The following is a 56666-nucleotide window of genomic DNA, read 5'->3' as shown; positions in this document are numbered from 1 at the left end:
CTGCCGAGTTGCCCTACGAATGCGTGATGATTTCGACGGCCTTCGCCGATTTCGACCCGCTGAGGCTCTGCTCGCAATTGCGCTCGCTCGATCGCACCCGTTTCCTGCCAATCATCCTTCTGGCGGACGAGGGCGAGGAGGGGCGCATCATCCGCGGCCTCGAACTCGGCATCAACGACTATCTGATGCGGCCGATCGACCAGCAGGAGCTGACCGCGCGGCTGCGCACGCAGGTGCGCCGCAAGCGCTACAACGACCAGCTTCGCGCCAGCGTCACCCAGACCATCGAGATGGCGGTGACCGATGCCCTGACCGGCCTGCACAACCGCCGCTATCTCGACAGCCATCTGCAGACGCTGTTCGACCGCGCCGTGGCACGGCGCCGGCCGCTGTCGGTGATGATCACCGATCTGGACCGCTTCAAGACCATCAACGATGCGCATGGCCATGACGGCGGCGATGACGTGCTGCGCGAATTCGCCCGGCGGTTGCGCAAGAATGTGCGCGGCATCGACCTTGCCTGCCGCTTCGGTGGCGAGGAGTTCGTCGTGGTGATGCCGGACACGGACGGTGCGGTAGCCGAAAAGGTCGCCGAGCGCATTCGCGCCGAAATCGCCCAACTGCCGTTTGCCGTCGGCGCAGAAGGAAAGGCCATCGAAGTCACCGTCAGTGTCGGCGTGTCGTCGGTGCTGAAAGGGGTGGACACGGTCGCGGCGCTAATGAAACGCGCCGACCTCGCGCTCTACGAGGCCAAGAGCGGCGGCCGCAATCGCGTCGTCGCCAAGGCGGCATAGCCCGGACACCAATTAGCCAGTCAACGCGACAAGGTTACGAATTTACCTTAATCCAAGCGATTTGCGAGGCTTGGTTAATAAACTGTTGATTTTCATAAGTTGGTGCGCAAATGTGCAGCCCTTAGACGTAACCGGCACGAGGCTAGATCGCCGGTTCGACCCGAAGAATACCCCATGATGCTCAGGTCCGCCGCATCTCCTGGGTCCGTGGGGTCGGCCGGCCGGCGCTGGCACATAGTGGCCTCCTCGTACCGCTGCCAAACGCCGGCCGGCCCCCAATTTCAAAACACATCAGGACTCTGCGTCAGCATCCAGAAAATGCTGGCTTTTTGTCGTGGCAGGTAGGCCGCCTTTTGATCAGCACGCTGGGGGCGGTACGCATGTGCCTGCAGCCGATTGACAGAGCCTGTCTTCTATGCAGAAATTGGTTGGACCATTGAGCCATTTTTGGTGACCCGTTGGCATGACCGAATTCGGCCTTTCGCCCATACAGGCAACTGCTCGCGACGACGCGGTGCTCAAGGCCCTGGCCGGCTTTGTGATGCGGGAAGCCCTCGGGCCCGGCCAGAGACTGCCGACCGAACGCATCCTTGCCGAGCGCCTCAAGGTGAGCCGCAACACCGTGCGCGAGGCGCTGACGCGCTGGGAAGGGCTCGGCCTGGTCGAGCGGCGGCAAGGCAGCGGCACTTATCTCAAGGGAGTGGTGTCGCTGGACATGCTGCACATGCCGCTGACGCTGGCCGGCGGCAATGATTTCACCAGCCTGATGCAGACGCTGGAAATCCGCCGCGCGCTGGAGGCGGAAGCAGCCGCCCTTTGCGCCGTTCGCGCCGGCCAGGCAGATCTCGTCGAGATCGGGCGCAAGCTCGACATTATGGAGCAGGCCTTCCACACGCGCGCCGGCATGTCGGCGGAGGAGGACTGGGAATTCCACCAGTCGATCTACCGCGCTTCCGGCAATCCGCTGTTCGAGCAGATCATCGCCGCCATGCACGAGCTGTTCCACCGTTTCTGGGAACATCCGCTCGGAGTGCGCGACTTCGGCCACGCCAGCTTTCCTTACCACCGCACCATCTACGAACGCATCGCCGCGCACGATCCGGAGGGAGCCCGGGCCGAGGCGCTGAAGCTGATCGCCACCGTCGAGGACGATCTGAAACGCGGTGCGGCCAAACTCAAACTCTCAGGCCAGAAATGAACGACCATCCCGCCGGTTTCGAAAACGACTATCTCGCCGAGGCTGCGACGCTTCTCGCCCATGATGAGCCTTTTCCCGGCGGTGCGGTGGTCCCGCCGATCTACCAGACTTCGCTCTTCACCTTCGCCAATTATGCCGAGATGGCCGACACATTCGCCGGCAGGCGACGCCAGCCGATCTATTCGCGCGGTGACAACCCGACGGTGATGGAGTTCGAGGCGCGTGTCGCCGCCCTCGAAGGCGCGCAAGCCGCGCGCGGCTTTTCCAGCGGCATGGCAGCGATCAGCGCCACGGTGCTTGCTTTCGTCAGTGCCGGCGAGCGAATGGTCGTCGTGCGCAACTGCTACGGCGATGCCTACCGGCTGTTCGAACGGCTGTTGCCTCGGCTCAACATCAAGGTCGACTACGTCGACGGTTCCGATCCGGACGCGGTCGCCGCAGCACTTCCCGGCGCCAAGCTGCTCTACCTGGAAAGCCCGACGTCGATGATGTTCGAGCTCCAGGACGTAACGCATTTGGCGCGGCTGGCCAAAGAGCAGGGCATCATCACCTCGATCGACAATTCCTGGGCGACGCCGGTGTTCCAGAAGCCGATTTCACACGGTGTCGACCTGGTGCTGCATTCTGCCTCGAAATATCTCGGCGGCCACAGCGACACAGTCGCCGGCGTGGTGGCCGGTTCGGCTGCCCATATCCGACACATCAACGAGCAGACCTATTCCTACCTCGGCGGCAAGCTTTCGCCTTTCGAGGCCTGGCTGTTGCTGCGCGGGCTGCGCACATTGCCGCTGCGGTTGCCGCACCACATGAAGAGCGGGCTGACCATCGCCGAGCGGCTGAAGGCGCATGGCCATGTCGAGCGGGTCAACCACCCGGCCTATTCCAACCATCCAGGCAAGGCGACGCTTGCCGGCTATGCCGGGCTGTTCTCATTCGAAGTGACGGAAGACGTCGACATCCCGGCTTTCGTCGATGCGCTGAAACTCTTTCGCATCGGCGTCAGCTGGGGCGGCCATGAGAGCCTGGTCGTTCCGGCAAAGGCCTCGCTCGAGCAGACGCCGGGCCTGAATTCGATGGCGCGCTTCGGCGTCAGCCCGCGAACCATCCGCTTCAGTGTCGGATTGGAAAGTGTCGAAGACCTGTGGGCGGATGTCGCCCAGGCCTTCGACAGAGCAAAAAGATAAAAGGAGCCGTTCAAAATGGGAGTGCTGAACATGAAAAAACTGAGCATCCTTCTTGGTGCCGTCGCGGGTCTGGCGATTTCCGCCGGCAGCGTGCTGGCCGATTCCACGATCAAGATGGTCGAGGTCATTACCAGCCCGCCGCGTACCGAATTCCTCAAGAAGCAGATCGCCGAGTTCGAGACGGCCAATCCGGGCGTCAAGGTCGAGCTGGTATCGCTGCCTTGGGGCCAGGCGTTCGAGAAGTTCCTCACCATGGTACAGGCCGGCGACACGCCCGACATCGTCGAGATGCCGGAACGCTGGATGGGCCTCTACGCAACCAACGGCCAGCTCGAGGATCTCGGGCCATTCATGGCCAAATGGGACGATGCCAAGACGCTGGGCGAGCGTGCCAAGCAGTTTGGCTCGACGGTCGACAACAAGCAGTACATGATCCCTTACGGCTATTACCTGAACGCGCTGTTCTGGAACAAGAAGCTGTTCAAGGAGGCCGGCCTGGACGGTCCGCCGTCGACGCTCGACGAATTCGTCGAGGACTCCAAGAAGATCTCGGCGATACCGGGCAAATACGGCTACTGTCTGCGCGGTGGCCCGGGCGCCTTCAACGGCATGCACATGTTCATGAACATCGCCGCCGGCAAGAGCGGCTATTTCAACGAGGACGGCACCTCGACCATCAACGAGGAAGGGTCGGTCAAGGGCCTGCAGATGCTTGCCGACATGTACAAGAACGGCCTGGCGCCGAAAGATGCGGTGAGCTGGGGTTTTAACGAGACCGTCACCGGCTTCTACAGCGGCACCTGCGCCATGTTGAACCAGGATCCTGACGCGCTCCTCGGCATCGCCGACAAGATGAGCGCCGACGACTTCGCCGTGGCGCCGATGCCGGTCGGGCCGAGCGGCAAATCCTATCCGACGCTCGGTTATGCCGGCTGGGCCATGTTCGCCAATTCCCAGCACAAGGACGATGCCTGGAAGCTGATGGCGACGCTGTTGTCGCCCAAGGACAATCTGGAATGGGCAAAGGAAGTCGGCGTCATTCCGATCCACAACGGCGCCGACCAGGACGCTCACTTCAGGACCGAGCAGTTCAAGGGCTGGTTCGAAGAACTGAACAACGGCGACAAATACGAGATGGTGACGCCGCCGACGCATCTGGAAAACCTCGGCAATTTCGTCGACCAGGTGGCGATCAAGAATTTTCAGGAAGTGCTGCTTGGCCAGAAGGCGGCCAAGGACGTGGCCGACGAATGGGCCAAGTTCCTGACCAAGGAACAGCAGGACTGGCTGGCCAAGAACAAGAAATAGCTTTTCTTCCTTCTCCCCGTTCACGGGGAGAAGGTGTCACAAAGTGACGGATGAGGGGCGGCGCCAACCCGTCGTGGCTCGTGCTGGCTCTCATCTGCCTGCCCGTCCTCCGCAGCAGCTGCGGAGGGTGGACCGGCATCTTTTCCCGTAAACTGGGAGAAGGGCGCTGTCCTCGACGCTGCTTCAGGAGACAATCCAGCACCAATGACCTATGCCGTGTCCGAAATACGATCCGCCGGCCGACCGCGAAAGAAGCGGCTATCCCATGCCGCGATCGAGCCCTGGCTCTATCTCAGCCCGGCTATCGTGCTGCTGGTCGTCGTGCTCCTGGTGCCGCTGGTCATCGGTATCGGCTACTCGTTCCGCAAGTTCTCGGCATTCAAATCCGAATATGTCGGGCTTGGGCAGTATCAGGCGATGCTGTCGGATCCCGTGCTCGCGCAGGCGCTCGTCAACACGCTGTGGTGGACGGCAGCCAGCCTGTTCTTCCAGTTCTTCCTCGGCCTTGGCCTGGCGCTGCTGCTCGACACGCCGTTCCGGGGCAGAAAGATCGTGCAGGCGGTGGTGTTCCTGCCCTGGGCGGTGCCGTCCTTCCTGTCAGGCCTGACCTGGGCCTGGCTGTTCAATCCGATCATCGGGCCGCTGCCCCACTGGCTCTATGCATTGGGGCTGAAAGCCGAGCCGACCAACGTGCTCTCCGATCCCTCGACAGCCATGTGGGGGCCGATCGTCGCCAATGTCTGGTTCGGCATTCCCTTTTTTGCCATCACACTTTTGGCGGCGTTGAAGTCGATACCCTCGGAATTGCATGAGGCGGCGGCGATCGACGGCGCCTCGCCGTGGCAGCGCTTCACCAAGGTGACGCTGCCGTTCCTGGCGCCGACCATCGTCATCACCGTCATGCTGCGCACGATATGGATCGCCACCTTCGCCGACCTGATCTTCGTCATGACCGAAGGCGGGCCTGCCGGTTCGACCGCCACAGTGCCGGTCTATATCTACGTCAGCGCGTTCAAGTCGCTGGACAAGGGCTATGCCTCCGCAGTGGCGGTGCTGCTGCTTGTGCTGCTCATCGTCTATGCGATTGCACTGATCGGCATACGCCGCTCGCTGGTGAGGCACGTCTGATGATTGCAGGACGCTCCGTCTCCTCGCGCGTTCTCGGCGGCATCGGCCTTTACGGCGCCATCGGCGCCTATATGGCCTTCGCGCTGTTCCCGATCTTCTGGACGTTGAAGATCTCGGTCACGCCGGAGCGGCTGCTCTACTCCGAAGGCATCACTTTCTGGCCGTCGCAGACGACGCTGCAGAACTTCGTCACCGTGCTCGAAGCCACCGATTTCCCGCGCTACTTCCTGAACAGCGTTATCGTTTCGGTGTCGACGGCGGCCTTCGTAACGGTCATTGCCACGCTGGCCGGCTACGCCATGTCGCGATTTTCCTTCCGCGGCAAGGCGACCCTGGCCATTCTGCTTCTGCTCACCCAGACTTTTCCGCTGGTGATGGTCATTCCGCCGATCTACCGCATCATGGGGCAGATCGGCCTCATCAACAGCTTGACCGGCCTCGTCATCATCTACACCGCCTTCAATACGGCCTTTGCAACCTTCCTGATGCAGTCGTTCTTCGATGGCATTCCGCGAGACCTGGAAGAGGCGGCGATGATCGACGGCTGCACGCGCCTGCAGGCGATGCGCAAGGTGATCGTGCCGCTGACGCTGCCCGGCATGGGCGCGACGCTCGGCTTCGTCTTTACCGCCGCCTGGAGTGAGTTGCTGTTTGCGCTGATGCTGATTTCCAGCGACGACCAGAAGACCTTCGCGGTCGGCCTGCTCACCTATATCGGCAAATTCGCGGTCGACTGGGGGCAGATGATGGCCGCTTCCATCCTGGCGCTGATCCCGGTCTGCATGTTCTTTGCCTTCCTGCAACGCTACCTCGTCACCGGCCTTACCGCTGGTGCCGTCAAGGGATAGATCGATGGCCTCCGTCACTCTCGACAAAGTCCGCAAAGACTATGGAGCCGTGCGCGTCCTGCACGCGGTCGATCTCGAAATCGCCGACGGCGAGTTCGTCGTCCTGGTTGGGCCATCCGGCTGCGGGAAATCGACCCTGCTGCGCATGATCGCCGGGCTGGAGGAGGTCTCCGACGGCGAAATCCATATTGGCGAGCGCCTGGTCAACGACATCGCGCCAAAGGACCGCGACATTGCCATGGTATTCCAGTCCTACGCGCTCTATCCGCATATGGACGTGTCGAAGAACATGGGTTTCAGCCTGATGCTGAGGAAGGCCGGCAAGCCGGCGATCGATGCAAGGGTGGACGGTGCCGCCAAGCGGCTCGGGCTCGATGCGCTTCTGCAACGCTTGCCGCGGCAATTGTCCGGCGGCCAGCGTCAGCGCGTCGCCATGGGCCGGGCCATCGTCCGCGACCCGAAAGTCTTTCTCTTCGACGAGCCGCTTTCGAACCTCGATGCCAAGCTGCGCGTCCATATGCGTGCCGAGATCAAGGCGCTGCACCAGCAATTGAAGACCACTTCGGTCTATGTCACCCATGACCAGATCGAAGCAATGACAATGGCCGACCGTATCGTCGTCATGCATGACGGCCTCGTCCAGCAAGTCGGTGCGCCGCTCGATCTGTATGACCGGCCGGTCAACATGTTCGTCGCCGGGTTCATCGGCTCGCCCGGCATGAATTTCCTGCCTGCCGTGGTTGAAAAGACCGCCAAGTCGGATTCCGTACTGGCCGACGGCCAGAAGCTGCGGCTGCCGGACGGGTTGCCGCTCAGGGATGGCGATGCGATCACCGTCGGCTTACGGCCGGAGCATATCCGGCTTGCCGACAATGGCGCGCTGAAAGGCGAGGTGGGCGTAGTGGAGCCGCTCGGCCTGTCGACTCAATTCTACACCAAGCTTGCCGGCCAGCAGGTGTGCGTCTTCGCCATGGGTCGGGCCAGTGTGAAACCGGGTGATGCCGTGCGCCTGTCGGCCGAGCCGGCGTCGCTGCATCTGTTCGATCCGGCAAGCGGTGATCGCATCGGCTAGTCCTGCATCCCCGAAACGAAAAACGCCGCCCGGAAGGCGGCGTTTCGGTACTGCGAGAGAAAACCGGATTACTTGATCTTGGTTTCCTTGAACTCGACGTGCTTCTTGGCGACCGGGTCGTATTTGCGGAACGACAGCTTGTCCGTCTTGGTGCGGCTGTTCTTGCTGGTCACGTAGAAGAAACCGGTGTCGGCGGTCGACAGAAGCTTGATCTTGATGTTTGCGGCTTTGGCCATGATGTTCGTCCGTTAATGTTCGTGGAGTTTTGGCCGCTGGAGCACGGGGAAACACCCGGACGCGGGAAACTTGCCGCGACACATAAAGAACGCGCCCGGAAAGTCAACCCTTGTCCAGGTTCTGTGTCGTAAGCAGGCGAGTTGTCCGGATTAGGTAGCACGTGAGTTGTCCGGGTTTATTGCCGGCCGAGTGAGGCTGGGGATGAGGCTCCTGTGTGGCTTCGGCCGTCGTAAGCAGGCTCCGGGTGGCGTCTCAGTTTGAATGCTGGCTATGAGTATCGAGCGATGGACGGCTGATCGATCACCCAAAGCCAGTTCCCGTCACTTTGCCGGCGAGCGATTTCCGCAGTCACGGTGCCATCGGCAAGGCGCGTGGACGTAAGCCCCAAATCCCCGTTGATGATAGCCGGACGCTGATCTCCGAGATCAAACTTTCGTCCCGCTGCCACCAACTTGGCGTAAAATCGGCTGATGGCGTCTCTGCCGCAGGCCAACTGTCCGTTGCCGGTATCGAGGATGGCACCGGGTTCGTAAAGAGCAGCCATTCCTTCGGCGTCTCCCGCTTGCTCGCGAGAGACCAATAGCCGCACCAGATCCTGGGGATCGCTTGCTGGTTTGCGATTTGCTTCATCATTCATAGGCAGGCTTCCTGACAGCCAAATTCAAACCGAGATACGACCGGGTTCCGCTCACTCCGCCGCGACGGTTTCCGGCTGCAACGCCTTCTTCCAGTCTCCCGTCGTGTTCCACCAGCGGTTCGGGTTGGCGCGGTCGTCGAGACCCTTGGAGCGGCTGGCAAGCAGTGGCTGAATACGGATCACCGGCTCCTGATAGCTGTGAACCTGGTAAATCGCTTCGACGACGCGAGCGGCGAGCTTCTGGTCGTCGGGCAGTTCGAACGACACCTCGACAGTCCCCGGCCGCCTGCGCAATTCCGTCTCGGCGCTGGCGGCGGCACCTTCCAGCGGCCGATAGCGCTCGATGCCGTCTGCCGACTGAAAGGCATTGCTGTCATACTTGCCCATTCTGAGCGCCGCGATTGCGACCACCGCCTCCATGATGCGGTCGACATCGGCGGCCGGCGCCTGAAAGGTCACCAGCAGCAGCAATTCCATCCGCAGCGATTTCGTTTCAAAGCCACTGTCGATCATCCGAGGTCTCCCTGCTCATGCACTTTGAGGGAGCATATACTCGAGCGCTCCTGACATGGTGGTGTCAGTAGTTAGTCAGCAGTGGGAGCGATGTCGGCAGCGGCGCCGACCTCAGAGGATTTTGCGGAGCAGCCTGGTGCCGACCAGCGCGATATAGCAGGCGAAGAACAGGCCGAGCGCCCAACCGAAGCCCGAGGGCCCGAAAGCATCCATGCCAATGCCGATTGCCTGCGGGCCAAGCACCATGCCGACACCGTAGCAGAGCACGAAGGCAGCGTTGGCGGAGGCCAATTCGTGGCCGGAAAGCTGCGAGCCGAGATGCGCCAGACCGATTGTGTACATGGCGGCGACCACACCGCCCCAGACAAACAGAAGCGCTGCCATCAAATGCCAGTTCTGCGCGAAGAACGGCATGAAGATTGTGCCGGCAAGCCCGACGGTGGCACAGGCTATCAGCAGATAGCGGCGGTCGCTGACGCGGTCGCTGATCATGCCGATCGGGATTTGCAACAGCACGTTGCCGAGGCCGATCATGGTGAGCAACAGGGCGGCGTCCGCCTCTGAATAGCCGATGCGGTTGCCGTAGACCGGGAACAGCGCAAATCCGCCCGTCTCAACCGCGCCGAACACCAGCACAGCGGCGGTCGCCGTCGGCACCAGCCAGATATAACGCAGGAAATTGCTGGTTTCGCCGTCGGAGACGATCGTTGGGCTTTCGTTGCGCGCCGCCAGGACCGGTATGGCAGCGAGCGTAACCAAGGCGATGGTGACGCCGAAGGGGAGGAAACCGCTGCTGCCGAGATGGGCGAACAGCCATGGCCCGGCGGCAAAGCCGAGTGACAGCACGGTGGCATAGATGCCGAGCACCAGTCCGCGCCGGTGCGGCGGCGCCGAGGTGCTGATCCAGAATTCCGACAGGATGAACAGCACCGTCAGCGCGATATGCAGCAGGACGCGCAGCGGAAACCACATCCAGAAAGCTGGCGCGAAATGGAAACCGACAAAAGCCAGCGCCCCGGCGGCAATCATGGCAAGCATCGTCCAGGCGACGCCGAATCGCATGGCAAGCGGGGTGGCGAGCGGCGCGCCGGCAATCGAGGCGAGGCCTGCGACCGCGGTATTGAGACCGATCATCGACGCGGAATGGCCGCGCGTTTCCAGGATCACACTGAGCAGCGGCATGCCAAGGCCGATGGCAATGCCGACGACGCTGATCGACGAGATCGCCGCGACCATCGGCAGCCAGTGTACGCGTTCCTTGCCCTGCGGCTGGGTATCGACTGTCATGGAATGCCTGGCTGCTCTAGAGAATTTCGCGGACGAAGCGATTGCGGACAAGCCGGTAGAACGGCACGGGACCGCCGGGGCTCAGCAGCGGATCCTGGGCGAGCCGCGTTTCCAGCTCCTCCAGGACCGTGCGCGTGATGTCTGGAATATCGACTTGCCTGGCCTTGGCCAGCGGCAGCCAAACGACGTCTTCCAACTCGTTGGTCGGCCCGCCGCCGGGCAGTTCCACGGCGACGTCGTCGCGCCATGCGGCGAGAAAGCGCGTATCGAAGCGGCGCACCCGGTTGGGCGGGGTGATGGCGCGTGCAATGAAGCGCAGCGGTTGCAGTGATGGGATGACGCCGTGCTCGACAAAGCCCTGCCAGTCGCGCTTGGCGGTCGCGAAGGTGCCATTTTGGCCGATCAGCAGGCCGGCCTCCTCATAGGTTTCGCGGATTGCCGACAAGGCGATGGCGCGGGCGCGGGCCGGGCTGGTGCGGCCGATGCTGGCTGTCAATCTCGCTTCTTCGTCAGGATGAAGTGCGCTGGCTACGGGAATTCGGCTGTCGGCCGGATCGGTGCGGCCGCCGGGAAACACGAATTTACCCGGCATGAAGGCATGACGGGCGTGGCGCCGGCCCATCAGCACCAGGAACTCGTCGCCCTTGCGGTCGAGCAGGATCAGCGTCGCGGCGTCGCGCGGGCGTATAGGCTTGGCGTCGAGCGCGATCCGCTCAACCTTGCCGACTTCCGCCTTGGTCATAACGTCCATGCGCTCGACCTAGCGGAATCTTCTCCGATGCGAAAGTGGCGTCCAGCCATGCCGATTTGCGCCAGCCTCGGTCTCAAGCCTCGGGATGCGACTCGATCAGATCTTCTTCACCGCCAAAGCCGTGCATATAAAACGCCCATTGCAGGCCGATGACAGCGCCCTTGACCGGTTGCAGCAGGACGACGGCGAGAATGATGGTCAATGGCACCCAGATGGCAATGTGCTGCCAGGTCGACAGCGTCGAGGTCGCCTCGACACCCATGAAGGCGCCGAGCACGATATGGCCGACAATGACCACCACAAGATAGGCCGGCAGGTCGTCGGCGCGATGGTGGTGAAGTTCCTCGCCGCAGTGACCGCATTTGTCGACGGTCTTGACGAAGGCGCGAAACAGCTTTCCCTCGCCGCAATGCGGGCAGCGGCCGAGCATGCCGCGCTTCATTGCCGTCAATAGTGGCCGGGCGGTCCGGCCCGAGTGATGTTCGCCGCCGAAGACCCGTTCTTCCACCTGCAGTTCTGTTGGCATTACCGTCTCCTGCCGCGTGTGCCTGGACGCGATTGCGACGCCCGGGCGCGGCTTTTGGCCTTATGGAACGACCGTTTGGAGCCGGGCAGCGGCTTTGGCTCGGTCAGCATCTCGAAACGCATCGCACCGGCCATCGGCGCCACCTCGATCAGGCGAACCTCGACGCGATCGGCAAGCTGATAGCCCTTGCCGGTGCGTTCTCCGAAAAGCGATCGAGCAGTTTCGTCGTATATATAGTAGTCGCCGCCCAGGGTTGAAACCGGAATGAAGCCATCCGCCCCATACTGCGGCAATTGGACAAACAGGCCCGATTTGGTGACGCCCGAGATGCGGGCGTCGAAACGGTCGTCGATGCGCTCGGCGAGATAGGCGGCGATCAGCCGGTCGACCGTGTCGCGCTCGGCGGCCATGGCGCGCCGCTCGGTCGCCGAGATCAGCGCCGAGACCTCCTCCAGCCGCTCCGCCTCGTCCTGCGTCAGGCCGCCCGGACCAAGGCCGAGTGCGGCAATCAGCCCACGATGCACAATCAGGTCGGCATATCTGCGGATCGGCGAGGTGAAATGCGCGTAGCGCTTCAGGTTGAGGCCGAAATGGCCGATATTGGCAGGCGAATATTCAGCCTGGCTCTGCGAGCGCAGCACCACTTCGTTGACCAGTCCCTCATTGTCGGCGCCGCGCACGCGAGCGAGGATGCCGTTGAACTGGTTCGGCCGCATCTGCGCACCGCGCGCCAGTGACAGGCCGAGCGTCTGCAGGAATTCGCGCAGCGATTCCTGCTTGGCGAGCGAAGGCGCATCGTGGATGCGGTAGACCAGCGCCTGCCGCTTCGCCTCCAGCGTCTCGGCGGCGGCGACATTGGCCTGGATCATGAACTCTTCGATCAGCTTGTGCGCGTCGAGCCGCTCCGGCACGACGACCTTGTCGACGGTGCCGTCCTGCTTGAGCAGGATCTTGCGCTCCGGCAGATCGAGCTCGAGCGGCTGGCGCGTGTCGCGGCCGCGCTTCAGGATCGCGTAAGCGTCCCATAGCGGCCTCAGCACCGCATCGAGGATCGGGCCAGTCGTGTCGTCCGGTGCGCCGTCGATCGCCGCTTGCGCCTGCTGATACGCGAGTTTCGCCGCCGACTTCATCATGATGCGATGGAAGGAGTGCCTGAGTTTGTGGCCATCAGCCGAGAAAGTCATGCGCACCGCTATCGCCGGACGATCCTGGGCCTCGCGCAGCGAACAGAGGTCGTTCGAGATGCGCTCCGGCAGCATCGGCACGACACGATCGGGGAAATAGACCGAATTGCCGCGCTTCAGCGCTTCGCGGTCGAGCGCCGTGCCATAGCGCACATAGGCGGCGACATCGGCAATGGCGACGGTGACGATCACGCCGCCGGCGTTCGTCTCGTCGGTGTCGGGCATGGCGAACACCGCGTCGTCATGATCCTTGGCGTCGGACGGATCGATGGTGAGCAGCGGCAGCTCGCGCCAATCCTCGCGGCCGGCAAGCGTCGCCGGCTTGACCGCCTCTGCCTCGGCGATGACGTCGGGGGGAAAAATATGCGGAATGTCGTGCGCGTGGATGGCGATCATCGAGACCGCCTTTTCGCTGGTCAAGGAGCCCAATACCGCCAGCACCTTGGCTCTCGGCAGCCCGTAACGGGAGGCCCGCGCCGGCTCGACCTCGACCAGGTCGCCATTCTTGGCGCCGTTCTGGAATTCCTTGTCGACGACCAGCTCCGGCTGGCGCCTTTCCACCGGCTCGATGCGGAACGTGCCGTCCTTCAGCACACGGAAAACGCCGAGAACCGCATCGGTGCGCTTCTCGAAGATCTTCATCACCCGGCCGGTATAGGCCGGGCCTGCCGGATCGTCGGTTGGAAAGGTCTTGGCCAAAACCCGGTCGCCGATGCCAGGCGTCGGGCCATTGCCGCCGCGCGACACGCGGATCGCTATGACCGGAGGTTCGCCATTGCCGATCGCTTCGGTCGGGTGCGCCAGCAGCACGCCGTCGGCGTCGCGGCCAAAGATGTCGAACACCGCGACGTGGGGCAGGGCGCCGACGCGGGCAAGCCGCTTGCGCTCCTTGGTCAGCAGGCCTTCGTCCTGCAAGTCGCGCAACATGTCCTTCAGCCAGATACGGTCTTCGCCGCGCAGCGCGAACGCCTTGGCGATGTCGCGTTTTCCGGCGCGGTCCGGATTTTCTGCGATGTAACGCAGTATCTCGTCACGCGAAGGCCGGTAGTTGTCCCTGACCTTGGCACGGGTATCGGCGGTGCGCAGATCGCCGTGGCTTCTTCCGGAGACTTTGCGCGCCAACCCGTCCTATCCCTTTTTCCTGGCCACCGGTTTTTTGGCCGCTGCTGGTTTCTTCGCAGGCGCGGCCGCTTTGCGGAACGGCTTTCTGCCGCCATTGCCGCCCTTGGCTTCCTTTTCCGCAATCAGCGCCACCGCATCCTCGACCGTCACCGATTGTGGATCCTTGCCCTTCGGCAGGGTCGCATTGACCTTGCCGAAATTCACATAAGGCCCGTATTTGCCGTCACGCACGACGATCTTGCCGCCGCCGGCAGGATGCTCGCCAAGCTCCTTCAGAGCAGCGGCTGTGCCGCCATTGCGGCCGCCCTTGCCTTTCAATTGCTTCTCGGCGATCACCGAGACGGCGCGATTGAGGCCGATCGAGAACACGTCCTCGATGCTGTCGAGATTGGCGTAGGTGCCGTCATGCAGCACGAACGGCCCGTAGCGCCCCAGCCCGGCCGAAATCATCTTGCCGGATTCCGGATGCTTGCCGACGTCGCGCGGCAGCGACAGCAGGGCGAGCGCCTTTTCGTGATCGATCGAATCGACAGTCCAGCCCTTGGGTAGGCTGGAGCGCTTGGCATCCTTGCCGTCGCCGCGCTGGATATAGGGGCCGAACCGGCCATTGCGCAGCGTGATCTCCTCGGCCGTATAGGGGTCCTTGCCGAGCACCTTGGTGCCGTCTTCGCCGCTGCCGTTCTCGCCATTGGGATTGGCGGCGTCACCGAGCTGGCGGGTGAAGGAGCATTCGGGATAGTTCGAGCAGCCGACGAAGGCGCCGAACTTGCCGAGCTTGAGCGACAGGTTGCCGGTGCCGCATTTCGGGCATATGCGGGGGTTGGAGCCATCCTCGCGCGCGGGAAACACCAGCGGCGCCAGTTCCTCGTTCAACGCATCGAGCACGTCGGTGACGCGCAGCTCCTTGATGTCGGCGACGGCGCCGGAAAAATCCTTCCAGAAATCGCGCAGCACATCCTTCCAGGCTAGCTTGCCGTCGGAGATTTCGTCGAGTTTCTCCTCGAGCGAAGCGGTGAAGTCGTACTCGACATAACGCTCGAAGAAGCTTTCGAGGAAAGCCGACAATAGCCGGCCCTTGGCCTGCGGCACCAGCTTGCGCTTGTCGATGGTGACGTAATCGCGATCCTCGAGCGTCTTGAGGATCGCCGTATAGGTCGACGGGCGGCCAATGCCCAGTTCTTCCAGCTTCTTGATCAGCGACGCCTCGGAATAGCGCGGCGGCGGCTCGGTGGTGTGCTGGGTGGCGTTGATCGCCTCGCGAGTGAGCTGCTCGCCGGCACGGATCTCGGGCAGGCGGCGGCTTTCTTCGTCTTCCGAATCTTCTTCCTTCTGCTCGATGTAAGCGGCAAGGAAGCCGTCGAAGCGAACAACCGAGCCGACAGCACGAAGCTCGGCGGTACGCGAACCGTTGATCGCCTCGATCTCGACCGTGGTGCGCTCGATCTCGGCCGGCTGCATCTGGCTGGCGATGGCGCGTTTCCAGATCATCTCGTAAAGCCGCGCCTGGTCGGCGTCGAGATACTGCCTGACGGAAGCCGGCGTGCGCATGAAATCGGTCGGACGGATCGCTTCGTGCGCCTCCTGGGCATTCTTGGCCTTGGCGGAATAGACGCGCGGCTTTTCAGGCAGGTATTTAGGGCCGAATTCCTTGGCAATCGCATCGCGTGCGGCAGAGATCGCCTCCGGCGCCATCTGCACGCCGTCGGTTCGCATGTAGGTGATCAGGCCGGTGGTCTCGCCGCCGATCTCCATGCCCTCATAAAGCCGCTGCGCCACCTGCATGGTGCGGTTGGCCGAAAAGCCGAGACCCGATGAGGCTGCCTGCTGCAGCGTCGAGGTGGTGAAGGGCGGGCCGGGATTGCGCCTGGTCGGCTTGGCTTCGACCGACACTGCCTTGAAGCTGGCGCCTTCGAGCATCGCTTTGATGTCGTCGGCCTGCGCCTTGTTGGAAATGTCGAGCTTTTGCAGCTTCTTGCGCTCGAAGGCGGTCAGCCGCGCCTCGATATTTTCCTTGCGCGGCGTGCCGAGGATGGCGGCGACCTGCCAGTATTCCTCGCGAATGAAGCGCTCGATCTCGGATTCGCGGTCGCAGACCAGACGCAGTGCCACCGACTGGACGCGGCCGGCCGAGCGGGCGCCGGGCAGCTTGCGCCACAGCACCGGCGACAGCGTGAAGCCGACCAGATAGTCGAGCGCGCGGCGGGCGAGATAGGCATCGACCAGCGGCGCATCGATCTGGCGCGGATTGGCCATCGCCTCCAGCACCGACGCCTTGGTGATGGCATTGAAGACGACGCGGCTGACCGGCTTGTCCTTCAACGCGCGCTTCTGTTTCAGCACTTCCAGGACATGCCAGGAGATCGCTTCGCCCTCACGGTCCGGATCGGTGGCGAGGATCAGCCCGTCGGCGTCCTTGACTGCCTTGGCGATATCGGCGAGACGCTTTCCAGACGCGGTGTCGACGGCCCAGGACATGGCAAAGTCCTCATCCGGGCGCACCGAGCCATCCTTGGCCGGTAGATCGCGGACATGGCCGAACGAGGCCAGAACCTTGTAGTTCTTGCCCAGGTACTTGTTAATTGTCTTCGCCTTGGCCGGCGATTCGACGACGACGACGTCCATACGGTCTCATATCAGTTGTGATGCGGCAGAAGAATTCCGCTGCGCGCGACGAAATCTCATTCAATGTGTCGCTCACATGGCCGCGCTTTTGCATCCGGTCAAGGCCAAGCAGTCAAAATGCGGCCCTGCACCGAATGCGCAACCCAACGGCGCGCCTTGCGATTTCCGCAATCCTGGACAAGGGAAATGGGCAGCCTATCGCTGGACAAACCCGGCAATTGATCCTGGAGAACGGGACAAACTCTCCCGCGGATATAAGAGAAACATCGAGCACGCGCCAGCCCTGCTTGAACAGACGCTGTGAACTGCGCAATATGCAGCCCGGCATTTGCTCGGACAGTCGCACGGAATTGCTGTGCTGAAAAGCTGGCCGCCGGGGTGGTTGGGTCAACGTCCCGGCGACCAGCCGTATTACCGCCTGTTACAGCGGATCAGAGGCTCAAGGCTCAGTCGGCTTTGGCGATATGCCAGACGCCGCCGACGCCCTCGCCGGTGACATCGCCGGCCTTCTTGTCCTTGATGAACGTGTAGAGCGGCTTGCCTTCATAGGCCCACATCCTGGTGCCGTCGGTGCGGTCGACGATCGTCCATTCGCCCTCGGCCTTGGCGTTGGCGTCAGCTTTCAGTGGCGGCCAATTGGCGGCGCATTTGTCGTAGCAATTCGACTTGCCGGCCTCGTCCTTGTCATAGGTGTAGAGCGTCATGCCGCTGGCGTCGGTGTAAATCTTGGTGCCGCCGACTTCTGCTTCCTTCCACGCCTCGGCGGCGTAGGACACGACGGTGCCGAGCAAAAGCGCGGCCATGCCGATTGCGATCGTTTTCATGGACTTCTCCTTGGATGATTCGAAAAAGCGCGCGGAATAACGCGCTTCGTTTGATCAACGCTGCCTGGCGGCCCTTTCTTCCCGGGCTGTTTTCCATAGATCCAGGCGAGGGCGACGACTTGCTGGGGCCACGCGATGGTGATTGGCGGATGGCCGTTGTCGCGGCTATATGGCTGCGCAGTCATCGGGAGACGGAAATGGCATTGGACGTCGGCTATGTCAGCGCGATCGGGGCGGGAGCGATTTCGTTCCTGTCACCTTGCGTGCTGCCGTTGGTACCGCCCTATCTGTGCTACATGGCCGGCGTGTCGGTCGACGATTTCCGCGGCGAAGCCGGCATTGCGGCAAAGGCTGGCGCGCGAGGCGCGCTGGTTAATTCCTCCATCGCCTTCGTGCTCGGCTTCTCGACCGTCTTCGTCGCGCTGGGCGCCGGCGCCTCCACTATCGGCCATCTGCTACGGGTCTGGCAGGAGCCGCTGGCAATGGCGGCCGGAGTGCTGATCATCCTGATGGGGCTGAATTTCCTCGGCGTATTGCGCATCCCTTTGCTTTCACGCGAGGCGCGCTTCCAGTCACAAGGCAAGCCGGCCAGCCTGATCGCCGCTTACGTCATGGGCTTGGCCTTTGCCTTTGGCTGGACGCCCTGCATCGGCCCGGTGCTGGGGCCGATCCTGACGCTTGCCGGCGGCCGCGAGACGGTGGGCGAGGGCGCGCTGCTGCTTGCCGCCTACTCGCTCGGCCTCGGCATACCGTTCCTGGTCGCGGCGCTGTTTTCCGGCGCCTTCATGCGCTTTCTCGGGAAATTCCGCGTCCATCTCGGCCGCGTCGAAAAAGCCATCGGCGCGCTGCTGGTCGTGGCCGGCGTGTTTTTCCTGACCGGCGGCGTGCAGGCGGCGTCCTATTGGTTGCTCGAGAATTTTCCGGTGCTGGGGCAATTGGGATAGGTTTGCCGCCCGGCCGAGGCGCGAGGCCGTAACTGCGGCACAAGGTACCACAGCTACGTGGTCCGTTCAGCCTCCGAAATAGCTTGGCTGGTCGATATCGACGATGAGCCCGGGTCCGCTCGGCGCCCAGCCCAGCAGCGCGCGGGTTCGCTCGCTTGAAGTCGGGACATCCATCGCCGCGAACATCGTGAACCAGCCAAAATGATCGCCGGCCTCTTCGGCGGACTTAGCGACGACCGGCACGTTCAGGCGCCGGCCGATCACGCCGGCGATGTCCTTGAACGGCACGCCTTCTTCGGCGATCGCGTGATAGCGCCCGCCACCGGCGCCATGCTCGAGCGCAAGCCGGTAGATGCGGGCGGCATCGAACCGATGCACGGCGGGCCAGCGATTGAGCCCTTCGCCGACATAGGCCGACACGCCCTTCTTGCGAGCAAGGTCGATGAGGATCGGAACAAAGGCGTGGTCGCCCTGGCCATGGACCGACGGCGGAAGGCGGACAACCGACGCGCACACCCCGCGTGCCGCCAGCGCGGCGGCTGTCGCTTCGGAGGCGCGGGGATACGAAGCGGAAGCGGGGACAGGCGCATCTTCCTCCGTCGCGATACGGCCCCGCGCCTGGAGCGCGGTTCCGGAGGTGACGAGCAGGGGGCGCTCGGAGCCTTTGAGTGCACCGCCCATCGCCTCGATGGCGCGCCGGTCCATTTCGCAGTTTTGCGCGAACTTCGAAAAGTCATGGTTGAACCCGGTGTGGATCACCGCATCGGCGGCTGCCGCACCCCTGCGCAGGTTCTCCAGGTCTTCGAGGTCGCCTCGATGCACCTCGGCCCCAGTGGCGGCAAGCGACTTGGCCGACGCATTCGAGCGGGCGAGGCCGAGCACCCGATGGCCGACGCCGATGAGTTCTTGAACGACGGCAGAACCGACGAATCCGGTCGCTCCGGTAACGAAAACACGCATCACGACTTCTCCTTGTTCATTTCTGACCACGACCATGTTCGCGGCCCGGTGACGTCGTGATAGGCGCTTGAGAAAATACGATCTATGCGGTAAAGTCCATATTATCTTCGCAATCGTCCGGAATGACCCATGGATCCCCTTTCAGATGTGCTCTCGCTGCTGAAGCCGCGAAACTATATGTCGGCCGGCTTCGATGCAGGTGGTGAATGGTCGATCCAGTTCCCCGACCAGCAGCAAAGCATCAAGACGGGAGCGGTGGTCTCGGGCCGGTGCTGGCTGTCGGTGGAGGGCGTTGCCGACGCAGTGCACCTTGAGACGGGGGACTGTTTCCTGCTGCCGAGCGGACGGCCTTTCCGCCTTGCAAGCGACATGGGCCTGGCGCCTGTTGAAGCCGTCAAGATTTTTCCGCCAGCGCGAGCCGGCGGTGTCGTGACCCACAATGGCGGCGGTGATTTCTTTCTGGTCAGCAGCCGCTTCGCGCTTGGCGGCAATCATGCCGGCATCCTGTTGCGGATGCTGCCAGCCATTGTGCATATCCGCAAAGAGTCGGACCAGTCTGCGCTGCGCTGGTCGGTGGAGCGGATGATGCAGGAGCTGCGCGAGCCACAACCGGGCGGCTTTCTGGTGATCCGGCACCTCGCCCACATGATGCTGGTTCAGGCGCTGCGGCTGCATCTTTCGGAAGGATTGAAAGGTGGCATCGGCTGGCTCTTTGCCCTGGCGGACAAACAGATGGGCGCGGCGATCAGCGCCATGCACGACGATCCGGCGCATGGCTGGACGTTACAGGAGCTGGCGGAACGGGCCGGCATGTCGCGATCGACCTTTGCGCTTAGATTCAAGGAGACGGTCGGCGCATCGCCCATGGACTATTTGACGCGCTGGCGAATGCTGCTGGCCGGCGACCGGCTGACGAATTCCAGCGATCCCGTCGCCGTCATCGCGCTGTCGCTCGGTTACGAATCCGAAAGCGCCTTCAGCACAGCCTTCAAGCGGGTCATGAACTGTTCGCCACGGCAATACGGTCGTGGCCGAGCCCCCGGCTTCGCATCACGCAACGAGGCGGAAGCCGCCTGAGCCGATCGGCTTGAGCGTCTCGCGGGTTGGAGGTTCCACCGTCTCACCGGAATTTAACCGCATTGGTGCAGCATGGCGCCGGTGCTACTAACGCTTCGATTCCAGACTCCTTTCAACGGTTGCTGTCCCCATGAGCCAGAGATCCTGCCTGTCCATCATCCTCGCTGCCGGTGAAGGCACGCGCATGAAGAGTGCGGTGCCGAAAGTGCTGCACACAATCGCCGGCCTGCCAATGGTTGCCCACGTCGTCAAGGCGGCTGAAGCCGCCGGCAGCGGTGATCTGGCGCTGGTGATCGGCCATGGCGCCGACGAGATGCGCAAGGCGGCACTCAAGTTCGCGCCGAAGGTCGAGACTTTTGTTCAGGAAAAGCGCCTCGGCACCGCGCACGCCGTGCTTGCCGCGCGGGCAGCGATATCAAGGGGTTATGATGACATCCTGGTGATGTTTGGCGACACGCCGTTAATCGATCCGGAAGCACTGGCGGCGGCGCGGCTGAAGCTGGCCGAAGGTGCGGCTGTCGTCGTGGTCGGCTTCCGTACGGAAAATCCTTCGGGCTACGGCCGGCTTATCGAAAAGGCCGGCAAGCTCGTCGCCATCCGCGAGGAGAAGGACTGTTCGGACGAGGAGAAGAAAATCACCTTCTGCAATGGCGGGCTGATGGCGGTCGCCGGCAGGCATGCGCTGAAGCTGCTCGATCAAGTCGGCAGCAAGAACGCCAAGGGCGAGTATTATCTCACCGACATCGTCGAGATCGCCGCTGCGCAAGGACTTGATGTCGTCGCCATCGAAGCCAGTTTCGAAAATGCCCTCGGCATCAACAACCGCGCCGAGCTTGCCCAGGCGGAAGGCATCTGGCAGGCGCGCCGGCGGCATGAAGCGATGCTTTCCGGCGTGACGCTGATTGCGCCAGAAACCGTGTTCTTCTCGCACGACACCGATATCGGCGCCGATACGATCATCGAGCCCAATGTCTGGTTCGGGCCGGGCGTGAAAATCGCCACGGGCGCCAAGATCCATGCCTTCAGCCATATCGAAGGCGCAACCATCGCGTCGAATTGCGATGTCGGGCCGTTCGCGCGGCTGCGGCCCGGGGCCGATCTGAGAAACAAAGCCAAGGTCGGCAATTTCTGCGAGGTAAAGCAAGCGATCGTCGAGGAGGGCGCCAAGATCAACCACCTGACCTATATCGGCGATGCCCGCATCGGCGCAGGCGCCAATATCGGCGCCGGCACCATCACCTGCAATTATGACGGTTATTCGAAATTCTTCACCGATATCGGCGAGGGCGCCTTCGTCGGCTCGAATTCCTCGCTGGTGGCGCCGGTGTCGATCGGCAAGGGCGGCTACATCGCCTCGGGCAGCGTCATCACCGAAAGCGTGCCCGACGATGCACTGGCCTTCGGCCGTGCCCGCCAGCGGACGCTGCCCGGCAAGGGCAAGGAGTTGCGCGAACGGTTCGCTTCGGCCGCGGCTGCCCACAAAAAAGGATAGCCTAGCGGAACTCAGCGACAAGCTGGATTTCCCCAACGATTGCATCGTTGAAGGCGGACAGGTCTTCGGCCGGGATCCAGTATTCCAGATGCGCCCGGCTGCCGGCATGCTGGACGCTGTAACGGTCCAGAAAGCTGCGGCGCACCTCGAAACGGGTCACGAAATCTGATCCGCTCGCGGGCACATTCCAGTCTCGGGCGATCTGGGTGGCATAGGCCTCGCTCGTTTCCGGATAGAAGATCGGCTGATCGGCAAGTCGAGGAGGAAAGGCGCGCATCCCTGAACTCTGGATCAACTCCAGTTCGCGTGGCCCAACCGGACGCCAAAGTGTCACCGTGTCAATTCGTTCGTTCATGGCCGCATCATGTCTTTGACTGATTTCAGGAGCCTTTGAGGCGAGATAGGATATATGAGCGGAGAAACTGAGCAATTGCAGTAACCGGATTGCAAGAGCGCTCTGTGATGGTGCATCTGTGCAGGATAGTCCGGCTGATATATCGGACGAAATGGAATGTGATTTTTCGCGGTCGCCAGGCAGTCTCTAAATAGTGCCGGGTTTGAAGTCAGAGTCGGGGGAAGCGCCATGTGCGGTATCGTTGGAATAGTCGGTAACTCGCCGGTCGCGCCGCTTATCGTCGATGCGCTGAAAAGGCTCGAATATCGCGGCTATGATTCGGCCGGCGTCGCGACCATCGATCATGGCCATCTCGCCCGTCGCCGTGCCGAAGGCAAGCTGATCAATCTCGAGCGCCGGCTGAAGGACGAACCGCTCGGTGGCACGATCGGCATCGGCCACACGCGCTGGGCAACGCATGGCGTGCCGAACGAGACCAATGCGCATCCGCATTTTTCCGACGGGCTCGCCATCGTCCATAACGGCATTATCGAGAATTTCGCCGAATTGCGCGATGAGTTGATCCGCGACGGCTATACGTTTTCCTCGCAGACCGACACCGAGGTCGTCGCCCATCTGGTGGCGCGCGAACTGGCCAGGGGCCTGAAGCCGGTCGAGGCCGCGCATCAGGCGCTGAAGCGGCTGGAAGGCGCCTTTGCGCTGGCCATCATGTTTAAGGGCGACGAGGATCTGATCGTCGGCGCCCGCAATGGCCCGCCGCTGGCCGTCGGACATGGCGATGGCGAGATGTTCCTGGGCTCCGACGCCATCGCGCTTGCCCCGTTCACCAACTCGATCACCTATCTGGAAGACGGCGACTGGGCGGTAGTGCGCCGCAACGACGTTGCCATCTTCGACATGGACGGCAACAAGGTCGACCGCAAACGCCAGCAGTCGCTCAGCACGAGCTTCATGGTCGACAAGGGCAACCGGCGCCATTTCATGGAAAAGGAAATCCACGAACAGCCGGAAGTGATCTCGCACACGCTGGCACATTATGTGGATTTCGTCGGTGGCGTCTCGAAGCCGCTCGACCTGCCATTCGATTTCGCCAAGATCGACCGGCTGGCGATTTCGGCCTGTGGCACCGCTTATCTCGCCGGGTTGATCAGCAAATACTGGTTCGAGCGCTATGCGCGGCTGCCGGTCGACATCGATGTCGCCTCGGAGTTCCGCTACCGCGAGATGCCGCTGTCGAAGACCGATGCCGCCTTCTTTATCTCGCAATCGGGCGAGACGGCGGACACACTGGCGTCGCTGCGCTACTGCCGCAAGGCCGGCATGAAGATCGGTGTTGTGGTCAATGTGCGCGAATCGACCATGGCGCGCGAATCCGACGTCATCCTGCCGACACTGGCCGGCCCGGAGATCGGCGTCGCCTCGACCAAGGCGTTCACCTGCCAGCTCTCCGTGCTGGCTTCGCTGGCGGTGCGAGCTGGTATGGCGCGTGGGACCATTTCGCCCGAGCAGGAGAAGACACTGGTGCGCGCGCTATCCGAAGCGCCGCGTTACGCCAACCAGGTGCTGAAGCTCGATGGGCAGATCGAAAAGATCGCTCGCGACCTCTCGCACTACAAGAATGTACTTTACCTCGGCCGCGACACCAATTTTCCGCTGGCCATGGAAGGCGCGCTGAAGCTCAAGGAAATTTCCTATATCCACGCCGAAGGCTATGCCGCCGGCGAGCTGAAGCACGGGCCGATCGCACTGATCGATGAGAACATGCCTGTCATCGTCATCGCCCCGCACGACCGCATCTTCGAAAAGACGGTGTCGAACATGCAAGAGGTGGCGGCGCGCGGCGGCAAGATCATCCTGATCACCGACAGCAAGGGCGCTGCACACGCTACGGTGAAGACGATGGAGACGATCGTTTTGCCGGACGTGCCGGAAATCATCTCGCCGATCATCTACGCGCTGCCGATCCAGATGCTCGCCTATTTCACCGCCGTGTTCATGGGCACGGACGTCGACCAGCCTCGCAACCTGGCGAAATCGGTAACGGTGGAATAGGTCTCGTTTAAAAACTTCGCAATTCCAAAGCGCCTTCGGGTTCAGTAGTGTCGCGTTGCAAACACACGCTGCGGTGAACCATGTCGGATGCTCTCAAGACCTCAGGCATGACCCGGCTGAGAAACTATTTCCTGACCGGCTTCGTCGTTTGCGCGCCATTGGCGATCACCGCCTACATTGCCTGGTCGCTTATCGGCTGGGTCGATTCCTGGGTGAAACCCTACATCCCGGTACGCTACAATCCGGACACCTACCTGCCGTTTCCAGTGCCGGGTTTTGGGCTGATCGTTGCCCTGATCCTCATCACCTTTATCGGTTTCCTGACAGCCAATATCGTCGGTCGCGCCATCGTCAACTTCGGCGAGCGCCTGCTTGGCCGCATGCCGCTGGTGCGCGGCATCTACGGCTCGCTGAAGCAGATTTTCGAGACCGTGCTGTCGAACAAGGGCGACATGTTCCGCCAGGTCGGGTTGGTCGAATATCCGCGCAAGGGGGTCTGGTCGCTGGTCTTCGTCGCCAGCGAGAAGGAAACCGAGATCAACCAGAAGCTCGACCAGCAAGGCGATCCGCTGATTGCGGTGTTCATGCCGTGTACGCCTAACCCGACTACGGGCTTTCTGATGTATGTACCGAAATCCGACATCGTGCTGCTCGACATGACGATCGAGGACGGAGCCAAGCTGATCGTTTCGGCCGGCCTGGTGGCGCCGGCGGTCAAAATGGTGACGGTGAACGGCGAGCAGATCCACGGCGCGCTCGCCAATCCGCCGCTCGACGCGATGCCTCAGCCGGCGCGCAGGAGCCGCACGGCCTCGTCGCGGCCGAATAGATAGAGCAGCAGGCGCAGCGCCGTGCCGCGTTCGGACTGCAGTTCCGGATCACGCGACAGGATCAGCCGCGCATCGTCGCGGGCGGCCTCGAGCAGGTCGGCATGCGCCTCGATGCGCGCCACCTGGAAGCCCGGCGTGCCGGATTGGCGGGTGCCGAGCAACTCGCCTTCGCCGCGCAGCTTCAGATCCTCTTCGGCGATGCGGAAGCCGTCCTCGGTCTCGCGCATCACCGACAGCCGGCGTTTGGCCGTCTCGCCAATCGGGTCCTTGTAGAGCAGCACGCAGGACGACGGCTTGTCGCCGCGCCCGACCCGGCCGCGCAATTGGTGCAACTGGGCAAGGCCAAAACGCTCGGCATGCTCGATGACCATGATTGTTGCGTCAGGCACATCGACGCCGACCTCGATCACCGTGGTGGCGATCAGGATGCGCGTTTCACCCTGCTTGAAGGCGCGCATCGCCTCGTCCTTGTCGGCGCCCTTCATGCGGCCATGCACCAGGCCAATCCGATCACCGAACAGCGGCTTCAGCGAGGCAAAACGGTCCTCGGCCGACATCAGCTTGATCTCCTCGGATTCCTCAACCAGCGGACAGATCCAGTAGATTTTCTGGCCATCGGCGACAGCGTCGAGCATGCGGCCGATCAGCTCGTCGAGCCGTTCAAGCGGCAAGGTGACGGTGCGGATCGGCTGGCGGCCGGCCGGCTTTTCCGTCAGCTTCGACACGTCCATGTCGCCGAAGGCAGTCAGCACCAGCGTCCGCGGTATCGGCGTTGCCGTCATCACCAGCATGTCGGGCGCATCGCCCTTGGCGGTGATGGCAAGGCGCTGGTGGACGCCGAAACGGTGCTGCTCGTCGACGACGGCGAACACGAGGTCATGGAACGTCACCGTTTGCTGGAACAGCGCATGGGTGCCGACGACGATGTCGATGTCGCCATTGGCCAGCCCGGTCAGCGTGTCGGCGCGCTCGCGGCCGTTTTCGCGGCCGGTGAGGATGGCGACGCGCAAGCCGGACCGTTCCGCCAACGGCGCAATCGTTGCCAGATGCTGGCGCGCCAGGATTTCGGTCGGCGCCATCAATGCCGCCTGGCCGCCGGCCTCGACGGCACGCGCCATGGCAAGCAGCGCGACCACCGTCTTGCCGGAGCCGACATCGCCCTGCAAAAGGCGCAGCATGCGTTCGGGGTCGCCGAGATCGGCGTTGATTTCGGCAAGCGCCATTTCCTGCGACGTGGTCAGCGAATAAGGGAGTGCCGCGCGCAATTGTTCGACTATGCGGCCGTCGCCAACGAGTGGCCGGCCCGATAATCGGCGGACCTTGGCCCGGACCAGCGCCAGCGATACCTGGCCGGCCAAGAACTCGTCATAGGCAAGGCGCCGCCACGCCGCGCCGTCGACGGAGACGTCGATCGGGTCGGCAGGATTGTGGACCCGGGTGAGCGCATCGCCGAAAGCAGGAAAGGCGTGGCGGCGCCGGAACTCGCCGTCCTGCCATTCGGGCAGCACCGGCAGGCGGGCCAGCGCTTGGCCAATCGCCCGGCGCAGCACCTTGCCCGAGAGCCCGGCGGTCAGCGGATAGACCGGCTCGACCAATGGGAGGTTTTCTGCGTCGCCGGCAAGTGCGATATGGTCGGGATGAACCATGGTCGGGCGGCCGTTGAACCATTCCATGCGGCCCGAGACGACGACATGCTCGCCTACGGGCATCGCTTTTTCGAGATAGGCGGCATGGGCATGGAAGAAGGTCAGCGCGATCTCGCCAGTGTCGTCATGGGCGTAGACCCGGTAGGGTACCGACCTGTTGCCACGCGGCGGCGGCTGGTGGCGGTCGATGCGCACATCGAGCGTGACGATTGCGCCCTCGGCCGAACCGGCGATGCCCGGCCGGTTGCGGCGATCGATGACAGTATGCGGCAGCACGAACAAGAGGTCGCCGGCGCGCGCTGCCCGGTCGCCGAGATCCGCCGCCACGACTTTCTCGATCAATACGCCAACCTTCGACCCGACGCCGGCAAGCGAGGTGATCGGGACAAACAGCGGATCGAGGAGGGAGGGACGCATGATGTCAGCTTATGTTGCGCCGGCCGGAGCGCAAGGCTGACACCGCCTTCTATCCACGCTATATGCGCCGCCTGGGCAAGGATGTTGCACGATGACCGGAACGACTCGATCAAGCGAGGAGCTCGATACCCGCCGCCGCAAGCTTCTGTTTCGTTCGTGGCACCGCGGCATGCGCGAGATGGACCTGATACTCGGCAGCTTCGCCGATGCCGAGATCGGCGCCTTGACCGGCGACGAAATCGACCAATATGAGAGGCTTCTCGACATTCCCGACACCGAATTCCTGCCTATCGTCACCGGCGAGCGCCCGGTTCCGACGGATATAGATTGTGCCGTCCTGCAAAAAATCCTGGCTTCGTGCCGGGACATGACCTTCTGAACAACGTGTAGCCATGAGCCTTATCCCTACGATCGGTCTGCCGAAAGGCCGCGCCGGCCAGTTCATTGTCGATGGCGTCGCCGACGGCTACGAAGCCTTTGCGCTGGTGCAGGCTGCGCACGAGATCGCCCCTGACAAGCCGGTGCTTTTCGTGGCACGCGACGGCCAGCGTCTGCCGGCGATCGTCGAGGCGCTTGCCTTTGCCGCGCCGGGCCTGCCGGTGCTGGAACTGCCGGCCTGGGATTGCCTGCCTTACGACCGCGTCTCGCCCGGCGCCGATGCCGCCGCAAGGCGGCTCGATGCGCTGGCAGCAATGATTGCGCTGGCGAAGAGGCCGCACCGCGCCGTCATTCTCACCACCGCGAATGCGTTGCTTCAGCGCATTCCGCCGGCGGAACTCGTCGAGGCGCAGACCTTTCACGCCAAGCCCGGTAACCAGATCGACATGAACGTACTGGTGTCGCGGCTGGAGACGTCCGGCTTCGAGCGGGTACCGACGGTGCGCGGCATCGGCGAATTTGCAGTGCGGGGCGGCATCCTCGATCTCTTCGCGCCCGGATGGGCGGAGGCGCTGCGCCTCGATTTCTTCGGCGATACGCTGGAATCGATCCGCGTCTTTGACACCGCAACACAGAGAACCACCGGCCAGCGCAAGTCGATGGCGTTGCAGGCGATGAGCGAGGTGGCGCTGACGCCGGAAACCATCAGCCGCTTCCGCCGTGCCTATATCGAAGCCTTTGGCGCACCCTCGCGCGATGATGGGCTCTATGCGGCGGTCAGCGAGGGCAGGCGGTTTGCCGGCATGGAGCACTGGCTGCCGTTCTTCTATGAGCGGCTGGAAACCGTCTTCGACTATCTACCCGACGCGCCTGTGGTTTTCGACCATCTGGCGCATGAGGCACTGGCCGAGCGCCACACTCTGATCCTCGACCACTACGAAGCGCGCAAGAAGCAGGCCGACGGCGCCTTGAAGGACGCGGTGCCCTACAAGCCGGTGCCGCCGGATCTGCTCTATCTGTCGCCAGAGAACCTGATTGCCTCGCTTGGCCCGCGCGAAGCAATAGACTTCACGTCGTTCGATGCGCCCGATGCCGGTGCGAAAAAGGTGTTCCATGCCGGCTCGCGCCACGGCCGCAGCTTCGTCGAGGAACGCGCCGACCCTAGCGCCAACGTTTTCGACGTCGTCGTAAAACACATTTCCGACGAGCGCGCTGCACGCCGCCGCGTCATCGTCGCCGGCTGGACCGAGGGTTCGCTCGACCGGCTTGGTCAGATCCTGGCCGAGCATCATCTTGGCAATCTGAAGCCGGTGGCGACGCTTGCCGAAGCCGAAAGGCTTGAGCCGGGGCAGGCGGGACTGGCCGTGCTGCCGCTCGAATCCGGCTTCGAGACGGAGAAACTGGTCGTTGTCGCCGAGCAGGACATTCTCGGCGACCGGCTGATCCGACGGTCGAAGCGCAAGAAGCGCGCGTCCGACTTCATCGCCGAGGCTTCGGCGTTGTCCTCGGGCGATATTGTCGTCCATTCCGATCATGGCATTGGCCGTTTCATCGGGTTGCGTACCATCGAGGCGGTTGGTGCGCCTCACGATTGCCTCGAAATCCACTATGCCGGCGATGATCGGCTGTTCCTGCCTGTGGAAAACATCGAGCTGCTGTCGCGCTATGGCTCGGATTCGGCCGAGGCGACGCTCGACAAGCTTGGCGGCGGCGCCTGGCAATCGCGCAAGGCGCGGCTGAAGAAGCGCCTGCTCGACATGGCCGGGCAGCTGATCCGCATCGCCGCCGAGCGGCAGATGCGGGCCGCACCGGCGCTGGTGCCGGCGGAAGGCCTCTATGGCGAGTTTGCAGCGCGTTTTCCCTATGAGGAGACCGATGACCAGCAGACGGCGATCGATTCGGTCATGGATGATCTAGGCGCCGGAAAGCCGATGGACCGGCTGATCTGCGGCGATGTCGGCTTCGGCAAGACCGAAGTTGCACTTCGCGCCGCCTTCATCGCGGCGATGGAAGGCGTTCAGGTGGCGGTGGTGGTGCCGACGACATTGTTGTCGCGCCAGCATTTCAAGACCTTCTCGCAGCGCTTCTCGGGCCTGCCGATCCGTGTCGCCCAGGCCTCGCGGCTGGTCGGCGCCAAGGAACTGGCCGAGGCCAAGAAGGGCATCGCCGAAGGTCAGGTTGACATTGTCGTCGGCACGCACGCGCTGCTCGGCTCCTCGATCTCGTTCAAGAATCTCGGCCTGCTGATCATCGACGAGGAGCAGCATTTCGGCGTCAAGCACAAGGAACGGCTGAAAGACCTGAAGACCGACGTCCACGTCCTGACTTTGTCGGCGACGCCGATCCCGCGAACGTTGCAGCTTGCCTTGACCGGCGTGCGCGAGCTGTCGCTGATCGCTACGCCGCCGGTCGACCGCATGGCAGTGCGCACCTTCATCTCGCCCTTCGATCCGCTGGTCATCCGCGAAACGTTGCTGCGCGAGCGCTACCGTGGCGGCCATTCCTTCTATGTCGTGCCACGCATCAGCGATCTGGCGGAAATCCGTGATTTTCTGCGCGAATCCGTGCCTGAGCTGAAAGTGGCGGTGGCGCATGGCCAGATGCCGCCCGGTGAACTCGACGACATCATGAATGCTTTTTATGATGGTCAGTACGATGTGCTTTTGTCGACCACCATCGTCGAATCCGGCCTCGATATCCCGACCGCCAACACGCTGATCGTGCACCGCGCCGATATGTTCGGACTGTCGCAGCTCTATCAGCTGCGCGGCCGTGTCGGCCGTTCGAAGGTGCGCGCCTACGCGCTGTTCACGCTGCCCGCCAACCGCAAGCTCACTGACACCGCCGAGCGTCGGCTGAAAGTGCTGCAGTCGCTCGATACGCTGGGCGCCGGTTTCCAGCTGGCCAGCCACGACCTGGATATTCGCGGCGCCGGCAATCTGCTCGGCGAAGAGCAGTCGGGCCACATCAAGGAGGTTGGTTTTGAACTCTACCAGCAGATGCTGGAAGAGGCGGTGGCCGAAGTGAAGGATTCCGGCGAGGTGCAGGACGGCGGCTGGTCGCCGCAGATCGCCGTCGGCACAGCGGTGATGATCCCGGAAAGCTATGTCCCGGATCTGCAGCTCAGGCTGGCGCTCTATCGCCGTCTTGGCGATCTCGAAAATACGGAAGAGATCGATGCTTTCGGCGCCGAGCTGATCGACCGGTTCGGGACGCTGCCGGAAGAGGTAAAACATCTGTTGAAGATCGTCTTCATCAAGGCGCTTTGCCGCAAGGCCAACGTCGAGAAGCTCGACGCCGGGCCGAAAGGCGTCGTCATCCATTTCCGCAAGCGGGAATTCCCCAATCCGGTCGGGCTGGTCAAGCTCATCGGCGAACAGGGCTCGCTGGCCAAGATCCGGCCCGACCAGAGCGTCGTCTTCAGCCGCGACTGGCCGACCCCCGAAAAGCGGCTGGCAGGCTCGGCGGTTGTCATGACGCAGTTGGCACGGCTGGTGGAGAAGGCGGCGGCGTAGCAGGGTGTCGCTGGTGCTCTGGGCACAGCCGCACCGGCACTTTCACCGTGCCGTGCCCATTCGCCACGCGGCCAATTCCGGTCTAGAATAGGAAATCGGCTTCGTGTATGGAGCCGCGACCCCATATTGGGCGGATTGGCGGGCGATGGCGTCCGTGCGAAAGAGCGTTGGGTGCTTCGATGACGAAATGGTCGCCGAATTCGTGGAGAGCTAAGCCGATCCAGCAGGTTCCTGCCTATCCGGACCTTGTCGCGCTGAGGAACACGGAAGCCCAGCTCGCCACCTTTCCGCCGTTGGTTTTTGCAGGTGAGGCGCGCAAGCTGAAGAAGCAGCTTGCAGCCGTCGCTGCCGGGGACGCATTCCTTCTGCAGGGTGGCGATTGCGCCGAGAGCTTCGCCGAGCATGGCGCCGACAATATCCGCGACTTCTTCCGCGTCTTTTTGCAGATGTCGGTGGTACTGACCTTCGCCGGCGCGCAGCCGGTGGTGAAGGTCGGCCGTGTCGCCGGCCAGTTCGCCAAGCCGCGCTCGTCCGACAATGAGACCAAGGGCGGTGTGACGCTGCCCAGCTATCGCGGCGACATCATCAATGGCATCGAGTTCGATGCCAAGTCGCGCATTCCCGATCCTGCGCGGCAGGAGATGGCGTACCGCCAGTCGGCGGCGACGCTCAACCTGTTGCGCGCCTTCGCCCAGGGCGGCTACGCCAGCCTGGAGAACGTGCATCAATGGATGCTCGGCTTCGTGTCCGACAGCCCGCAGGGCGAGAAATACGAGTCGCTCGCCAACCGCATCACCGAGACGATGGACTTCATGAAGGCCGTCGGCATCACCTCGGAGACCAATTACGCGCTACGCGAGACCGATTTCTACACCAGCCATGAGGCGCTGCTGCTCGGTTATGAAGAGGCGCTGACTCGCGTCGATTCGACTTCGGGCGACTGGTACGCCACCTCCGGCCACATGATCTGGATCGGCGATCGCACGCGCCAACCCGACCATGCGCATGTCGAATATTGCCGCGGCATCAAGAACCCGCTCGGCCTGAAATGTGGCCCGTCGCTGACGCCGGACGGCCTGTTGCAGCTCATCGACCTGCTCAATCCGGAGAACGAGCCTGGCCGGCTGACGCTGATCGCCCGCTTCGGCTCCGACAAGGTCGCCGACCATCTGCCCAAGCTGGTGCGAGCGGTGCAGAAGGAAGGCCGCAGCGTGGTGTGGTCTTCTGATCCGATGCATGGCAACACCATCGAGGCCGCCGGCTACAAGACACGGCCGTTCGACCGCATCCTGAAGGAGGTGCAGACATTCTTCGAGGTGCATCGCGCCGAAGGCACGCATCCCGGCGGCATCCACATCGAGATGACGGGCAAGAACGTCACCGAATGCACCGGTGGTGCCCGCGCCATCACCGCCGAGGAACTGCAGGATCGCTACCACACCCATTGCGATCCGCGCCTCAACGCCGACCAGGCGATCGAGCTGGCCTTCCTGGTATCCGATCTGCTCAAGAAGAGCCATCCGGTCCAGCACAAGCAGGCCGTCAACGGCTGATGCGATCTGAACTTTGATGTATTGAAAAAGCGCCGGAAAAATCCGGCGCTTTTTGTATTCAATCCGGCGGGTGTCGCATTTGCTGGCGCGTAACGCGCGCAAAACTGGAATCCTGCCAAGCGATGGCAATTGCATTGGGAGGCCGAGATGGCTGACAGTCACAGCGGATCATGCTTGTGCGGGGCAGTGCGGTTGCAGACGCGAGGACCGCTACGCGGCGTTATCTACTGCCATTGCTCGCAGTGCCGAAAGCAGAGCGGGCATTTTTATGCCGCGACCAATGTCGCCGATCGCGACATCACAATCGCCGGCGCAGAGAACGTCACCTGGTACGAGGCATCTTCGTTTGCCAGGCGCGGTTTCTGCAAGACATGCGGATCGCTGCTGTTCTGGAAACCGATGGAGGGTGGCTACGTTTCGGTCATGGCCGGCCTGTTCGACGCGCCAACCGGACTTCAAGGGGAATGTCATATCTTCGTCGGCGACAAGGGCGATTACTACGCGATCGACGATGGGCTGCCGCAGTTCGAGAAGTCGACGCCGTCGATCAAGGTAGCAGACGGCTGATTTTTGAAGAGGCCGCCTTATTCCCTTGATCCAGCCATTGCGCTATCCCCTGCCGGTGATTCCGAAGGGTTTTGGCATGCAGCGGCTGATCGACGCTTTTTACAATTCGGTGCGGGCGTTTCGCAAACTGGCCGCCGGCGAGGAGGCCTTCCAGCTGGAACTGGTCCTGCTTGTGCTTGCGCTGCCGCTCGGCTGGTTCCTTTCAGAATCGTGGCGCGGCTATGCCCTGCTGATCGGTGCGGTGCTGCTCATGATCATGATCGAAGTGCTGAACACCGGCATTGAGGCGGCATGCGACGCGTTCAGCCGCGAATTCAACATCGACATCCAGCTAGCCAAGGATTGCGGTTCGCTGGCGGTGCTGATTTCGGTGGTGATCGTCGCCGGCGTCTGGGGCGTCGCAGTCATCGAGCGCATCGTTGGGGTACCGATCTGAGGTTTCAGGCACCACATGCCGGTTAATCGAGGAGACCGATATGGCCGATACCGCCGGATTTCTGCTGCTTGAACGTGAGGGCCTGCCGGACGATCTGCGCTGGCTGGTGGAAAAATATCCGCGCGAGGACTGGCAGGCGCATGCCAACATCCACGGCATGGCCAATATGTGGCTGCAGCGGCACGACATGTTCCGCGACCTTGGCGGCATGCTCACCAACGGCATTGGCGATTATCGTGAGGGCAGGCTGAACGCGCCGGAATTCGCACGCTGGTTCGCGCCGCGCCTCAATCATTTCCTCGGCAATCTCGATGGCCACCACAATGTCGAGGACCATCACTATTTCCCGGTCTTCGCCAGGGCCGAGACTCGTCTGAAGCGCGGCTTCGAAATCCTGGATGCCGATCACCACACAATCCATGAGGGACTGGAGCGCAATGCCGAGGCGGCAAATGCCTTCATCGGCACGCTTCAGGAGAGCGAGGACAAACAGCGCTTCGCCGCCGATGCCTATGCCGACGAGAACAGCCGGCTGATCGCCATGTTGACCCGGCATCTTGCCGACGAGGAAGACCTGATCATTCCGCTGATCCTCGAGAAGGGCGACCGCGCGCTCGGCATTGATTGACGATCAGCTTCCCTTGCGAAGCTCCTTCTTGGCGAGGACGTGCGACGCCAGCCAGCCGAGGATGGCCACAACGAGACCGATGACCAGGGCGATCAGCAACCGCTCGTGGCGGGCCAGCGCCTGGCCGACGATGCGCTCCGCGCCCAGCCCGAAGACATAACCGACAGTGCAGAACAGTGCCGCCCAGACTACCGACGAGATGGCGTTGAGGATGACGAAGCGCGCTGCGGCGATGCCCGACAGCCCGGCTGCGATACCACCGACCAGGCGCAGGCCATAGATGTAGCGGTTCGACAGCACGAAAATGTTGGGATGAGAGGTGACAAGGCGGTAGGCGTGGCTGAACCCTGGCCGGGCTCGGAGTCCGATCACGAATTTATGGTCGGCGAAGCTCCGTCCCAGGATGAAAAAGAACGTGTCGCCACCGAAGGCGCCGAGCGCCGCCGCGAGGAAGGCCTGCCACGGGACGAAGACATGCTGATGCGCAAAGAAACCGCCAAGGATGGCGGCGCTTTCGCCCTCGGCGACGCAGCCCAGAAAAACCGCGACCAGCCCATATTGCTCAATGAGACGATGGATGGCTTCCGTCATGAAGACGTCCGCTGGTTCGACAGAATCTCGTCGATGCGCTTCACCTGCTCGGCCAGCCGGGCGATCTCGTCGCGCATGCCGATGATCTGGCTGTGGCGCAGTTCGTCGAGCTTTTCATGCAACGCCATGATCTCGATCTCGGCCTTGAGATTAACCTCATAGTCGTGGGCGGCGTCGATACGATCGCGCTCGGTCTGGCGGTTCTGCGCCATCATGATCACTGGCGCCTGCAGGGCAGCAACCATGGAAAGCACGAGATTGAGGAAGATGAAAGGATAGGGATCGAAGGCGGCGCGCGACAAGAGCCAGACATTGCCTGCCGTCCACAGGATCAGGAAGCCAATGAATGTCAGGATGAAGGACCACGAACCGCCGATCCGGGCGATGGTGTCAGCCAGGCGGTCGCCAAACGTCTGGTGAAAGGCGACGGCCTTGTTGGTGTCCTTGGAGATCGTGGTGCGCTCGAGCGTTGATTGCAGCACCCGGCTTTCGAGCGCGCTGAGGCCGTCCGGCTTTCGCTTCAGCCAGCGGTTTGCCAGGTCCTCGATCGTTTTGTTCATCGTCGCCTCCGTCGTCAGCGATAGAGGTAGAAGCTGCCGGTTCATACGGGAAGTGGTAGATTGACGCGATGGGGTCAGGAAACAATGGTGGATTTTCAGAAGATTCGCGCCCGTGCGGCGAAACGCAAAGGCGGTGAGGCAGCGCTGACGTCGCTGCTGGGCCCTACGCCCGACAATGCCGCGCTGGCAAAGATTGCGGATGACCGGATCCTGTCGACCATGGCCGAACGGGTCTTTGCCGCCGGCTTCGTCTGGCGCGTCATCGAGCAGAAATGGCCAGGTTTCGAGGAAGCATTTCTTGGCTTCGAGCCGAAGCGGCTGCTGTTCCAGCCTGACGATTTCTGGCACGATCTCACCGCCGACAAGCGCATCGTGCGCAATCCGCAGAAGATCAAGTCGGTACGCGACAACGCAGCCTTCGTCGAGCGCGTGTCGAAGGAGCATGGCAGCTTCGGCAAGTTCCTCGCCGACTGGCCGGCCGGCGATCAGGTCGGGCTGATGGCTTATCTCGGCAAGCACGGGAGCCGGCTCGGCGGCAATACCGGCCAGTATTTTCTGCGCTGGCTGGAGTGGGACGCCTTCATCGTCTCGGCCGACATGGCGGCAGCGCTGCGCGACGCCGGGCTCGACATCGCGCAGAGCCCGACATCGAAGAAGGACCTAGACAAGATCCAGGTGCAGATCAACGCCTGGGCGGCGGAGACCGAGCTGCCGCGCCGACACATTTCGCGCATTCTGGCAATGTCGATCGGCGAGAACCATCCGCCGGAGGCGCTACGCGAATATATGGGCGAATAGGACCGATTGTTTGGTCCAAACGAACGCCATTGCCGGACGAATTTTGCCGCGCTAAACCCACAGGCATGATCGACAAGACCGCTCCAGACATATTGCGCATCGCCGTCGCCCAGCTCAATCCGACGGTCGGCGACGTCGCCGGCAATCTTGCCAAGGCGCGCGAGGCGAGGGCGGATGCCGCCCGCCAGGGCGCCGATCTCGTGCTGTTCACCGAGCTTTTCCTGGCCGGCTATCCGCCTGAGGATCTGGTGCTGAAGCCCGCCTTCCTGAAGGCCTGCGAGCGGGCGGCGGAGGATTTCGCCGGCGATACCGCCGATGGCGGCCCGGGTTTCATCATCGGCACGCCGTTGAAGCGCAAGACCGGCACGCACAATTCGATCATCTTTGCCGATGGCGGCAAGATCCTTGCCGAACGCTACAAGCTCGATCTGCCGAATTACGGTGAGTTCGACGAGAAGCGCGTCTTCCAGGCCGGACCCGAGATCCAGGGGCCGGTCAATTTCCGCGGCGTGCGGGTGGGAGTGCCGATCTGTGAAGATATCTGGGGCGAGATTGCCGTCTGCGAGACGCTGGCCGAAAGCGGCGCGGAAATCCTGCTGGTCCCGAACGGCTCGCCCTATTACCGCGGCAAGGTCGACGTCCGCCACCAGATCGTCATCCGCCAGGTCATCGAATGCGGACTGCCGATTATCTATGCCAACCAGCTTGGCGGCCAGGACGAGCTGATCTTCGACGGCGCGTCGTTTGCCATAGGCTCTGACAAGACGCTGGCCTTCCAGATGAGCCAGTTCGAGGAGACGGTCAACGTCACCACCTGGAAGCGAAAGAATGACGTCTGGGTCTGCTCTGACGGACCGATGTCGAAAATCCCGGAGAAGGAGGAGGCCGACTATCGCGCCTGCATGTTGGGCCTGCGCGACTACGTCAACAAGAACGGCTTCAAGAATGTCGTGCTCGGCCTTTCCGGCGGCATCGATTCGGCGATCTGCGCGGCACTTGCCGTCGATGCGCTCGGCGAGGAACGGCTGCGCGCCGTGATGATGCCTTACCGCTACACTTCGACGGACTCGCTCAAGGACGCCGAGGACTGCGCCCGCGCGCTCGGCTGCCGCTACGATATCGTGCCGATCTTCGAGCCGGTCGAGGGCTTCCTGCACACACTGACGCAGCTTTTCGAGGGCACCAAGGAAGGCATCACCGAGGAAAACCTGCAGAGCCGGGCCCGTGGCACCATCCTGATGGCGATTTCCAACAAGTTCGGCTCGATGGTGGTCACTACCGGCAACAAGAGCGAGATGTCGGTAGGCTACGCCACGCTCTATGGCGACATGAATGGCGGCTTCAACCCGATAAAGGACCTCTACAAGATGCAGGTCTATGCGTTGTCGCGCTGGCGCAACGCGCATGTGCCGCCGGGCGCGCTAGGCCCGTCCGGCGAGGTGATCCCGAACAATATCATCGACAAGGCGCCCTCGGCGGAACTGCGCGAGAACCAGACCGACCAGGATTCGCTGCCGCCCTATCCAGTGCTCGACGACATATTGGAGTGTCTGGTCGAGAACGAGATGGGTGTCGACGAGATCGTTGCGCGCGGCCATGACCGGGCGACGGTGACGCGCGTCGAGCACCTGCTTTACGTCGCCGAATACAAGCGCCGGCAGGCAGCGCCCGGCGTGAAGATCACCAGGAAGAATTTTGGCCGCGACCGCCGCTATCCTATTACCAACCGGTTCAGGGATGGCGGGTAGGCGATTGGCTGCATAACGGTTTAGCCATGGCCAACTTTGAAATCAGCTTCGACCTGTCGCAGATCGACTTCCGGGCGACGTCCGACATTTTGAAGGAGAGCTATTGGGGCAGCGGCCGCAGCGATGAACTGCACCGCCGCGCCTTTGCCAACTCACTGTGCGTCGGCGCCTATGTCGGCGGCAATCAGGTCGGCTTTGGCCGGGCGATCACCGACCGTACGGTATTTGCCTATCTCGCCGACATCATTGTCTGGCCCGGGTATCGCGGGCAAGGCATCGGGACCCGGCTTGTCCAGGCGCTTATCGACCACCCGGATTGCAAGACTGTCACCCACTGGAGCCTGTCTACCAACGATGCCCACGCGGTCTACGAGAAGCTCGGCTTCAGGCCTTCCACCGACGGCCGCTATATGCGCCTCGACCGCGTCCCGGCAGCCTGAACAGAGGCAGCGCACAACCGACCGTTGTTGCAAAATCGTCTCACTGGTTGGACCAGATGCGCTTTCGACCATCTACTGACTTGGCGCGGCGTTGAGGCGTCTCTATAAACGCCTTTCCGCGATCCCCTTGGGGAGGACCGAAATGCCAGGATTTGACATCGTTATGCGAGGCCGCGAAGCCTAGGTCCCAATCGGTGAGCCCGCAGGTTCTTACCTTTGCGGCGAAGCCGAGCTGAGAACAGGCGTTCGTCGATGCCGGTCGCCGCCCGTATTCGGGCGAGCCGCCAAATGTGCCGAACCTCCGCTTTCCTTGGGTGCTAATTCGCCCGACGCGGTTTTTTCAATTTCGACCTTTCCGGGATCGGGCTCGTTTGCGCCCGAATGACATCATGGCTCGTTTTCGAATAGATTTGCGCGCGGGCGCCTTTCGCAGCGTTCTTGGTTTTACGCTCAGTCATTGGCGGCGCCAGCCGTGGCGGCTTTCGCTGATCATGGCCACATTCCTGCTGTCGACCCTGGCCGACGTGCTGACGCCGCTCTATTCCGGCCGGCTGGTCGACGCCGTTGCCAGCAGTGCCACTGCCGACGATGTCGCATGGAATGCCGCGACGGCTGCCTTTTCGATGCTGGTGGCCCTGGCGCTCACCGGTGTCGTGCTGCGCAATCTCGCCTTCATGGCCATCGTCGAACTGACCCTGAAGATGATGGCCGACATCGCCGCCGATGCCTTCCACCGCGTCCAGCGCTTCTCCACCGACTGGCACGCAAACAGCTTCGCCGGATCGACGGTGCGCAAGATAACGCGCGGCATGTGGGCGCTCGACCTGCTCAACGACACGATCCTGATCGCGCTGCTGCCGTCGGTCGTCATGCTTGTCGGCTCGACGCTGTTGCTCGGCTGGTTCTGGCCGCTGATGGGCGCGGTCGTCGCGACGGGCTCGGTGCTGTTCATCGGCGTAACGACGATGCTGTCGCTCGGCTATGTCGCCCCCGCGGCAAGGCTTGCCAATGCGTGGGATACGCGGCTTGGCGGCTCGCTGGCCGATGCGGTGAGCTGCAACGCCGTGGTCAAGGGTTTTGGCGCCGAGGAGCGCGAGGAGACACGGCTTGCCGACGTCGTCGCCAAATGGCGCGCACGCACGCGGCGCACCTGGGTGCGCGGCACCGTCAACGGCACCACGCAAGGCACGATGCTGCTGCTTTTGAGGGCAGCGGTCATCGGCTTTTCCCTGCTTTTGTGGTCGTGGGGGCAGGCGAGCGCCGGCGACGTCGCCTTCGTGCTGACCTCATTCTTCGTGCTGCAAGGCTATCTGCGTGACATCGGCACGCATATCCGCAATCTGCAGCGCTCGATCAATGACATGGAGGAACTGGTCGACTTCCAGTCCGAACCACTCGGCATCGAGGATCGGCCCGGAGCCAAGCCGATCCGGATCACCGATGGCCGTATCACCTTCGACAATGTCACGTTCCACTACGGTAGCCACCGCTTGCCGCTTTATCGGGACTTTTCGGTGGATATCGCTCCGGGCGAGCGGGTCGGGCTGGTTGGCCATTCGGGCTCCGGCAAGACCACGTTCGTCAAGCTGATCCAGCGCCTCTATGACGTGACTGCGGGCAATATCCTGATCGACGGCCAGGATATTGCCAATGTCGCGCAGGCGTCGCTGCGCGCACAGATCGCGATCGTCCAGCAGGAGCCGATCCTGTTCCACCGGTCGCTGGCTGAAAACATCGCCTATGCCCGGCCGAGCGCCACGCAGGCCGAGATCGAGCACGCGGCGCGCTTGGCCAGCGCGCATGACTTCATCGCCGATTTGCCGAAAGGCTATGGCACGCTGGTCGGCGAGCGTGGCGTAAAGCTGTCGGGCGGCGAGCGTCAGCGTGTTGCAATCGCACGCGCCTTCCTCGCCGATGCGCGCATCCTCATCCTGGACGAGGCAACGTCGAGCCTCGATTCGGAATCGGAGGTGCTGATCCAGCAGGCGATGGAGCGCTTGATGGTCGGCCGCACGACGCTGGTCATCGCCCACCGGCTGTCGACCGTGCGCGCGCTGGACAGGCTTCTGGTGTTCGATCGCGGCCGCATTGTCGAGGAGGGATCGCATGACCAACTGATCCGGCTGCAAGGCGGCATCTACCGCCGGCTGTTCGAACGCCAGGCGCTTGAGCTGACCAAAGGCCTGGTGATCTGACGGTTACGGCGCGGCGCGTCTTAATGGACGCGCGGCGCTGCCGTCTTTTCTTCGTCTTCGTCATGTTCTATGTCTGCCGCAGAGCGCGGGGGCGCGTCTTGTCAACAGCAAAACCATCCGGTACGCCCCGCTCATGACAGTTACCGTCCGTTTCGCCCCGTCACCGACCGGCCGCATCCATATCGGCAATGCGCGCACCGCTTTGTTCAACTGGCTGTTCGCCATCAAGAACAAGGGCCGCTTCATCCAGCGCTTCGACGATACCGACGTTGCCCGTTCGACGCAGGAATTTTCCGACGCCATCCTTTATGACCTGCATTGGCTGGGCATCTTCCCCGATGCCACGGAGTATCAGTCGCGGCGGGTCGAAATCTATGATGCCGCACTGGAAAGGCTGAAGGAAGCCCGCCTCGTCTATGCCTGCTATGAGACGCCTGAAGAGCTCGACCTGAGGCGCAAGGTGCGCCGCACGCGTGGCCTGCCGCCAGTCTATGGCCGCGAGGCGCTGACGCTGGCACCCGAGCAGGTCGCGGAATATGAGGCCGATGGCCGGCGGCCGCACTGGCGCTTTCTGCTGCCCAACTTCAGCAGCGATCCGCTGCAGCCGGAGCGCACCGAAATCCACTGGAACGACCTGGTGCGCGGCGAGGAGACCGTCGACCTCGCCTCGCTTTCAGATCCCGTTCTGCGGCGCGAGGACGGCACCTATCTCTACACACTGCCTTCGGTGATCGACGACATCGACATGGGCGTCAGCCATGTCATTCGTGGCGACGACCACGTCACCAATACCGGCGTCCAGATAGCCCTGTTCCGGGCGCTCAGCGCCGAGCCGCCGGTGTTCGGCCACCACAATCTTCTGACAACAGCATCAGGCGAGGGGCTTTCCAAGCGTACCGGCGCGCTGTCCATACAGAGCCTGCGTGAGAGCGGCATAGAGCCAATGGCGGTCGCTTCGCTGGCGGTACTCGTCGGTACCTCGGAAAACGTCGTGGCGGTGCCGACGATGGCTGAACTTGCCGAGCGCTTCGATCCGGCGGCAACATCGAAATCCGCCGCCAAATTCGATCCGGACGAGCTCTTCGTGCTCAACCGCACGCTGCTGCACCACATGCCCTTTTCCGAGGCGCGCGACCGGCTGATCGTGCTCGGCATCTCTGGCGAACAGGCCGAGCCTTTCTGGCTGGCGGTGCGCGGCAATCTCGACAGGCTGGCCGATGCGGCGATCTGGTGGCGCACACTTCGCGACGGTCCAGAGGAGCCGGCGGAGTTTTCCGACGATGACCGCGACTTTCTTCGCCAGGCGTTCGAACTGCTGCCGGAGGAGCCTTGGAACGGCACCGTCTGGAAAGACTGGACCGGCAAAATCCGAGCGGCGAGCGGCCGTAAGGGCAAGGCGCTGTTCATGCCGCTGAGGCTGGCGCTTACGGGACAGCCTTCGGGTCCGGAGCTTGCAGATCTGTTGCCGCTGCTGGGTCGGGAAGGAACGTTGGCCCGACGACCCTGACCTTGCGCTGTTCGGGCGGCGGCAGGGACGTCAGCGAAGGCACGGGTTTGACGGCAAGGCGTCTGATCGCCTCACGGTCGAGGCCGCCTTCCGCATTGGCCAAGGTCTCCGGGTCGGCGCCCGGATCAGGCCTGGCAACCGGCACCGGAATGAACGGAGTGGTCTCCACGTTCGCTTCGGATCGTTCCGGGCTGGGCGGGTTGCCGGCGATGATTTCGAAATTCTGCGCGGCATTGCAGCCGCATGCCGGCGGCCGTGGCATGTCGGACTGCTTGTAGAGGTAGGCCGTCGGCAGTTCGATATAAGGCCTGCCGGTCACCGAAGACGTCATGGACGCCGAATCGCTGTTCATGCCGCGCGTGTAGAAAACCTGCATCTCGGTGCCGGGGCAGCTCGATTCGCAATTCTTCTGGTCGCGCTCGAAATCGCCGAGCGAGGCAGCATTCGACATCGGGAAGAAATAACCGTCGCAGGTCCGCACACACATGGTGCGGAATTCTCCTCGCGGCTGGCCCATGTCGGCGTTGTTGAGCAGGGTGCGGATGTTGCCCGGCTGACTTAGCTCTTCAGCCTGGCTGGGCTCTTCACGCTGGTCGGGCGCATCGGATTCACTGCCCAAAAGCTGCTCGAGCAGGTTTCCGTTGCCGTTTTCATCGCTGGCTTCGCGAACCGGTGCGGGCTTTGATGGCGCCGCTTCGTCGCGGCAGCCATTGGCGTCAAGCGAGGTCAATATGCGCGCGCGATCGCGTCGCGAACCACCGCTGTCAAGCTCAGCGCGCTTGGCCTGCAAGTCGTCGAGATTGGCAGCCATGCGATCGATGGTGGCGTCGAGTGCCGCGCATACGTTGGCGTTGCGGCGAGACAGCGAAAAGCCGCAGCCGGCGCTGCTGGATTGGCTGACGGCCTTTGAAATCTGCTGGCGCTGCCGGGCGATCGCGTCGTCATATTTCCTGAGCAAGGCCGGTTTGCCGCCGCCACCACGAGAAGCGGCAGCAAGATCGGCTTCAAGCTGGCGGCAGAGGCGGGAGGCGGCCTGCGCCTGAGTGACGGCGATGTCGCACAGTAGCAGGGCACCGAGCAGCGCGGCGGCCCGCGTCAGCTTCCAACGTGCGCCCGTCATCGCTCCGGAACTCCGCCTGTCTGCCGTTCTGAAAGCTACCGCGCTTGCGGTTAAGCGTTTGTTTAGCATATCGCTGATTCCGGCTTCAGCCCAAATCGGCGATGGCTTGCGCCTTGTGCGCGGCTTCGACCACAACCAGCGCGTCATATCGACCACGCCGCACGGCATACTCGGACATTGTCAGGACCGCGACACCCTGGCGTTGCACGAAAAAGGCGTATTCGCCCAGAAGAATGCCTGGATCCAGCAATGCCCGGAGGCTTGGCATGACCGCGATTACCCGTCGAGCCGCAGTGCAATTTGGTCTTTTGTGCCTGGCGATGCCGGTTGCCATGGCGCAGGAAAAGCGCATCACGCCGGATTGGGGCACCAAATTGGTCGAAGCCGCCCGTGAGCAGATCGGCGTCACCACGCTCTACGATCCGACCTATACACGCCTGGCCTATCCGGGCGGGGACGTTGAGCCCGAGCGGGGTGTGTGCACGGATGTCGTGATCCGTGCCTATCGCCGCGCCTTCGATCTCGATCTGCAAGAATTGGTGAATGAGGATATGCGGGCCAATTTTGCCGCCTATCCGAAGGCTTGGGGCCTGAAAGCGCCCGACCGCAACATCGACCACCGCCGTGTGCCCAATCTTGCGGTCTATTTTGAGCGGCGCGGTGCTGCCTTGCCCGTCAGCCAAGACCCCGCCGACTATCGGCCTGGGGATCTCGTCGCCCAGATGCTGCCCGGCAATCTGTCGCATATTGCCATCGTGTCGTCCAATCGCTCCACTGTGGTGCCGACAAGAGGGCTGGTCATTCACAATATCGGTGGCGGCGCCAGGGAAGAGGACACTTTGTTTGCCTTCAGGCAGACAGGGCATTTCCGGTTCGGGCCAATCTGAGAAAGCCCACGGCTAGCCCAGATCGACGATGGCTTGCGCCTTATGCGCGGCTTCGACCACGGCCAGTGCCGTCATATTGACGACGCCGCGCGAGGTGACCGACGGCGTCAATATGTGCGCCGGGCTGTCGGTGCCGAGCAGGATCGGGCCGACATGCAGCGCGTCCATCATCGTGCGCAGCGCGGTCAGCGTGATGTTCGCCGAATCGAGATTGGGGAACACCAGCAGATTGGCTTCGCCCTTCAGCCGCGAATGCGGATAGACGCGCTGGCGCAGCTGCTCCGATAGCGCCGAGTCGGCATGCATCTCGCCGTCGCATTGCAGGTCGGGCGCGATGCGCGCCAAGATCGCCGCCGCCTGCCGCATCTTCATGGCGCTTGGCGAATCGCGGGAGCCAAAATCCGAATGCGACAGCAGCGCTGCCTTGGGCTCGATGCCGAAACGCTGAATCTCCTCGGCCGCCAAAACGGTCATCTCAGCAATCTCCTCGGCGGTCGGATCGACGGAGACATGGGTGTCGGTGAGGAAAATGATGCCGCGCTGCGAAATCAGCATGGAAAGCGTCGACAGGTCGCGATCCTTGATGCCGGCGCGCGGCCCGATGATCAGCGTCACGTTGCGCAAATGACGCTCGAAACGGCCCTCAAGGCCGCAGACCATGGCGTCGGCGTCGCCGCGCTTCAGGGCAAGGGCGGCGATCACCGTATTGTCGGTGCGCACCATGGTGCGCGCCGCTTCCGTCGTCACCCCACGCCGGCCGGCAAGCTCGATCAAAAGGTCGACATAGTGGCGGTAACGCGGATCGTCTTCCGGGTTGATCAAGCCGAAATCGACGCCCGGCTTGATGCGTAGCCCGTAGCGCTTCAGCCGCACCTCGATGACATGCGGGCGGCCGATCAGGATCGGTTCGGCAATGCCTTCCTCGAGCACGACTTGCGCGGCGCGAAGCACGCGCTCGTCCTCGCCATCGGCATAGATGACGCGCTTGGCGCTCGACGTCTTGGCCATCGAGAATACCGGCTTCATGACCAGGCCGGAGCGGAAGACGAAGCGGTTCAGCTTGTCGACATAGGCGGCGAAATCGGTGATCGGCCGGGTCGCGACGCCGGTCTCGCAGGCTGCCTTGGCGACGGCAGGGGCAATGCGCAGGATCAGCCGCGGATCGAAAGGTGAGGGGATCAGGAACTCCGGGCCGAAGATCGGCGTCTCGCCGGAATAGGCGCGCGCGGCAACGTCGGACGGCTCTTCGCGGGCAAGCGCTGCAATCGCTCGCACCGCGGCCATCTTCATTTCTTCGTTGATGGCGCTTGCGCCGCAATCCAGCGCGCCACGGAAGATGTAAGGAAAACACAGTACGTTATTGACTTGATTGGGGAAATCGGAGCGGCCCGTGCAGATCATCGCGTCGGGCCGTGCTGCCCGTGCCGCTTCCGGCATGATCTCGGGATTAGGGTTGGCCAGCGCCAGGATCAGCGGCTTGGGCGCCATGTGGTGGAGCAATTCCGGCTTCAGCACGCCGGCGGCAGACAGGCCGAGAAACACGTCGGCGCCGGGCAGAACGTCGGCCAGCGTGCGCGCTTCGGTATCCTTCACATAGGGGTCTTTCCAGCGGTCCATCTCCTCGACGCGGCCCTTATGGGCGACGCCGAACCGGTCGGTGACCCAGATGTTTTCGACCCGCGCGCCGAGTGAGACCAGAAGGTTGAGGCACGCAAGCGCCGCAGCACCTGCACCCGACGTGACGATCTTGATGTCGGAGATGGACTTGCCGGCGAATTCCAACCCATTGAGCACGGCGGCGGCGACGATGATGGCGGTGCCGTGCTGGTCGTCATGGAAGACCGGTATGCCCATGCGCGCTTTCAACTGCTCCTCGACCTCGAAGCACTCAGGCGCCTTGATGTCCTCAAGGTTGATGCCGCCGAAGGTCGGCTCCAGAGCGGAGATCGTCTCGACCATGCGCTCGATGCCCGGTGCATCGATCTCGATGTCGAAGACGTCGATGCCGGCGAACTTCTTGAACAGTACGGCCTTGCCTTCCATCACGGGCTTGGAGGCGAGCGGTCCGATATTGCCGAGGCCCAGCACCGCCGAACCGTTGGTGACGACGCCAACAAGATTGGCGCGGGCTGTATAGTCGGCGGCGGTTGCCGGATCGTCGCGGATTTCAAGGCAGGGGGCGGCGACCCCGGGCGAATAGGCAAGCGCCAGGTCGCGCTGATTGCCGAGCGGCTTCGTCGCCTGGATTTCAAGCTTTCCGGGCCGGGGGTGCTTGTGGAAGTAGAGCGCTGCTTCGTCCAGGTCGGATCGCGCCGCCTTCTTGCTTTCGCCTGTCATGACGGCCGCCTCCTCAGTTCAGTCCGTTTGGTGTTTTGAGTCTCTTAGCATGCAGCCGAGGCTTTTCGAGAGGTGATATGTCGCAAGCGCGAGCTTATGGCTTGCACCGCCGCCGGCCTGTACGGTCTGCCAAATGTTGGCACCATAGGCGCGTTGCTGCGGCGACGTTTGCCGCCGCCCAGTTCGAATGTCTGCTAAGGGTAGACTTATTCAACAATATTGGTGGGAAGCGGTCATTCACAAGTCGGGAAAGTATGCTGCAAGCGCGGTCTCACTTACCCCGTCCGATCCTCGCCACCAGGTCGCCGGATAGCTCCAGTCATTGAAGTGCTGGCCGGTGTGCTCCCGCTCACAAGCAAGCGTAAACTCAGCGAAATAACCCCCTCTGCCCTTTGGCTGAAGCACGCCACAAATGGCGAGGATTTCGATTAGGACGCGCCGCTCTGCTTTGGAAGACTTAAAAACGCCCGTCAACGCTTTCTCAAGACTGCTAGCAGTCGCGTTAGTCTCCATAGACCGCGCCGTCTTTAGTATCTGATGCATTATTTGTTTGTCGGAGGCCGTGGGATTTTGAAGCGCCTCCGCGCGAAAAAGAGACAGGTCGAGCCAAGCGTAGACTGGATTGTCGCGACTCACGCCACCCCATTTATGGCGTCCGAAGTTCAACGGGTTTAAGTCGAGTTTGGCAGGGTTCTGGAATTCGTAGAAGCCGCACCAATTGCATCGCCGCGCGCCAGAAAGAACAATCGACGCTGGCGTCGTGGCAATTTCGTGTTGAGGAAAGTTCGAAACAAAGGCATAGCTGCCGAGTGCGGACCTTAAATCCAATCTCCGACTGCCAAAACTTGCCAAAAAGGAATTGGACAGAGCTGTTGGGTCTGCCCGTTTGCGCCTCGACCAATTGGGAAACCACTTGATCGTGCGACAATTCGACAGGGTCGAACATGTACCCCATGCGCTTGGCATAAGCGAAGTCGTCAGGGGATACGCGCCTATCTGCATCCCGTATCCAACCGTCTTTCCAGAACGCCCCAAAGAGGATTTCCCTTGCCCGTCTGTCGTGCATGGCCCGCTCATTGCTTGATACCCGAAGATCGCACACAAGAAGCTCAGGGGGAACGGTAGGATTGGGTCGTTTCCCGCCATTCCCGGCGGCTAGATATTCCCACTAAAACGCGCTGACGTAGAGGCCGCCGTCGACCGGTATGTTCTGTCCGGTCAGGTAACCGGCGTGAACCGAGCACAGGAAGGCGCAGATCTGGCCGAATTCCTCCGGCGTGCCGAGTCGCTTGGCCGGAACGTTGGCCGCGGCCTTGGCCTTGCGCGCGGCGGCGGCGGCCGGATCTTCGGGTGTGCCGGCCTCATGCGGGCCGCGCAGCCGGTCGGTATCGAGTTTTCCCGGCAGCATGTTGTTGATCGTTACATTGCGGTCGATCACCGTGCGCGCGACGCCGGCCAGGAACGAAGTGAGGCCAGCGCGGGCGCCGGACGACAGGTCGAGGCCGGGGATAGGAACATAGACCGACAGCGAGGTGATGTTGACGATGCGGCCGAAGCCGCGCGCCGCCATGCCGTCGATCACGGCCTGAACCAGCTCGACAGGGGTCACCATGTTCTGGGTGACGCCTTCGAGGATCTTTTCCCGATCGAGCGCACGGAAATCGCAAAGCGGCGGACCGCCATTGTTGTTGACGAGGATGTCGGGATCGGGGAAGGCGGCAAGCAGCGCCTTCTGGACGTCGGGTTTGGATACGTCGCCGACAATCTCGGTCACGCTGACGCCGAATTTCTCGCGCAGTTCAGCGGCGGTTTTGGCCAGCACGTCGGCGTTGCGGCCGTTGACGACCAGATCGCAGCCTGCCTCGGCCAGCGCCATGGCGCAACCGCGTCCCAGCCCCTTGCTCGAGGCGCAGACTATGGCCTTCTTGCCGCGAATGCCGAGGTCCATGGTGATTTTCTCCTCTGATTGCGGCGGCAACCTACCCGTATGGCTGGACCAATCGCAACCGTCATACGGTTGTTGCATGAATCGGGGCATAGCCTCACGCGAAAGCAACGGTGACAAATGATGTCCGGCGCAGAGCCCCGCACTTTCCGCAGCATGTTCATCTCCGACGTCCATCTCGGATCGAAGGCGGCGAAGGCCGAGTTCCTGATCGATTTTCTGCGCCATCACGATGCCGATATCATCTATCTCGTCGGCGATATCGTTGACGGCTGGCGCTTGAGACGGAGCTGGCACTGGCCGCAGAGCCACAATGACGTGGTCCAGAAATTGCTGCGCAAGGCGCGCAAGGGCGCCAGCATCACCTACATCGCCGGCAACCATGACGAGTTCGCGCGGCAGTTCCAAGGTGTGCATTTCGGCGGCATTGTCGTCGCCGATCGCGCCATCCACGAGACCGCCGATGGCAAACGCCTTCTTGTCATCCATGGCGACCAGTTCGACACCGTCGTCCACAATGCGCGCTGGCTGGCCTATCTAGGCGACTATGCCTATGACGCGGCGATGCTGGTCAATCGCGTCATCACGCGCCTGCGCCAAGTGCTCGGCCTGCCTTACTGGTCGTTCTCGTCCTGGGCCAAGGTCAAGGTCAAGAAGGCGGTGAATTTCATCGGCTCGTTCCAGACCGTGCTGACCGAGGAGGCGCGCCGCTCGCATGTCGACGGCGTGATCTGCGGGCACATCCACCATGCCGCGATCGAAAGCTACGAGGACGTGCAGTACATCAACACCGGCGACTGGGTGGAGAGCTGCACGGCGGTGGTCGAGCATTTTGACGGCCGGATGGAGATACTGCATTGGGCGCATGTCCTGCCGGAGACTCCGGTCGGCAGCGAGGTGCTCGTGCCGATCGACATCAAGGGCAGGGCAGTCCAGGCGGCTTGACCAAACCCGGCCTCACCTCGCTTTAATCGGTTAGTCCAGCGGTTTCATCCACTTTTTCGCCGTGTTATGCAGCGGCTGGTGTGGTGGGCCGACCCGGCTGAATGCCGTGCCGACGGATCGCCTGTTAATGTCCTCGCTGCCGCCGCTTTCGCCCGAACAGCTCGTCAAGCCACCCCATTTCGAACTGCGCATGAGCTTGATCTTCTTCACGCTCTTCGTTCCGCTCGGAACGCATGTGCCCTATTTCCCGCTCTGGCTGCAGGCGAAGGGGTTCCATGCCGAGCAGATAGCCGTGATCCTCGCTGCGCCGATGTTCCTGCGCGTGGCGACGACGCCTTTTCTTACCGCTCTGGCAGACAAAGCGAGCGACCGCGCCAATGTCTATGTCGCGCTGGTCGCCGCATCGCTGATCCTGTCGGCCGGTTACTTCCTGCCGCCGACCTACGCAATGGTACTTGCCGTGTCATTGGCGCTGACGGTCGTCTGGACGCCGCATTCGCCGATTGCCGATTCGCTCGCCCTTTCAGGTGTTCGCCGCTTCGGCTCGAACTACGCCGGCATGCGCAAATGGGGCTCGATCTCTTATCTCTGCGCCAATCTCGCCGGCGGCTTCATCCTGTCGGCGAGCGGTGCCCAAGCTGTCCCGGTGATCATCTTCGTGTCGTTATTCGCCGCGCTAGCCGCCGGACTGATCGCGCCGCGCCTCGGCCGTCCGCGCCGCGCCTCGCCGCTTTCGGCTGCCGATATCCAGCAATCGGCACCGAAACTCCTCAACCGGTACTTCCTCTATTTTTCGACCGGCGTCGGCGTCATCACCGCCAGCCACGCGTTTCTCTACAGCTTCGTGTCGATCTACTGGAAGTCGATCGGAATCAGCGATTCGGTTGTCGGACTGCTGTGGGGCTGGGGCGTCGTCGCTGAAATCTGCATGTTCGTCGTCTTCACGCGGGCTTTCGCGTCCTTCTCGGTCGTCTCCATCATGCTGATTGCCGGGATAGGCGCGATCGTGCGCTGGATCGCTTTCCCTCTGATCTGGCCGCTTGGGCTTGGCGTTGGCGGGTTTTTCGCGATCCAGACACTGCACGCCGTCTCGGTGGCGCTGGTGCTGATCGGCCTGCAAAAGATGATCGGTGAGACAATCGCGGAAGAACGCACCGGGGCGGCGCAAGGCATCGCCTATTTCTCCAACGGCTTCTTCATGGCGATGGCAACGCTGATTTCAGGTCCTCTTTACGATCGCTTCGGCGCGAATGGCTTCTTTGCGATGATCCCCATCGCCCTGACGGGCCTGGCGCTGATCGGGCTTGCCGCGCGTTCAGCCCCACAGCGCTGGCTCGGGCGGTGACACCAGCGAACCTTGGTAGACGAGACCTGGAACGCGGTCGCAGGCTAGCAGCAACGGACCGTCGAGATCGACGAAATCGGCATCCTGCGCCAACAGCACGGCCGGCGCCATCGCAAGCGATGTGCCGACCATGCAGCCGACCATGACGCCAAGACCCAGTTCGCGGGCGCGGTCGCGAAGCACGAGTGCTGCGGTCAGGCCACCCGATTTGTCGAGCTTGATGTTGATGGCGTCGTAGAGGCCGACAAGCGCGTCGAGGTCCTTCGCCTCGTGCACGCTTTCGTCGGCGCAGATCGGCACCGGATGCGCGATGTGGCGAAGAATACCGTCATGTCCCGCCCGCAGCGGCTGTTCGATCAAGGCGATACCGTGCTCGGCGGCAAAGGCGAGGTTTGCGACGATATTGTCGTCATTCCAGCCCTCATTGGCGTCGAGAATGATTCGGCTGTCGGGTGCCGCCGCCGTCACTGCACGGATGCGGGCGATGTCGTTGTCGCCGCCGATCTTGACCTTGAGCAGCGGGCGCTGGGCGTTGGCGCGGGCTTGCGCCGCCATCGCCTCGGGCTCGGCGAGCGACAGTGTGTACGCCGTCTCAAGCGCCCGTAACGGAACGGTTCGTATCATATGCGCCACCGGTGTTCCGCTGATCTTCGATTCCAGGTCCCAGAGCGCGCAATCGATGGCATTGCGTGCCGCACCCGCAGGCATGGCACCGAGCAGGGCGGTGCGGCTGATGCCGCCCGCGATCTCACCGCGCATCGCCTCGATCGCGTCGCGCACACCCTCCACGGTCTCGCCATAGCGCTTGTAAGGGACACATTCGCCGCGCCCGGTATGGCCGTCTTCGCTGATGGCGCAGGAAATCACCTCAGCCTCGGTCTTCGAGCCGCGCGAAATGGTGAAGGTCCCGGCAATAGGAAAGCGCTCGGCCTCGACCGAAATGACACGCGCCATATTTTTCTGCTCCGGCTGTGCAACAAGGAGGATATCGGCAAATCGACAGGTCGGCCCCGTCAGGCTAAACAGGACGCCATGTTGACCATCCGCAAACGCGACGCAAGCGGCCCTGCCAAGGAGCCCGACCACCAGCCGCGCATCGCGATCGGCGAGGAGGGCGGCGTTCTCGGCTGCGCTTTCTCGGGAAGCTGGACGACACGCACCGTGGCGCTGGTCGATGCCGAGATGCGCAAGATCGAGCAGCGCAGCGGCTTCAAGACGCTGGCGCTCGACCTCTCACAAATCGAGAAGATGGACACTGCCGGAGCATGGCTGATCGACCGCCTGGTCAGCAGCTTCGAAAAGAAGGGCGTCGAGATCACGATGCAGGGGCAGAGCGAGATCGCCTCGATCCTGCTTGGCGCCGTCGGGGACGCCGTTCGACGCGAGCCCGAATCAGGTTCGGCAAAGCCGCCCAACTTCATCATTCGCGGGCTCGAGGCGGTTGGCCGGCGCGTTTATGAGATGCGCGACGATTTCCTGGCCGCAATGAACATCCTCGGCGCCACGATACGTGGCTCGCAGATGAAGCTTGGCCGCGGCCATGCCGTCAACATGGCGGCGATCTTCAACCAGATCGATCGCATGGGCGTTGGCGCCATACCGGTGGTTGTGCTGATGTCGGCCATTGTCGGTGCGATCGTCGCCCAGCAAGGCGCCTATCAGCTCAGCTATTTCGGCGCCGATATCTTCGTCGTCGACCTGGTCGGCGTGCTGATCCTGCGCGAGCTCGGCGTGCTGATGACGGCGATCATGATCGCCGGCCGCTCCGGTAGCGCGATCACCGCCGAGATCGGCTCGATGAAGATGCGCGAGGAGGTCGATGCGCTGAAAGTGATCGGCCTCAATCCAATCGGCGTGCTGGTGTTTCCGCGGCTGGTCGCGCTGGTCGTCGCGCTACCTTGCCTGACGATCATCGCCAACTTTGCCGCGCTGGGCGGCGGCATTTTGGCTGCATGGCTCTACTCCGATATTGCACCGGCAGCGTTCATTGACCGGCTGCGTGTCGCAATCGACCTCAGCACCATCTTTGCCGGCCTGATCAAGGCGCCTTTCATGGCCATGATCATCGGCATAATTGCCTCGGTCGAGGGCATGAAGGTTGGCGGCAGCGCCGAATCGCTTGGCCAGCATGTGACCGCCTCAGTGGTGAAGTCGATCTTCGTGGTCATTATCCTCGATGGGCTTTTCGCCATGTTCTATGCAGCGATCGAGTTCTGACATGGCGCTGCCGGGCACAAACACGACCAAGGTGGCGGAGAAAGCCAAAGAGGACGAGATCGTGCTGTCGGCGCACGACGTCACGGTGTCGTTCGCCGACCAAGTCGTTCTCGACAAATTGTCGCTCGACATCTGGCGCGGGGAGATTCTCGGCTTCGTCGGTGCCTCCGGTGCCGGCAAATCTGTTCTCTTGCGCACCATCCTTGGCCTGACGCGCAAGCAATCGGGAACAATCAAACTGTTCGGCGTCGACGTCGAGAAGGCAAGCGAAAGGGAGCGCCTTCGCATCGACATGCGGCTTGGCGTGCTGTTCCAGCACGGCGCGCTTTTTTCGGCGCTGACCGTCCTCGAAAACGTCCAGGTGCCGATGCGCGAATATCTCGATTTGCCGAAGAAGCTGATGGACGAACTGGCCATGCTCAAGGTCGAGCTGGTCGGACTGCCGCCGGACGCGGCGCAGAAATTCCCTTCCGAGCTTTCCGGCGGCATGATCAAGCGTGCTGCGCTGGCGCGCGCTCTGGCGCTCGACCCGGATATCGTCTTCCTCGACGAACCGACTTCCGGCCTTGACCCGATCAGCGCGGCTGAGTTCGACGAATTGGTCGTCAAGCTGCGCGATACGATGGATTTGACCGTGTATATGGTCACGCACGATCTCGACACGCTGTTTACCGCGTGCGACCGCGTGGCGGTGCTTGGCAAAAAGAAAGTGCTGGTCGAGGGCACGATCGACGACATGCTCAGGAGCGAGGAACCCTGGGTAAAATCCTATTTCCGCGGAAAACGCGCCCGGCAACTTGATCTTGCGGCGCGCGCATAGCCATAAGTGAGCAATGGAAACCAGGGCCAACTACGTCATTGTCGGCATTTTCACGCTGGCCGCCATCCTCGCGGCTTTCGCTTTCGTCTATTGGACGGCGGCGATCGGCGACAAGGGTGAGACGACCATATTGCGCGTGCGCATTCCAGGGTCGGCTTCGGGACTCGGCCGTGGCAGCTTCGTACTGTTCAACGGCGTCAAGGTCGGCGACGTGCGCCGTGTCTATATCGACGTCGACAATCCGACCGCTGCCATCGCCGACACCGAAATAGACCGCAATACGCCGATCACCAAGTCGACGCAGGCCGATATCGGGCTTGCCGGCCTCACCGGGCAGGCCAATATCGAGCTCAAGGGCGCCGACCCCAAGGAGCCAAAACTCCTCGACGAGGCGGAAAAGGAAGGCCGTGTCGCTGAGATCGTTGCCAACCCGTCGGCGGTCACCAATCTGCTGCAGACGGCGCAGAACATCTTCACCCGCGCCGACAAGGTCCTTTCGGAGCTCGAAGGCTTCACCAAGGACGTTCGCGGGCCGCTGACGCAGACGGTCAACAATGTCCAGACCTTCTCCGATGCACTGGCCAGGAATTCGGACGGGGTCGACAAGTTCCTGGCCAGCGTCAGCTCGCTGGCGGACGAATTGAAGGGTGTTTCGGGCAAGCTCGACGGCACTCTGAAGGCGGCGGAAGGGCTACTCAACGCCGTCGACAAGGACCAGATCAAGAGCATCGTCGCCAATGTCGACACGGTCACTTCCAACCTCAAGGAAACCAGCAAGCAGTTCGACACGGTCATCAAGAACGTCGACACTGCGGTCGGCTCGATCAACGACTTCGCCCAGAAGACGCAAGGCACGCTGGCCAAGGTCGACGGCGTTCTCGACGGCATCGATCCGGCTGAGGTTCGCACCGCGCTGGCCAACATCCAGAAGGCCAGCGAAAACGCCAACGAGGCTGCCGCCGACATCGCCAAGGTGACCAACAAGTTCGCCAACCGAGCCGACGACATCGATGAAACCATCAAAGACGCGCACCAGCTCGCAGGACGCCTCAACGATGCCTCGGTGCGAGTCGACGGTATTCTTGCCAAGGTCGACAAACTGCTCGGCTCCGGCCAGGCCGACGGCGTCATGGCCGACGCGAGAGCGACGCTGAAATCGTTCAAGCAGGTCGCCGACACGCTGAACGCCCGTCTCGGTACCATCACCGACAATCTGGCGCGATTCTCGGGACAGGGGCTGCAAAACGTCGAAGCGCTGGTCCAGGACAGCCGTCGTTCGATCACCCGCATCGAGGAGGCGGTAACCGATCTGAGCCGCAACCCGCAGCGGATCCTGTCCGGCGGCGAGGGCGAGGTCCGGCAGTTCGACGGCAGGGTGCGCCGTTGACTTCGGCCTCCGCCCACAGCAAGAACATAGCTTGCAGATACGCGTTGTTTCCACGATCCGGGGGGGATCGCGTTTGAAGTCGATCAGTTCAGGCAGCATCAGATCGAGTGGGTTGAAGAGCGGGGCGGTGCTGCTGGCGCTTGCGCTTGCAAGCTGCGCGGCCTTGCCTGGCGGCGGACCGGCACCGCTGGACACGTTCGAGCTTTCGGCGCCGTCGCTGGAAGCGCGTGCCCACAGCCGTCGCCAGATCCTCATCGCCCAGCCGTCGGCGCTCAAGGCGCTGGACAGCCAGAACATCGTCATCAAGCCATCGCCGCGATCGATCCAGTATCTCAAGGGCGCGCAATGGGCCGACCGGCTGCCGATAATCGTACAAGCGCGGCTGGCAGAGACGTTCCAGCGCTCGGGCAGCTTCACCGGCGTCGGTAAGCCGGGCGAGGGGCTGGCAATCGACTATCAGGTGATCGTCGAGATCCGCTCGTTCGAGGTGCGTGTCGATGGCGGCCAACATGCCGAGGTCGAGCTGTTCGTGCGCCTGTTGAACGACCGCAACGGCGAAGTGCGCGCTTCGAAGACGTTTAGCGCCATCGCGCCCGTTTCGGGCAATGGCAACCAGGCCTATGTCGGCGCGCTCGACGCGGCGTTCGGTGATGCGGCCGGGCAAATCGTCCGCTGGACGGACACTGTGATCTGACGCGGCCGGAACTGCCGGGCGCAGCTAGGATCAAACTCAATCATCTGACTGCCCCAATGGCCGAGATGGGTGGTAGGTTGCCGTTCGGCTCATCTGCCAGGACGAGCACGTTGCGCCAAAGAAGGCGAAGGCGTTGTGCGTCGGCTAGCGAGCTTCGTAACAGTTGCTCAACCGGACACGACAAGTGCCGACGGTCCAATTGATCGCTGATGGTAATCCGTCCTGGCCATGCTAAAATTTAACGTCCCCGACGTCGCCAAATCGGGGAATTGCGACCAGTTGACGACGCGGGAGGTCGACGGACAAACCACGAACAGACCACAGGGAGGAAGCAATGTTTCGGACACTAATTCATCTTGCATTCTTGACAGCGTCAATTGTTGCCCTGCCATCTTACGCGGCCATGGCCGACGACACACAGATTGCGCGCGGCGAATATCTGGCTACGATTGCCGGCTGCAGCGACTGCCACACACCCGGTTACTTCTTCGGGAAGCCCGACATGTCGCGCTTTCTTGGCGGTTCAGATGTGGGCTTCGAGATTCCTGGTCTTGGTGTCTTTGTCGCCCGCAATATCACGCCTGACAAGGAGACCGGTATCGGAAGCTGGACCCCGGAGCAGATCGTCACCGCGATCCAGACCGGCGAACGGCCGGACGGCCGTATGCTGGCGCCGATCATGCCTTGGCGCGATTTTGCGCATCTCACCGCGGATGACGCCATGGCTATCGCGGCATTCCTCCAAAGTGTGAAGCCGGTCAGCCATCAGGTTCCCGGCCCGTTCAAACCCGGGGAAACGGTGTCGGCTTTCATGATGCGGATTATGCCGCCGGGGGAAGCCGCAGCCGCTGCAACGAAGTAGGGCGGCTTTGATCGGAACGAGATTTTTCTCGCCGAATAGTGGGTGAATGTACCGCCTTGGAGATGGTGAGGCCCGATATCGGAACGGCAAAAATGGGTCGATAATGTTGAAAAAGTCCGGGTTGCAGCAGTCCTGAAGCACTGATTCAATCTTCTTCAATCTTCGTTGTAAGAGGAGATTGAG

The 56666-nt window shown here is 62.5% G+C and carries 52 protein-coding genes (1 of these 52 running past the window's edge); 32 read left to right on the top strand and 20 right to left on the bottom strand.

Annotation, left to right across the window (positions count from 1 at the left end; all coding sequences use genetic code 11):
- From NKG95_RS28000 to NKG95_RS27970, 7 genes are all read left to right on the top strand, one after another.
- Positions 1–794, top strand: partial view of a PleD family two-component system response regulator gene (locus tag NKG95_RS28000; RefSeq protein ID WP_352586987.1) — the 3' portion only. It extends 580 nt beyond the left edge of the window; 794 of the gene's 1374 nt are visible here — the last part of the coding sequence; its start codon lies off the left edge, out of view; it ends in the stop codon at positions 792–794.
- A 463-nt stretch (positions 795–1257) separates the two neighbouring features.
- Complete coding sequence (locus tag NKG95_RS27995; protein WP_352789177.1) at positions 1258–1992, top strand: FadR/GntR family transcriptional regulator; 735 nt, start codon at positions 1258–1260, stop codon at positions 1990–1992.
- Positions 1989–3176 (top strand): PLP-dependent transferase, encoded by a 1188-nt coding sequence (locus NKG95_RS27990; RefSeq protein WP_352586992.1) that lies wholly within the window; start codon positions 1989–1991, stop codon positions 3174–3176. The genes NKG95_RS27995 and NKG95_RS27990 overlap by 4 nt, the downstream gene beginning before the upstream one ends.
- A 30-nt stretch (positions 3177–3206) precedes the next feature.
- Positions 3207–4484: an ABC transporter substrate-binding protein gene (locus NKG95_RS27985; RefSeq protein ID WP_353043089.1), complete on the top strand. Its 1278-nt coding sequence runs from the start codon at positions 3207–3209 to the stop codon at positions 4482–4484.
- 204 nt (positions 4485–4688) lie between these two features.
- The gene (locus NKG95_RS27980) at positions 4689–5612 is read left to right on the top strand and encodes a carbohydrate ABC transporter permease (protein WP_352814544.1); all 924 of its coding nucleotides are present in this window, start codon (positions 4689–4691) and stop codon (positions 5610–5612) included.
- Positions 5612–6460, top strand: coding sequence for a carbohydrate ABC transporter permease (locus NKG95_RS27975; RefSeq protein ID WP_023720109.1), 849 nt, complete (start codon positions 5612–5614; stop codon positions 6458–6460). Before NKG95_RS27980 ends, NKG95_RS27975 begins: the two co-directional genes overlap by 1 nt.
- A 4-nt stretch (positions 6461–6464) precedes the next feature.
- Complete coding sequence (locus NKG95_RS27970) at positions 6465–7532, top strand: ABC transporter ATP-binding protein (protein ID WP_353043088.1); 1068 nt, start codon at positions 6465–6467, stop codon at positions 7530–7532.
- Positions 7533–7600: 68 nt separating this feature from the next.
- Here the strand turns inward: NKG95_RS27970 and rpmG are convergent, their stop codons facing one another.
- From rpmG to topA, 8 genes are all read right to left on the bottom strand, one after another.
- Positions 7601–7768 (bottom strand): 50S ribosomal protein L33, encoded by a 168-nt coding sequence (gene rpmG, locus NKG95_RS27965; RefSeq protein ID WP_006201775.1) that lies wholly within the window; start codon positions 7766–7768, stop codon positions 7601–7603.
- A 269-nt stretch (positions 7769–8037) separates the two neighbouring features.
- Positions 8038–8406, bottom strand: coding sequence for a YybH family protein (locus NKG95_RS27960; protein WP_353043087.1), 369 nt, complete (start codon positions 8404–8406; stop codon positions 8038–8040).
- A gap of 51 nt (positions 8407–8457) precedes the next feature.
- Entirely contained in the window at positions 8458–8919 is a 462-nt protein-coding gene (locus NKG95_RS27955; RefSeq protein WP_353043086.1) for a YqfO family protein, read from the bottom strand.
- Positions 8920–9030: 111 nt separating this feature from the next.
- Positions 9031–10206, bottom strand: a complete 1176-nt coding sequence (locus NKG95_RS27950; protein WP_353043085.1) for an MFS transporter — start codon at positions 10204–10206, stop codon at positions 9031–9033.
- Between the two features lie 16 nt (positions 10207–10222).
- Positions 10223–10957, bottom strand: a complete 735-nt coding sequence (locus tag NKG95_RS27945) for an NUDIX hydrolase (RefSeq protein WP_353043084.1) — start codon at positions 10955–10957, stop codon at positions 10223–10225.
- 73 nt (positions 10958–11030) lie between these two features.
- On the bottom strand, positions 11031–11483 hold the full coding sequence (locus tag NKG95_RS27940; RefSeq protein WP_352861314.1) for a DUF983 domain-containing protein: 453 nt from the start codon (positions 11481–11483) through the stop codon (positions 11031–11033).
- On the bottom strand, positions 11483–13789 hold the full coding sequence (gene rnr / locus NKG95_RS27935) for a ribonuclease R (protein ID WP_502912587.1): 2307 nt from the start codon (positions 13787–13789) through the stop codon (positions 11483–11485). Before rnr ends, NKG95_RS27940 begins: the two co-directional genes overlap by 1 nt.
- 6 nt (positions 13790–13795) lie before the next feature.
- Positions 13796–16411, bottom strand: coding sequence for a type I DNA topoisomerase (gene topA, locus NKG95_RS27930; RefSeq protein WP_353043083.1), 2616 nt, complete (start codon positions 16409–16411; stop codon positions 13796–13798).
- 76 nt (positions 16412–16487) lie between these two features.
- On the opposite strand from topA, the gene NKG95_RS27925 reads away from it, so the two are divergent.
- Positions 16488–16715 carry a hypothetical protein gene (locus NKG95_RS27925; protein ID WP_023720101.1) on the top strand — a complete coding sequence of 76 codons (228 nt, stop codon included), beginning with the start codon at positions 16488–16490 and terminating at the stop codon, positions 16713–16715.
- A gap of 142 nt (positions 16716–16857) precedes the next feature.
- Here the strand turns inward: NKG95_RS27925 and NKG95_RS27920 are convergent, their stop codons facing one another.
- A complete protein-coding gene (locus tag NKG95_RS27920; RefSeq protein ID WP_352587018.1) occupies positions 16858–17235 on the bottom strand; it encodes a COG4315 family predicted lipoprotein in 378 nt (125 codons plus the stop codon).
- A gap of 197 nt (positions 17236–17432) precedes the next feature.
- Here NKG95_RS27920 and NKG95_RS27915 point away from each other — a divergent pair, with 197 nt between their 5' ends.
- On the top strand, positions 17433–18179 hold the full coding sequence (locus NKG95_RS27915; RefSeq protein WP_023720100.1) for a cytochrome c biogenesis CcdA family protein: 747 nt from the start codon (positions 17433–17435) through the stop codon (positions 18177–18179).
- Positions 18180–18245: 66 nt separating this feature from the next.
- Here NKG95_RS27915 and NKG95_RS27910 read toward each other — a convergent pair whose 3' ends face one another.
- Positions 18246–19139, bottom strand: coding sequence for an SDR family oxidoreductase (locus NKG95_RS27910; protein ID WP_353018807.1), 894 nt, complete (start codon positions 19137–19139; stop codon positions 18246–18248).
- A 129-nt stretch (positions 19140–19268) separates the two neighbouring features.
- Between NKG95_RS27910 and NKG95_RS27905 the strand changes: the two genes are divergently transcribed.
- A complete protein-coding gene (locus NKG95_RS27905; protein ID WP_352482204.1) occupies positions 19269–20216 on the top strand; it encodes an AraC family transcriptional regulator in 948 nt (315 codons plus the stop codon).
- 130 nt (positions 20217–20346) lie between these two features.
- Positions 20347–21708, top strand: coding sequence for a bifunctional UDP-N-acetylglucosamine diphosphorylase/glucosamine-1-phosphate N-acetyltransferase GlmU (glmU, locus tag NKG95_RS27900; protein ID WP_353043082.1), 1362 nt, complete (start codon positions 20347–20349; stop codon positions 21706–21708).
- Between the two features lies 1 nt (position 21709).
- Here glmU and NKG95_RS27895 read toward each other — a convergent pair whose 3' ends face one another.
- Entirely contained in the window at positions 21710–22063 is a 354-nt protein-coding gene (locus NKG95_RS27895) for an ADP-ribosylation/crystallin J1 (RefSeq protein WP_353043095.1), read from the bottom strand.
- Between the two features lie 228 nt (positions 22064–22291).
- Between NKG95_RS27895 and glmS the strand changes: the two genes are divergently transcribed.
- Complete coding sequence (glmS, locus tag NKG95_RS27890) at positions 22292–24115, top strand: glutamine--fructose-6-phosphate transaminase (isomerizing) (RefSeq protein WP_023720095.1); 1824 nt, start codon at positions 22292–22294, stop codon at positions 24113–24115.
- A gap of 80 nt (positions 24116–24195) precedes the next feature.
- Positions 24196–24948: a DUF502 domain-containing protein gene (locus NKG95_RS27885; RefSeq protein ID WP_031194320.1), complete on the top strand. Its 753-nt coding sequence runs from the start codon at positions 24196–24198 to the stop codon at positions 24946–24948.
- On the opposite strand, the gene recG is transcribed toward NKG95_RS27885, so the two are convergent.
- A complete protein-coding gene (gene recG / locus NKG95_RS27880) occupies positions 24900–27008 on the bottom strand; it encodes an ATP-dependent DNA helicase RecG (RefSeq protein ID WP_353043081.1) in 2109 nt (702 codons plus the stop codon). The genes NKG95_RS27885 and recG overlap by 49 nt on opposite strands.
- A gap of 91 nt (positions 27009–27099) precedes the next feature.
- Here recG and NKG95_RS27875 point away from each other — a divergent pair, with 91 nt between their 5' ends.
- The 6 genes from NKG95_RS27875 (at position 27100) to NKG95_RS27850 (ending at position 34085) form a co-directional block, all read left to right on the top strand.
- A complete protein-coding gene (locus NKG95_RS27875) occupies positions 27100–27387 on the top strand; it encodes a succinate dehydrogenase assembly factor 2 (RefSeq protein ID WP_353043080.1) in 288 nt (95 codons plus the stop codon).
- Positions 27388–27400: 13 nt separating this feature from the next.
- Entirely contained in the window at positions 27401–30901 is a 3501-nt protein-coding gene (gene mfd / locus NKG95_RS27870) for a transcription-repair coupling factor (RefSeq protein WP_352855387.1), read from the top strand.
- 179 nt (positions 30902–31080) lie between these two features.
- Positions 31081–32454 (top strand): class II 3-deoxy-7-phosphoheptulonate synthase, encoded by a 1374-nt coding sequence (locus NKG95_RS27865; RefSeq protein ID WP_353018815.1) that lies wholly within the window; start codon positions 31081–31083, stop codon positions 32452–32454.
- 147 nt (positions 32455–32601) lie between these two features.
- Positions 32602–33021 carry a GFA family protein gene (locus NKG95_RS27860; protein WP_352482212.1) on the top strand — a complete coding sequence of 140 codons (420 nt, stop codon included), beginning with the start codon at positions 32602–32604 and terminating at the stop codon, positions 33019–33021.
- 76 nt (positions 33022–33097) lie between these two features.
- Positions 33098–33457, top strand: coding sequence for a diacylglycerol kinase (locus NKG95_RS27855; protein WP_023720089.1), 360 nt, complete (start codon positions 33098–33100; stop codon positions 33455–33457).
- Between the two features lie 40 nt (positions 33458–33497).
- Entirely contained in the window at positions 33498–34085 is a 588-nt protein-coding gene (locus NKG95_RS27850; protein WP_023720088.1) for a hemerythrin domain-containing protein, read from the top strand.
- A 3-nt stretch (positions 34086–34088) separates the two neighbouring features.
- On the opposite strand, the gene NKG95_RS27845 is transcribed toward NKG95_RS27850, so the two are convergent.
- Both NKG95_RS27845 and NKG95_RS27840 read right to left on the bottom strand, forming a co-directional pair.
- Positions 34089–34676, bottom strand: a complete 588-nt coding sequence (locus tag NKG95_RS27845; RefSeq protein ID WP_023720087.1) for a DedA family protein — start codon at positions 34674–34676, stop codon at positions 34089–34091.
- The gene (locus NKG95_RS27840; RefSeq protein WP_352642697.1) at positions 34673–35236 is read right to left on the bottom strand and encodes a DUF1003 domain-containing protein; all 564 of its coding nucleotides are present in this window, start codon (positions 35234–35236) and stop codon (positions 34673–34675) included. Before NKG95_RS27840 ends, NKG95_RS27845 begins: the two co-directional genes overlap by 4 nt.
- An 84-nt stretch (positions 35237–35320) precedes the next feature.
- On the opposite strand from NKG95_RS27840, the gene NKG95_RS27835 reads away from it, so the two are divergent.
- The 5 genes from NKG95_RS27835 (at position 35321) to gltX (ending at position 41924) form a co-directional block, all read left to right on the top strand.
- On the top strand, positions 35321–36034 hold the full coding sequence (locus NKG95_RS27835) for a DNA-3-methyladenine glycosylase I (protein ID WP_023720085.1): 714 nt from the start codon (positions 35321–35323) through the stop codon (positions 36032–36034).
- Positions 36035–36099: 65 nt separating this feature from the next.
- On the top strand, positions 36100–37782 hold the full coding sequence (locus NKG95_RS27830; protein WP_352861330.1) for an NAD+ synthase: 1683 nt from the start codon (positions 36100–36102) through the stop codon (positions 37780–37782).
- A 26-nt stretch (positions 37783–37808) separates the two neighbouring features.
- Complete coding sequence (locus tag NKG95_RS27825; RefSeq protein ID WP_352482216.1) at positions 37809–38222, top strand: GNAT family N-acetyltransferase; 414 nt, start codon at positions 37809–37811, stop codon at positions 38220–38222.
- 389 nt (positions 38223–38611) lie between these two features.
- The gene (locus tag NKG95_RS27820; protein WP_352814525.1) at positions 38612–40417 is read left to right on the top strand and encodes an ABC transporter ATP-binding protein; all 1806 of its coding nucleotides are present in this window, start codon (positions 38612–38614) and stop codon (positions 40415–40417) included.
- Positions 40418–40550: 133 nt separating this feature from the next.
- A complete protein-coding gene (gene gltX, locus NKG95_RS27815; protein WP_352482218.1) occupies positions 40551–41924 on the top strand; it encodes a glutamate--tRNA ligase in 1374 nt (457 codons plus the stop codon).
- On the opposite strand, the gene NKG95_RS27810 is transcribed toward gltX, so the two are convergent.
- A complete protein-coding gene (locus NKG95_RS27810; protein ID WP_023720080.1) occupies positions 41842–43044 on the bottom strand; it encodes a DUF2865 domain-containing protein in 1203 nt (400 codons plus the stop codon). The genes gltX and NKG95_RS27810 overlap by 83 nt on opposite strands.
- Before the next feature lie 85 nt (positions 43045–43129).
- Positions 43130–43312 carry a hypothetical protein gene (locus NKG95_RS27805; RefSeq protein WP_023720079.1) on the bottom strand — a complete coding sequence of 61 codons (183 nt, stop codon included), beginning with the start codon at positions 43310–43312 and terminating at the stop codon, positions 43130–43132.
- Between NKG95_RS27805 and NKG95_RS27800 the strand changes: the two genes are divergently transcribed.
- Positions 43311–43931 (top strand): DUF1287 domain-containing protein, encoded by a 621-nt coding sequence (locus tag NKG95_RS27800; RefSeq protein ID WP_353043079.1) that lies wholly within the window; start codon positions 43311–43313, stop codon positions 43929–43931. The genes NKG95_RS27805 and NKG95_RS27800 overlap by 2 nt on opposite strands.
- A gap of 12 nt (positions 43932–43943) precedes the next feature.
- Here the strand turns inward: NKG95_RS27800 and NKG95_RS27795 are convergent, their stop codons facing one another.
- The 3 genes from NKG95_RS27795 to NKG95_RS27785 all read right to left on the bottom strand — a co-directional run bounded on the left by NKG95_RS27795 (position 43944) and on the right by NKG95_RS27785 (position 48216).
- A complete protein-coding gene (locus NKG95_RS27795; protein WP_352844154.1) occupies positions 43944–46268 on the bottom strand; it encodes an NADP-dependent malic enzyme in 2325 nt (774 codons plus the stop codon).
- A gap of 237 nt (positions 46269–46505) precedes the next feature.
- Positions 46506–47096, bottom strand: a complete 591-nt coding sequence (locus NKG95_RS27790) for a hypothetical protein (RefSeq protein WP_353043078.1) — start codon at positions 47094–47096, stop codon at positions 46506–46508.
- A 340-nt stretch (positions 47097–47436) separates the two neighbouring features.
- Positions 47437–48216, bottom strand: a complete 780-nt coding sequence (locus NKG95_RS27785) for an SDR family oxidoreductase (RefSeq protein WP_353043077.1) — start codon at positions 48214–48216, stop codon at positions 47437–47439.
- 120 nt (positions 48217–48336) lie between these two features.
- On the opposite strand from NKG95_RS27785, the gene NKG95_RS27780 reads away from it, so the two are divergent.
- Complete coding sequence (locus tag NKG95_RS27780; RefSeq protein ID WP_023720072.1) at positions 48337–49158, top strand: UDP-2,3-diacylglucosamine diphosphatase; 822 nt, start codon at positions 48337–48339, stop codon at positions 49156–49158.
- Positions 49159–49285: 127 nt separating this feature from the next.
- The gene (locus NKG95_RS27775; RefSeq protein ID WP_353043076.1) at positions 49286–50503 is read left to right on the top strand and encodes an MFS transporter; all 1218 of its coding nucleotides are present in this window, start codon (positions 49286–49288) and stop codon (positions 50501–50503) included.
- On the opposite strand, the gene dgcA is transcribed toward NKG95_RS27775, so the two are convergent.
- Positions 50474–51457, bottom strand: coding sequence for an N-acetyl-D-Glu racemase DgcA (gene dgcA, locus NKG95_RS27770; protein ID WP_352494569.1), 984 nt, complete (start codon positions 51455–51457; stop codon positions 50474–50476). The genes NKG95_RS27775 and dgcA overlap by 30 nt on opposite strands.
- Before the next feature lie 78 nt (positions 51458–51535).
- Between dgcA and NKG95_RS27765 the strand changes: the two genes are divergently transcribed.
- The 5 genes from NKG95_RS27765 to NKG95_RS27745 all read left to right on the top strand — a co-directional run bounded on the left by NKG95_RS27765 (position 51536) and on the right by NKG95_RS27745 (position 56483).
- Positions 51536–52720, top strand: a complete 1185-nt coding sequence (locus tag NKG95_RS27765) for an ABC transporter permease (protein WP_353043075.1) — start codon at positions 51536–51538, stop codon at positions 52718–52720.
- 1 nt (position 52721) lies between these two features.
- Positions 52722–53540 carry an ABC transporter ATP-binding protein gene (locus NKG95_RS27760; RefSeq protein ID WP_023720068.1) on the top strand — a complete coding sequence of 273 codons (819 nt, stop codon included), beginning with the start codon at positions 52722–52724 and terminating at the stop codon, positions 53538–53540.
- 13 nt (positions 53541–53553) lie between these two features.
- Entirely contained in the window at positions 53554–54927 is a 1374-nt protein-coding gene (locus NKG95_RS27755; RefSeq protein ID WP_023720067.1) for an MlaD family protein, read from the top strand.
- Between the two features lie 73 nt (positions 54928–55000).
- Positions 55001–55621, top strand: coding sequence for an ABC-type transport auxiliary lipoprotein family protein (locus NKG95_RS27750; protein ID WP_502913990.1), 621 nt, complete (start codon positions 55001–55003; stop codon positions 55619–55621).
- Positions 55622–55955: 334 nt separating this feature from the next.
- Entirely contained in the window at positions 55956–56483 is a 528-nt protein-coding gene (locus NKG95_RS27745; protein ID WP_502895844.1) for a c-type cytochrome, read from the top strand.
- Positions 56484–56666 lie beyond the last annotated feature (183 nt).

It is taken from the genome of Mesorhizobium sp. M1423 (assembly GCF_040317575.1).
GTDB lineage: Bacteria > Pseudomonadota > Alphaproteobacteria > Rhizobiales > Rhizobiaceae > Mesorhizobium.
This window is presented reverse-complemented; position numbering and strand designations above follow the sequence as displayed.

What these genes read in the sequence shown, in the direction of transcription:
- NKG95_RS27995 (WP_352789177.1), top strand. Translation starts at nt 1,258, where the DNA reads ATGACCGAATTCGGCCTTTCGCCCATACAGGCAACTGCTCGCGACGAC.
- NKG95_RS27990 (WP_352586992.1), top strand. Translation starts at nt 1,989, where the DNA reads ATGAACGACCATCCCGCCGGTTTCGAAAACGACTATCTCGCCGAGGCT.
- NKG95_RS27985 (WP_353043089.1), top strand. Translation starts at nt 3,207, where the DNA reads ATGAAAAAACTGAGCATCCTTCTTGGTGCCGTCGCGGGTCTGGCGATT.
- NKG95_RS27980 (WP_352814544.1), top strand. Translation starts at nt 4,689, where the DNA reads ATGACCTATGCCGTGTCCGAAATACGATCCGCCGGCCGACCGCGAAAG.
- NKG95_RS27975 (WP_023720109.1), top strand. Translation starts at nt 5,612, where the DNA reads ATGATTGCAGGACGCTCCGTCTCCTCGCGCGTTCTCGGCGGCATCGGC.
- NKG95_RS27970 (WP_353043088.1), top strand. Translation starts at nt 6,465, where the DNA reads ATGGCCTCCGTCACTCTCGACAAAGTCCGCAAAGACTATGGAGCCGTG.
- rpmG (WP_006201775.1), bottom strand. Translation starts at nt 7,768, where the DNA reads ATGGCCAAAGCCGCAAACATCAAGATCAAGCTTCTGTCGACCGCCGAC.
- NKG95_RS27960 (WP_353043087.1), bottom strand. Translation starts at nt 8,406, where the DNA reads ATGAATGATGAAGCAAATCGCAAACCAGCAAGCGATCCCCAGGATCTG.
- NKG95_RS27955 (WP_353043086.1), bottom strand. Translation starts at nt 8,919, where the DNA reads ATGATCGACAGTGGCTTTGAAACGAAATCGCTGCGGATGGAATTGCTG.
- NKG95_RS27950 (WP_353043085.1), bottom strand. Translation starts at nt 10,206, where the DNA reads ATGACAGTCGATACCCAGCCGCAGGGCAAGGAACGCGTACACTGGCTG.
- NKG95_RS27945 (WP_353043084.1), bottom strand. Translation starts at nt 10,957, where the DNA reads ATGGACGTTATGACCAAGGCGGAAGTCGGCAAGGTTGAGCGGATCGCG.
- NKG95_RS27940 (WP_352861314.1), bottom strand. Translation starts at nt 11,483, where the DNA reads ATGCCAACAGAACTGCAGGTGGAAGAACGGGTCTTCGGCGGCGAACAT.
- topA (WP_353043083.1), bottom strand. Translation starts at nt 16,411, where the DNA reads ATGGACGTCGTCGTCGTCGAATCGCCGGCCAAGGCGAAGACAATTAAC.
- NKG95_RS27925 (WP_023720101.1), top strand. Translation starts at nt 16,488, where the DNA reads ATGGCCGCGCTTTTGCATCCGGTCAAGGCCAAGCAGTCAAAATGCGGC.
- NKG95_RS27920 (WP_352587018.1), bottom strand. Translation starts at nt 17,235, where the DNA reads ATGAAAACGATCGCAATCGGCATGGCCGCGCTTTTGCTCGGCACCGTC.
- NKG95_RS27915 (WP_023720100.1), top strand. Translation starts at nt 17,433, where the DNA reads ATGGCATTGGACGTCGGCTATGTCAGCGCGATCGGGGCGGGAGCGATT.
- NKG95_RS27910 (WP_353018807.1), bottom strand. Translation starts at nt 19,139, where the DNA reads ATGCGTGTTTTCGTTACCGGAGCGACCGGATTCGTCGGTTCTGCCGTC.
- NKG95_RS27905 (WP_352482204.1), top strand. Translation starts at nt 19,269, where the DNA reads ATGGATCCCCTTTCAGATGTGCTCTCGCTGCTGAAGCCGCGAAACTAT.
- glmU (WP_353043082.1), top strand. Translation starts at nt 20,347, where the DNA reads ATGAGCCAGAGATCCTGCCTGTCCATCATCCTCGCTGCCGGTGAAGGC.
- NKG95_RS27895 (WP_353043095.1), bottom strand. Translation starts at nt 22,063, where the DNA reads ATGAACGAACGAATTGACACGGTGACACTTTGGCGTCCGGTTGGGCCA.
- glmS (WP_023720095.1), top strand. Translation starts at nt 22,292, where the DNA reads ATGTGCGGTATCGTTGGAATAGTCGGTAACTCGCCGGTCGCGCCGCTT.
- NKG95_RS27885 (WP_031194320.1), top strand. Translation starts at nt 24,196, where the DNA reads ATGTCGGATGCTCTCAAGACCTCAGGCATGACCCGGCTGAGAAACTAT.
- recG (WP_353043081.1), bottom strand. Translation starts at nt 27,008, where the DNA reads ATGCGTCCCTCCCTCCTCGATCCGCTGTTTGTCCCGATCACCTCGCTT.
- NKG95_RS27875 (WP_353043080.1), top strand. Translation starts at nt 27,100, where the DNA reads ATGACCGGAACGACTCGATCAAGCGAGGAGCTCGATACCCGCCGCCGC.
- mfd (WP_352855387.1), top strand. Translation starts at nt 27,401, where the DNA reads ATGAGCCTTATCCCTACGATCGGTCTGCCGAAAGGCCGCGCCGGCCAG.
- NKG95_RS27865 (WP_353018815.1), top strand. Translation starts at nt 31,081, where the DNA reads ATGACGAAATGGTCGCCGAATTCGTGGAGAGCTAAGCCGATCCAGCAG.
- NKG95_RS27860 (WP_352482212.1), top strand. Translation starts at nt 32,602, where the DNA reads ATGGCTGACAGTCACAGCGGATCATGCTTGTGCGGGGCAGTGCGGTTG.
- NKG95_RS27855 (WP_023720089.1), top strand. Translation starts at nt 33,098, where the DNA reads ATGCAGCGGCTGATCGACGCTTTTTACAATTCGGTGCGGGCGTTTCGC.
- NKG95_RS27850 (WP_023720088.1), top strand. Translation starts at nt 33,498, where the DNA reads ATGGCCGATACCGCCGGATTTCTGCTGCTTGAACGTGAGGGCCTGCCG.
- NKG95_RS27845 (WP_023720087.1), bottom strand. Translation starts at nt 34,676, where the DNA reads ATGACGGAAGCCATCCATCGTCTCATTGAGCAATATGGGCTGGTCGCG.
- NKG95_RS27840 (WP_352642697.1), bottom strand. Translation starts at nt 35,236, where the DNA reads ATGAACAAAACGATCGAGGACCTGGCAAACCGCTGGCTGAAGCGAAAG.
- NKG95_RS27835 (WP_023720085.1), top strand. Translation starts at nt 35,321, where the DNA reads ATGGTGGATTTTCAGAAGATTCGCGCCCGTGCGGCGAAACGCAAAGGC.
- NKG95_RS27830 (WP_352861330.1), top strand. Translation starts at nt 36,100, where the DNA reads ATGATCGACAAGACCGCTCCAGACATATTGCGCATCGCCGTCGCCCAG.
- NKG95_RS27825 (WP_352482216.1), top strand. Translation starts at nt 37,809, where the DNA reads ATGGCCAACTTTGAAATCAGCTTCGACCTGTCGCAGATCGACTTCCGG.
- NKG95_RS27820 (WP_352814525.1), top strand. Translation starts at nt 38,612, where the DNA reads ATGGCTCGTTTTCGAATAGATTTGCGCGCGGGCGCCTTTCGCAGCGTT.
- gltX (WP_352482218.1), top strand. Translation starts at nt 40,551, where the DNA reads ATGACAGTTACCGTCCGTTTCGCCCCGTCACCGACCGGCCGCATCCAT.
- NKG95_RS27810 (WP_023720080.1), bottom strand. Translation starts at nt 43,044, where the DNA reads ATGACGGGCGCACGTTGGAAGCTGACGCGGGCCGCCGCGCTGCTCGGT.
- NKG95_RS27800 (WP_353043079.1), top strand. Translation starts at nt 43,311, where the DNA reads ATGACCGCGATTACCCGTCGAGCCGCAGTGCAATTTGGTCTTTTGTGC.
- NKG95_RS27805 (WP_023720079.1), bottom strand. Translation starts at nt 43,312, where the DNA reads ATGCCAAGCCTCCGGGCATTGCTGGATCCAGGCATTCTTCTGGGCGAA.
- NKG95_RS27795 (WP_352844154.1), bottom strand. Translation starts at nt 46,268, where the DNA reads ATGACAGGCGAAAGCAAGAAGGCGGCGCGATCCGACCTGGACGAAGCA.
- NKG95_RS27785 (WP_353043077.1), bottom strand. Translation starts at nt 48,216, where the DNA reads ATGGACCTCGGCATTCGCGGCAAGAAGGCCATAGTCTGCGCCTCGAGC.
- NKG95_RS27780 (WP_023720072.1), top strand. Translation starts at nt 48,337, where the DNA reads ATGTCCGGCGCAGAGCCCCGCACTTTCCGCAGCATGTTCATCTCCGAC.
- NKG95_RS27775 (WP_353043076.1), top strand. Translation starts at nt 49,286, where the DNA reads ATGTCCTCGCTGCCGCCGCTTTCGCCCGAACAGCTCGTCAAGCCACCC.
- dgcA (WP_352494569.1), bottom strand. Translation starts at nt 51,457, where the DNA reads ATGGCGCGTGTCATTTCGGTCGAGGCCGAGCGCTTTCCTATTGCCGGG.
- NKG95_RS27765 (WP_353043075.1), top strand. Translation starts at nt 51,536, where the DNA reads ATGTTGACCATCCGCAAACGCGACGCAAGCGGCCCTGCCAAGGAGCCC.
- NKG95_RS27760 (WP_023720068.1), top strand. Translation starts at nt 52,722, where the DNA reads ATGGCGCTGCCGGGCACAAACACGACCAAGGTGGCGGAGAAAGCCAAA.
- NKG95_RS27755 (WP_023720067.1), top strand. Translation starts at nt 53,554, where the DNA reads ATGGAAACCAGGGCCAACTACGTCATTGTCGGCATTTTCACGCTGGCC.
- NKG95_RS27745 (WP_502895844.1), top strand. Translation starts at nt 55,956, where the DNA reads ATGTTTCGGACACTAATTCATCTTGCATTCTTGACAGCGTCAATTGTT.